General features: G+C 64.5%; 55 protein-coding genes, 1 tRNA gene and 2 pseudogenes (2 of these 58 only partly in view). 20 read left to right on the plus strand and 38 right to left on the minus strand.

The window, feature by feature from the left end; translation table 11 throughout:
- Both AC5V87_RS04210 and AC5V87_RS04215 read left to right on the plus strand, forming a co-directional pair.
- Nucleotides 1-1,141, plus strand: the 3' portion of a protein-coding gene (locus tag AC5V87_RS04210) for an acyl-CoA dehydrogenase family protein (protein WP_495370100.1). Its footprint begins 644 nt before the window's first position; 1,141 of the gene's 1,785 nt are visible here — the last part of the coding sequence; the start codon falls outside the window, past its left edge; the stop codon is at nt 1,139-1,141.
- A gap of 77 nt (nt 1,142-1,218) precedes the next feature.
- Complete coding sequence (locus AC5V87_RS04215; protein WP_495370101.1) at nt 1,219-2,307, plus strand: Zn-dependent alcohol dehydrogenase; 1,089 nt, start codon at nt 1,219-1,221, stop codon at nt 2,305-2,307.
- A gap of 176 nt (nt 2,308-2,483) precedes the next feature.
- On the opposite strand, the gene AC5V87_RS04220 is transcribed toward AC5V87_RS04215, so the two are convergent.
- The 8 genes from AC5V87_RS04220 to AC5V87_RS04255 all read right to left on the minus strand — a co-directional run bounded on the left by AC5V87_RS04220 (nt 2,484) and on the right by AC5V87_RS04255 (nt 10,715).
- Nucleotides 2,484-2,837 (minus strand): nuclear transport factor 2 family protein, encoded by a 354-nt coding sequence (locus AC5V87_RS04220; RefSeq protein WP_495370102.1) that lies wholly within the window; start codon nt 2,835-2,837, stop codon nt 2,484-2,486.
- Between the two features lie 138 nt (nt 2,838-2,975).
- A complete protein-coding gene (locus AC5V87_RS04225) occupies nt 2,976-4,448 on the minus strand; it encodes an amidase (protein ID WP_495370103.1) in 1,473 nt (490 codons plus the stop codon).
- Between the two features lie 225 nt (nt 4,449-4,673).
- The gene (mbfA, locus tag AC5V87_RS04230; RefSeq protein WP_456841210.1) at nt 4,674-5,645 is read right to left on the minus strand and encodes an iron exporter MbfA; all 972 of its coding nucleotides are present in this window, start codon (nt 5,643-5,645) and stop codon (nt 4,674-4,676) included.
- 66 nt (nt 5,646-5,711) lie between these two features.
- Nucleotides 5,712-6,860, minus strand: coding sequence for an alpha/beta hydrolase (locus AC5V87_RS04235; protein ID WP_456841209.1), 1,149 nt, complete (start codon nt 6,858-6,860; stop codon nt 5,712-5,714).
- A 150-nt stretch (nt 6,861-7,010) separates the two neighbouring features.
- On the minus strand, nt 7,011-7,880 hold the full coding sequence (locus AC5V87_RS04240) for an MBL fold metallo-hydrolase (protein ID WP_456841208.1): 870 nt from the start codon (nt 7,878-7,880) through the stop codon (nt 7,011-7,013).
- A 90-nt stretch (nt 7,881-7,970) separates the two neighbouring features.
- Complete coding sequence (locus tag AC5V87_RS04245) at nt 7,971-8,582, minus strand: glutathione S-transferase family protein (protein ID WP_495370104.1); 612 nt, start codon at nt 8,580-8,582, stop codon at nt 7,971-7,973.
- Between the two features lie 199 nt (nt 8,583-8,781).
- The gene (locus AC5V87_RS04250; protein WP_456841206.1) at nt 8,782-9,624 is read right to left on the minus strand and encodes a fumarylacetoacetate hydrolase family protein; all 843 of its coding nucleotides are present in this window, start codon (nt 9,622-9,624) and stop codon (nt 8,782-8,784) included.
- A 242-nt stretch (nt 9,625-9,866) separates the two neighbouring features.
- Entirely contained in the window at nt 9,867-10,715 is an 849-nt protein-coding gene (locus AC5V87_RS04255; protein WP_495370105.1) for an MBL fold metallo-hydrolase, read from the minus strand.
- Between the two features lie 138 nt (nt 10,716-10,853).
- On the opposite strand from AC5V87_RS04255, the gene AC5V87_RS04260 reads away from it, so the two are divergent.
- The gene (locus AC5V87_RS04260; RefSeq protein WP_495370106.1) at nt 10,854-11,330 is read left to right on the plus strand and encodes a DUF3775 domain-containing protein; all 477 of its coding nucleotides are present in this window, start codon (nt 10,854-10,856) and stop codon (nt 11,328-11,330) included.
- 214 nt (nt 11,331-11,544) lie between these two features.
- On the opposite strand, the gene AC5V87_RS04265 is transcribed toward AC5V87_RS04260, so the two are convergent.
- The gene (locus AC5V87_RS04265) at nt 11,545-12,327 is read right to left on the minus strand and encodes an SDR family oxidoreductase (protein WP_456841203.1); all 783 of its coding nucleotides are present in this window, start codon (nt 12,325-12,327) and stop codon (nt 11,545-11,547) included.
- A 116-nt stretch (nt 12,328-12,443) separates the two neighbouring features.
- The gene (locus tag AC5V87_RS04270) at nt 12,444-12,956 is read right to left on the minus strand and encodes a CvpA family protein (RefSeq protein ID WP_495370107.1); all 513 of its coding nucleotides are present in this window, start codon (nt 12,954-12,956) and stop codon (nt 12,444-12,446) included.
- Nucleotides 12,957-13,078: 122 nt separating this feature from the next.
- Between AC5V87_RS04270 and AC5V87_RS04275 the strand changes: the two genes are divergently transcribed.
- Both AC5V87_RS04275 and AC5V87_RS04280 read left to right on the plus strand, forming a co-directional pair.
- On the plus strand, nt 13,079-13,840 hold the full coding sequence (locus tag AC5V87_RS04275; RefSeq protein ID WP_456841201.1) for an SDR family oxidoreductase: 762 nt from the start codon (nt 13,079-13,081) through the stop codon (nt 13,838-13,840).
- Nucleotides 13,841-14,476: 636 nt separating this feature from the next.
- Nucleotides 14,477-14,553, plus strand: a tRNA-Met gene (locus AC5V87_RS04280).
- A 78-nt stretch (nt 14,554-14,631) separates the two neighbouring features.
- Here AC5V87_RS04280 and AC5V87_RS04285 read toward each other — a convergent pair.
- Entirely contained in the window at nt 14,632-15,669 is a 1,038-nt protein-coding gene (locus AC5V87_RS04285) for a thermonuclease family protein (RefSeq protein ID WP_495370108.1), read from the minus strand.
- 488 nt (nt 15,670-16,157) lie between these two features.
- Between AC5V87_RS04285 and AC5V87_RS04290 the strand changes: the two genes are divergently transcribed.
- The 3 genes from AC5V87_RS04290 to AC5V87_RS04300 all read left to right on the plus strand — a co-directional run bounded on the left by AC5V87_RS04290 (nt 16,158) and on the right by AC5V87_RS04300 (nt 19,790).
- Nucleotides 16,158-17,375: an OpgC domain-containing protein gene (locus tag AC5V87_RS04290; protein WP_495370109.1), complete on the plus strand. Its 1,218-nt coding sequence runs from the start codon at nt 16,158-16,160 to the stop codon at nt 17,373-17,375.
- 34 nt (nt 17,376-17,409) lie between these two features.
- Nucleotides 17,410-17,898 (plus strand): DUF2059 domain-containing protein, encoded by a 489-nt coding sequence (locus AC5V87_RS04295; RefSeq protein ID WP_495370110.1) that lies wholly within the window; start codon nt 17,410-17,412, stop codon nt 17,896-17,898.
- Nucleotides 17,899-18,176: 278 nt separating this feature from the next.
- The gene (locus AC5V87_RS04300) at nt 18,177-19,790 is read left to right on the plus strand and encodes an acyl-CoA synthetase (RefSeq protein WP_495370111.1); all 1,614 of its coding nucleotides are present in this window, start codon (nt 18,177-18,179) and stop codon (nt 19,788-19,790) included.
- A 12-nt stretch (nt 19,791-19,802) separates the two neighbouring features.
- On the opposite strand, the gene AC5V87_RS04305 is transcribed toward AC5V87_RS04300, so the two are convergent.
- Nucleotides 19,803-21,002 carry an MFS transporter gene (locus AC5V87_RS04305; protein ID WP_495370112.1) on the minus strand — a complete coding sequence of 400 codons (1,200 nt, stop codon included), beginning with the start codon at nt 21,000-21,002 and terminating at the stop codon, nt 19,803-19,805.
- A 176-nt stretch (nt 21,003-21,178) separates the two neighbouring features.
- Between AC5V87_RS04305 and AC5V87_RS04310 the strand changes: the two genes are divergently transcribed.
- The 3 genes from AC5V87_RS04310 (at nt 21,179) to AC5V87_RS04320 (ending at nt 24,109) form a co-directional block, all read left to right on the plus strand.
- Nucleotides 21,179-21,982, plus strand: coding sequence for an MBL fold metallo-hydrolase (locus tag AC5V87_RS04310; RefSeq protein WP_495370113.1), 804 nt, complete (start codon nt 21,179-21,181; stop codon nt 21,980-21,982).
- 154 nt (nt 21,983-22,136) lie between these two features.
- Nucleotides 22,137-23,159, plus strand: coding sequence for an alpha/beta fold hydrolase (locus tag AC5V87_RS04315; protein WP_495370114.1), 1,023 nt, complete (start codon nt 22,137-22,139; stop codon nt 23,157-23,159).
- A gap of 2 nt (nt 23,160-23,161) precedes the next feature.
- Nucleotides 23,162-24,109 carry a fatty acid desaturase gene (locus AC5V87_RS04320; RefSeq protein WP_495370115.1) on the plus strand — a complete coding sequence of 316 codons (948 nt, stop codon included), beginning with the start codon at nt 23,162-23,164 and terminating at the stop codon, nt 24,107-24,109.
- A gap of 52 nt (nt 24,110-24,161) precedes the next feature.
- Here AC5V87_RS04320 and AC5V87_RS04325 read toward each other — a convergent pair whose 3' ends face one another.
- Entirely contained in the window at nt 24,162-24,401 is a 240-nt protein-coding gene (locus AC5V87_RS04325) for a hypothetical protein (protein ID WP_456841193.1), read from the minus strand.
- A 137-nt stretch (nt 24,402-24,538) separates the two neighbouring features.
- A complete protein-coding gene (locus AC5V87_RS04330; protein ID WP_495370116.1) occupies nt 24,539-25,519 on the minus strand; it encodes a helix-turn-helix transcriptional regulator in 981 nt (326 codons plus the stop codon).
- 86 nt (nt 25,520-25,605) lie between these two features.
- On the opposite strand from AC5V87_RS04330, the gene AC5V87_RS04335 reads away from it, so the two are divergent.
- On the plus strand, nt 25,606-26,250 hold the full coding sequence (locus tag AC5V87_RS04335; protein ID WP_495370117.1) for a glutathione S-transferase family protein: 645 nt from the start codon (nt 25,606-25,608) through the stop codon (nt 26,248-26,250).
- Nucleotides 26,251-26,331: 81 nt separating this feature from the next.
- Here the strand turns inward: AC5V87_RS04335 and AC5V87_RS04340 are convergent, their stop codons facing one another.
- From AC5V87_RS04340 to AC5V87_RS04355, 4 genes are all read right to left on the minus strand, one after another.
- Nucleotides 26,332-27,117: an enoyl-CoA hydratase/isomerase family protein gene (locus AC5V87_RS04340; RefSeq protein ID WP_456841190.1), complete on the minus strand. Its 786-nt coding sequence runs from the start codon at nt 27,115-27,117 to the stop codon at nt 26,332-26,334.
- Nucleotides 27,118-27,129: 12 nt separating this feature from the next.
- Nucleotides 27,130-28,239 (minus strand): cyclic nucleotide-gated ion channel, encoded by a 1,110-nt coding sequence (locus tag AC5V87_RS04345; RefSeq protein ID WP_495370118.1) that lies wholly within the window; start codon nt 28,237-28,239, stop codon nt 27,130-27,132.
- A 124-nt stretch (nt 28,240-28,363) separates the two neighbouring features.
- A complete protein-coding gene (locus AC5V87_RS04350; RefSeq protein WP_456841188.1) occupies nt 28,364-28,582 on the minus strand; it encodes a hypothetical protein in 219 nt (72 codons plus the stop codon).
- Nucleotides 28,583-28,843: 261 nt separating this feature from the next.
- Entirely contained in the window at nt 28,844-30,289 is a 1,446-nt protein-coding gene (locus tag AC5V87_RS04355; protein WP_495370119.1) for a TAXI family TRAP transporter solute-binding subunit, read from the minus strand.
- A gap of 433 nt (nt 30,290-30,722) precedes the next feature.
- Here AC5V87_RS04355 and AC5V87_RS04360 point away from each other — a divergent pair, with 433 nt between their 5' ends.
- Both AC5V87_RS04360 and AC5V87_RS04365 read left to right on the plus strand, forming a co-directional pair.
- Complete coding sequence (locus tag AC5V87_RS04360) at nt 30,723-31,070, plus strand: DUF3307 domain-containing protein (RefSeq protein ID WP_456843471.1); 348 nt, start codon at nt 30,723-30,725, stop codon at nt 31,068-31,070.
- Between the two features lie 244 nt (nt 31,071-31,314).
- Nucleotides 31,315-31,713 (plus strand): hypothetical protein, encoded by a 399-nt coding sequence (locus AC5V87_RS04365; RefSeq protein WP_456841186.1) that lies wholly within the window; start codon nt 31,315-31,317, stop codon nt 31,711-31,713.
- Here the strand turns inward: AC5V87_RS04365 and AC5V87_RS04370 are convergent.
- Together AC5V87_RS04370 and AC5V87_RS04375 are read right to left on the minus strand one after the other, a co-directional pair.
- Nucleotides 31,710-32,024 (minus strand): YkgJ family cysteine cluster protein, encoded by a 315-nt coding sequence (locus AC5V87_RS04370; protein WP_495370120.1) that lies wholly within the window; start codon nt 32,022-32,024, stop codon nt 31,710-31,712. The two genes, AC5V87_RS04365 and AC5V87_RS04370, sit on opposite strands and share 4 nt — an antisense overlap.
- A gap of 5 nt (nt 32,025-32,029) precedes the next feature.
- The gene (locus tag AC5V87_RS04375) at nt 32,030-32,728 is read right to left on the minus strand and encodes a helix-turn-helix transcriptional regulator (protein ID WP_456841184.1); all 699 of its coding nucleotides are present in this window, start codon (nt 32,726-32,728) and stop codon (nt 32,030-32,032) included.
- Between the two features lie 112 nt (nt 32,729-32,840).
- Here AC5V87_RS04375 and AC5V87_RS04380 point away from each other — a divergent pair.
- Both AC5V87_RS04380 and AC5V87_RS04385 read left to right on the plus strand, forming a co-directional pair.
- Nucleotides 32,841-33,100, plus strand: a pseudogene (locus AC5V87_RS04380) (hypothetical protein).
- A 36-nt stretch (nt 33,101-33,136) separates the two neighbouring features.
- Nucleotides 33,137-33,865 carry a glutathione S-transferase family protein gene (locus AC5V87_RS04385; protein WP_456841182.1) on the plus strand — a complete coding sequence of 243 codons (729 nt, stop codon included), beginning with the start codon at nt 33,137-33,139 and terminating at the stop codon, nt 33,863-33,865.
- Between the two features lie 176 nt (nt 33,866-34,041).
- On the opposite strand, the gene AC5V87_RS04390 is transcribed toward AC5V87_RS04385, so the two are convergent.
- From AC5V87_RS04390 to AC5V87_RS04440, 11 genes and pseudogenes are all read right to left on the minus strand, one after another.
- Nucleotides 34,042-35,193, minus strand: coding sequence for an ABC transporter substrate-binding protein (locus AC5V87_RS04390; RefSeq protein WP_456841181.1), 1,152 nt, complete (start codon nt 35,191-35,193; stop codon nt 34,042-34,044).
- Between the two features lie 78 nt (nt 35,194-35,271).
- Entirely contained in the window at nt 35,272-35,691 is a 420-nt protein-coding gene (locus tag AC5V87_RS04395; protein ID WP_456841180.1) for an acyl-CoA thioesterase, read from the minus strand.
- Between the two features lie 10 nt (nt 35,692-35,701).
- Nucleotides 35,702-36,463 carry an SDR family NAD(P)-dependent oxidoreductase gene (locus AC5V87_RS04400; RefSeq protein ID WP_495370121.1) on the minus strand — a complete coding sequence of 254 codons (762 nt, stop codon included), beginning with the start codon at nt 36,461-36,463 and terminating at the stop codon, nt 35,702-35,704.
- A gap of 25 nt (nt 36,464-36,488) precedes the next feature.
- The gene (locus AC5V87_RS04405) at nt 36,489-38,375 is read right to left on the minus strand and encodes a feruloyl-CoA synthase (RefSeq protein WP_495370122.1); all 1,887 of its coding nucleotides are present in this window, start codon (nt 38,373-38,375) and stop codon (nt 36,489-36,491) included.
- Nucleotides 38,372-39,181 carry a crotonase/enoyl-CoA hydratase family protein gene (locus tag AC5V87_RS04410; protein WP_456841177.1) on the minus strand — a complete coding sequence of 270 codons (810 nt, stop codon included), beginning with the start codon at nt 39,179-39,181 and terminating at the stop codon, nt 38,372-38,374. Before AC5V87_RS04410 ends, AC5V87_RS04405 begins: the two co-directional genes overlap by 4 nt.
- A gap of 145 nt (nt 39,182-39,326) precedes the next feature.
- Entirely contained in the window at nt 39,327-39,725 is a 399-nt protein-coding gene (locus tag AC5V87_RS04415) for a type II toxin-antitoxin system HicB family antitoxin (protein WP_456841176.1), read from the minus strand.
- 5 nt (nt 39,726-39,730) lie between these two features.
- A pseudogene (locus AC5V87_RS04420) lies at nt 39,731-39,918 on the minus strand (type II toxin-antitoxin system HicA family toxin).
- Nucleotides 39,919-39,962: 44 nt separating this feature from the next.
- Entirely contained in the window at nt 39,963-40,424 is a 462-nt protein-coding gene (locus AC5V87_RS04425) for a DUF3237 domain-containing protein (protein ID WP_456841175.1), read from the minus strand.
- A gap of 12 nt (nt 40,425-40,436) precedes the next feature.
- A complete protein-coding gene (locus tag AC5V87_RS04430; RefSeq protein ID WP_495370123.1) occupies nt 40,437-41,756 on the minus strand; it encodes a TRAP transporter large permease in 1,320 nt (439 codons plus the stop codon).
- A 2-nt stretch (nt 41,757-41,758) separates the two neighbouring features.
- Nucleotides 41,759-42,268, minus strand: coding sequence for a TRAP transporter small permease (locus tag AC5V87_RS04435; protein WP_495372032.1), 510 nt, complete (start codon nt 42,266-42,268; stop codon nt 41,759-41,761).
- A gap of 223 nt (nt 42,269-42,491) precedes the next feature.
- Entirely contained in the window at nt 42,492-43,508 is a 1,017-nt protein-coding gene (locus tag AC5V87_RS04440; RefSeq protein ID WP_456841173.1) for a TRAP transporter substrate-binding protein, read from the minus strand.
- Nucleotides 43,509-43,771: 263 nt separating this feature from the next.
- Here AC5V87_RS04440 and pobA point away from each other — a divergent pair, with 263 nt between their 5' ends.
- Nucleotides 43,772-44,941: a 4-hydroxybenzoate 3-monooxygenase gene (gene pobA, locus AC5V87_RS04445; RefSeq protein WP_495370124.1), complete on the plus strand. Its 1,170-nt coding sequence runs from the start codon at nt 43,772-43,774 to the stop codon at nt 44,939-44,941.
- Between the two features lie 236 nt (nt 44,942-45,177).
- On the plus strand, nt 45,178-45,597 hold the full coding sequence (locus AC5V87_RS04450; RefSeq protein WP_456841171.1) for a PaaI family thioesterase: 420 nt from the start codon (nt 45,178-45,180) through the stop codon (nt 45,595-45,597).
- An 85-nt stretch (nt 45,598-45,682) separates the two neighbouring features.
- Here the strand turns inward: AC5V87_RS04450 and AC5V87_RS04455 are convergent, their stop codons facing one another.
- Entirely contained in the window at nt 45,683-46,567 is an 885-nt protein-coding gene (locus AC5V87_RS04455; RefSeq protein WP_495372033.1) for a LysR family transcriptional regulator, read from the minus strand.
- A gap of 122 nt (nt 46,568-46,689) precedes the next feature.
- Between AC5V87_RS04455 and AC5V87_RS04460 the strand changes: the two genes are divergently transcribed.
- Entirely contained in the window at nt 46,690-47,325 is a 636-nt protein-coding gene (locus AC5V87_RS04460; protein WP_495370125.1) for a pyridoxamine 5'-phosphate oxidase family protein, read from the plus strand.
- A gap of 54 nt (nt 47,326-47,379) precedes the next feature.
- Here the strand turns inward: AC5V87_RS04460 and AC5V87_RS04465 are convergent, their stop codons facing one another.
- From AC5V87_RS04465 to AC5V87_RS04475, 3 genes are read right to left on the minus strand one after another with little or no spacing between them, the layout of a single operon-like run.
- A complete protein-coding gene (locus tag AC5V87_RS04465) occupies nt 47,380-48,111 on the minus strand; it encodes an ABC transporter ATP-binding protein (protein WP_495370126.1) in 732 nt (243 codons plus the stop codon).
- The gene (locus AC5V87_RS04470; RefSeq protein ID WP_456841168.1) at nt 48,108-49,877 is read right to left on the minus strand and encodes a branched-chain amino acid ABC transporter ATP-binding protein/permease; all 1,770 of its coding nucleotides are present in this window, start codon (nt 49,875-49,877) and stop codon (nt 48,108-48,110) included. The genes AC5V87_RS04465 and AC5V87_RS04470 overlap by 4 nt, the downstream gene beginning before the upstream one ends.
- Before the next feature lie 5 nt (nt 49,878-49,882).
- The gene (locus tag AC5V87_RS04475; RefSeq protein WP_495370127.1) at nt 49,883-50,923 is read right to left on the minus strand and encodes a branched-chain amino acid ABC transporter permease; all 1,041 of its coding nucleotides are present in this window, start codon (nt 50,921-50,923) and stop codon (nt 49,883-49,885) included.
- A 177-nt stretch (nt 50,924-51,100) separates the two neighbouring features.
- Here AC5V87_RS04475 and AC5V87_RS04480 point away from each other — a divergent pair, with 177 nt between their 5' ends.
- Entirely contained in the window at nt 51,101-51,622 is a 522-nt protein-coding gene (locus AC5V87_RS04480; protein WP_456841166.1) for a MarR family winged helix-turn-helix transcriptional regulator, read from the plus strand.
- A gap of 105 nt (nt 51,623-51,727) precedes the next feature.
- Here the strand turns inward: AC5V87_RS04480 and AC5V87_RS04485 are convergent, their stop codons facing one another.
- From AC5V87_RS04485 to AC5V87_RS04495, 3 genes are all read right to left on the minus strand, one after another.
- On the minus strand, nt 51,728-53,011 hold the full coding sequence (locus AC5V87_RS04485) for a glycerate kinase type-2 family protein (protein WP_495370128.1): 1,284 nt from the start codon (nt 53,009-53,011) through the stop codon (nt 51,728-51,730).
- A gap of 294 nt (nt 53,012-53,305) precedes the next feature.
- Nucleotides 53,306-54,535 (minus strand): ABC transporter substrate-binding protein, encoded by a 1,230-nt coding sequence (locus AC5V87_RS04490; protein ID WP_495370129.1) that lies wholly within the window; start codon nt 54,533-54,535, stop codon nt 53,306-53,308.
- Nucleotides 54,536-54,713: 178 nt separating this feature from the next.
- Nucleotides 54,714-54,758, minus strand: the 3' portion of a protein-coding gene (locus tag AC5V87_RS04495) for an ABC transporter substrate-binding protein (RefSeq protein WP_495370130.1). Its footprint extends 1,185 nt past the window's final position; only the last 45 of its 1,230 coding nucleotides appear in the window; its start codon lies beyond the right edge, outside the window; it ends in the stop codon at nt 54,714-54,716.

Below are 54,758 nucleotides of genomic sequence, written 5' to 3' on the forward strand. Positions count from 1 at the left end.
TTGGCGCCTCTATGGCGAGAAATGGTTCTGCTCGAATGCCGATGCCAAAGTCGTGATGCTCTTGGCGCGTCCCGAAGGCGCCGGTCCCGGCACACGCGGTGTCGGCCTGTTCCTGATGCCGCGCTTCCTCGACGATGGTTCGCAGAACCATTATCGGATCGTGCGCCTGAAGGACAAACTCGGCACGCGTTCGATGGCTTCGGGGGAGATCAAGCTCGAAGGCGCGATCGCCTATGCCGTCGGCAAGCTCGACCGTGGCTTCGTGCAGATGGCCGAGATGGTGAACTCCTCGCGGCTCTCCAACGGCGTCAAATCCGCCGCGCTGATGCGCCGCGCCTATCATGACGCCATGACGGTGGCGAAGAACCGTGTGGTGTTCGGCAATCGCATCATCGACCTGCCGCTGGGACGCCGGCAGCTGCTGAAGATCATGCTCCCGGTGGAGCAGGCGCTGTCGATGAGCTTTCTCACCGCCGACGCGCTCGACCGCGCCGAAGCGGGTAGCCAGGATGCCGCGGCCCTGTTGCGCATCCTGACGCCAACCTTGAAATTCCGCGCGACGCGCGATGCGCGCAAGGTCTGCGGCGATGCGCTCGAGATGCGCGGTGGCATCGGCTATATCGAGGAATTCGTCACGCCGCGCCTTTTGCGCGATGCCCATCTCGGCTCGGTCTGGGAAGGCACCGGCAACATCGTCGCCATCGACGCGCTCCGGCGCGCGGTGGGTCGGCACGGCGCTGAATCCGCGCTCGCCGCCGATCTTCATGCGCGCCTCGACGACAGCGCCTCGGTGCCGCAGGCCTGGTGCGACAATCTGCGCGGCTTGGTCGATCGCGCGGTCGGCTTCGCACGCGAGGTCGCGGGCAAGTCGGAGAACGAGGCCGACGCGCGGCGCGCCACCAGCTTGCTCTATCACGTCGCCAGCGCCGTCGCGCTCGCCTGGGAGGCGCACCGCATCCACGCAATGCGCGGCGATGCGCGCCGGTTGCTGCTGTCGCGCCTCGTCATCGACCATCGCGTGACTCCCAGCGATCCGTTCCGGCTGACGGAAAATGCGGCGCAGGCGAAGATCGCAGCGCTGCTGCTGAGTGATCGCGATGCCGGCATGAGCGAGGTTGGCGAACTCGTTCTGGCAGCGTAGGCTCTCCTTTCACCTCTCCCATAGGGAGAGGTGAAGAGTCGACCGCTCAACGAAAAAATAACAACGAGGAAACACCGATGAAGGCCGCCGTCCTCTATGAAGTCAACAAGCCCCTGGTCATCGAGGATGTCAGCCTGCCGAAGCCCGGCCCGCGCGAGGTCCTGATCCGCACCGCGGTCGCCGGCCTCTGCCATTCTGATTTGCACTTCATGGAAGGCCTCTATCCGCATCCGCTGCCGGCGGTACTCGGCCACGAGTCCGCTGGCGTCGTCGAGCAGGTCGGCTCCGACGTCACCTATGTGAAGCCGGGCGATCACGTCGTCACGTGCCTGTCCGTGTTCTGCGGCACCTGCGACAATTGCACCACGGGTCGCACCGTGCTCTGCACCGACGCGACGGTGAAGATGCTGCCGGGCGTCTCCAACCGCATGCAATGGTCGAAGCCGGAGAAGCTGCACCAATTCCTCAATCTCTCCTCCTTCGCCGAGCAGATGCTGGTGCACGAGAACGCCATCGTGAAGATCCGCAAGGACATGCCGCTCGATCTCGCCGCGCTGATCGGCTGCGGCGTCATCACCGGCTACGGCGCGGTGGTGAACACGGCGAAGGTGACGGCCGGCGAGACCGTGGCCGTGATTGGCTGCGGCGGCGTCGGCATGGCCGCAATCAACGGCGCGCAGATTGCCGGTGCGGGTCGCATCATCGCCATCGACACCAATCCCGCAAAGCTCCAGCTCGCGACCAAGCTGGGGGCGACCGACATCATCAACCCGGCGGATGGCGATGTCGTCAAGCAGGTGCGCGATCTCACCAATGGCGGCGTCCAGCATTCCTTCGAGGTGCTCGGCCGCAAGGAAACCGCAGAGCAGGCCTTCGCCATGCTCGCCGCGGGCGGCACCGCCACCATCGTCGGCATGATCCCGTTCGGCCAGAAGATCGAGCTGCACGGTTTCGATTTCCTCAGGGAGCGCCGGATCCAGGGCTCCTCGATGGGCTCCAACCATTTTCGCGTCGACATGCCGCGCCTCGTCGATTTTTACCTGCGCGGCCGGCTGCACCTCGAAGACTGGATCTCCGCCAAGCTGAAGCTCTCCGAGATCAATGAGGGCTTTGCCAACATGAAAGCCGGCAAGACGCTGCGCAGCGTGATCGTGTTTGATAGCTGAGCGTTGAAGCTGGCGCTCGCCAGTGTCACTCCGATACCGGTGTCATCGCGCGGCTCGACCGGACGATCCAGTACTCCGCGGCTGGAGTGGTGCGAACGAACTGCTGCCGCGGCGTCCTGGATGCCGCCGCCTTCGCCGGGCATGACAGCGGAGAGGCGACGCCCGATGTGCCCGCCTCACCGCGAGACGTGTGCGGACACCGCGAGCCACGTGCCATTCTGCTTGGCCCAGCAATCGGTGTACCGCCCGGTCGCCTGCTGGCCGTCCGCCGTGGTGTAGCTCGTCGCTGCGTGGATGATGGCGAAGTCGCCCATGATGCGGATCATGACGTCGTAGGCATGCAGATTGCGAATCGCGATCGGCCGCGCGGTCTGCTCCAGGAAGGCGGCGCGGTCGACCAGCGTCTTGTCGGGATTGGAGCAATAGAATTCCGGCGCCAGGATTTCGTTGAAGCGCTTGACGTCGCAGTTTTGCACGGAGGCGACGTAGTCGCGGTTGAGTGCGGTGAGCTGATCGAGGTCCTGGCTCATGACGTTTCACTCCCATGTTGCCCCTCAAGGTGACGAGGCGCTCAAGCGCCGTCTCGAACCATGAAGACCCGCTGCTACGTCTCGGCCTTCATCCTTCGAGACGGGCGCGATGCGGCCTCCTCAGGATGAGGGTCTCACTTAGTCGTTGAACAAAGGCGGCGGCACGAACCCGCCGAATTCGCGCTCGATCAGTTCAGCCAGCTTGAGCGGCGTACGGTCCTCCAGCCACGGGCCGACGATCTGCACGCCGATCGGCAGCCCGTCCGGCGCAAAGCCTGTGGGGATAGCAGTGGAGGGCAGGCCGGGCAGCGTCGCCATGCCGGGCCAGGCGAGCTGGTCGGTATAGACGTGCTCCTTGCCGTCGATCTTGATCCGACGCTGTTCCTGGTCCGGCAAATGGTCGTGCGGATACGCGGCCGTCGGCATCACTGGGCAGATCACCGCGTCGAAGGACTTGAACAGCTCGCGCCATTGCGCACGCAGCCGGGTGCGGCCGGCATTCGCCGCCTGCCAGTCGCGATGACTGAGCGCGATGCCGCGCAGGCGTTCGGCGGCAAGGCTATTGTCGCTTTCCGGCAGCGCAGCCGCGGCCGCCTTGGCGCCGGCATAGATGTCGGGCGCGAAGCTCGCTCCCAGGATCGACATCAACATCCGCATATAGAGCCGCGAGGACGCCGCGAAGTCCGGCAGCAGCGGACTGCTGCGTGCGATCTTCACGCCTGATTTGGCGAGATTGTCGGCCAGCCGGTTGATGGCGCCGCGAACGTTCGTATCGGTCGGCAGCAGCGGATCGGTGTCGATCACCAGCACGCGGAAATCCCTGAATGACGTATGTCGCGCGGGCGGCAATTCGAGCCGGTAAGCGATGCCGGCGTCGATCGGATCCGGCCCGGCCATCACGTCGAGTACGAGCGACAGGTCGACGGCGCTGCGCGCCATCGGCCCGATCACCGACAGGTCGCGCTCGAACGGCAGCGGCGGCAGCGGCGGCGGCGTGTGGCCACGCATCGCGACGAGATTGAAGGTCGGCTTGTGCGCGTAGATGCCGCAATGGAACGCCGGCACGCGCAGCGAGCCGCCGATGTCGGAGCCGATCGACAACGGGCCATACCCCGCGGCGAGCGCGGCCGACGAACCGCCGGAGGAGCCGCCCGGCGTGCGGCCGAGATCGTAGGGGTTGTTGGTGGTGCCGTAGAAGTCGTTGTAGCTCTGCCAGTCGGTGAGCCCGAGCGGCACGTTGGTCTTGCCGATTATGATCGTGCCGGCGTCCTTCACGCGCGTGACCGGCAGCGCATCTTCCCTGGCGATGAAATCCTCGTGCGCGGGAATGCCCCAGGTCGTCGGCAGGCCGGCGACGTTGTAGGATTCTTTCACTGTCATGGGCAGGCCGAGCAAAGGCTTACGCTCGCCGCGGGCCAATGCGGCGTCCGCCTCGCGCGCGGCGCTCAGCGCGCGATCAAAGTCCCGCACACAGATCGCGTTGATCTTGCCGTCATGCCGTTCGATGCGCCCGATCGCATCCTCTGTGAGCTCGACCGCGGAGACTTTCTTTGCGGTCAATGCGGCCGACAGTTCGACCGCACTCTTGTAGCTCCATTCCGATTTGGCCACGGCATGCTCCTGCGATTTCACCGATGAGATGATGCGCAGTTTGGCCGAAGGCTGCAACCGCCGTTTGATGGCGATTGATATGTCACCAGCTGTCATCGCCCGGCTCGACCGGGCGATGAAGTACTCCGGGACGGTTGTGATTGACCCGACAGGCCGCGGCGTACTGGCCCGCCCGCCCCAGTGCGCTTGCGCAGAAGGCCGGCGATGACACCGCTGCGAGGCGACCTACGCCGCCCCGATGAGGATCCCCACCGCGAGCACGATGGCGCCGCCGAGCACGATCTGGAATACGGCCTGGAGGAACGGCGTGTCCATGTAGCGCGCGCGGATGAAGGCGATCGCCCATAGCTCGAAGAACACGACGACGCAGGCGATCGCGGTCGCGATCCAGAACGCGTTGGGCCAGCCGTCGGGCACGAGATAGGGCGCGGTGTGGCCGAGCCCGCCGAGCGTGGTCATTGCGCCGCAGGTGATGCCGCGCAGCCAGGGCGAGCCGCGCCCCGTCAGCGAGCCGTCGTCGGACAGCGCCTCCGCAAAGCCCATGCTGATGCCGGCGCCGATCGAGGCGGCGAGGCCGACGAGAAACGTCTGCCAGTTCTGGTGCGTGGCGAAAGCGGCCGCGAACAGCGGCGCCAGCGTCGAGACCGAGCCGTCCATCAGGCCGGCAAGGCCGGGCTGCACATATTGCAGCACGAACATCCGCCGCCGCGTGCGGTCTTCCTCTGCGCGCACGTCGGGCTTCAGGATCTCGTCGGTCAGCGCCACCGCGCGGTTCTCGTGGTGCTTCTCTTCTTCTGCAAGGTCGCCAAGCAGGCGGCGCACGCCGACATCCTCGGCCTGCTCGGCGGCGCGCGCGTAGAAGCGCTCGGCCTCGAGCTCCATGGTCTCGACCTCCTTGCGGATCGTGTCGAGCGGCAGGTTCTTGGTCAGCCAGATCGGGCGCCGGCGCAGAAAGCCTTTGACGTCCTCGCGGCGGATCGGCGGCAGATGCGGGCCGAACCGCTCCTCATAAAGCTTGAGCAGCCGGTGCCGGTGGCCGCGCTCTTCCTCGGCCATCTCCTCGAAGATTTTGGCCGTGTCCGGGTAGCGCTCGCGCAAATCTTCGGCGAAGGTCATGTAGATGCGGCTGTCCTCCTCCTCGGAGGAGATCGCGACCGCAAGCACCTCGCGCTCGGTCAGATCGGCAAAAGTCTTCACGGCGGCCCTGCTATCTAGTTTAGAACGATTCTAAACTATATAGGGCGGCGCAGTTCGCCGGTCAAATCAGGCCATGTGGGCCTTTGCGAGGAAGTCGAGCAGCAGCCGGCTGACCTCGGCGGGCTGCTCCTGCTGCACCCAGTGGCCGGCGCCCTCGACGAGATGGCAGCCGAGCATCCTGGTGCAGCTCTGGCCCTGCATCGCCTCGAACACGCCCGGGCGTTGATAGGTGCCCCAATCCTGCTTGCCGGAGATGAAGCAGGAGGGCACGTCGATGCTGCGGCCGGCAAACAGCCGCATCTCGTTATTGAGCATGCCTGACGTGCCGTAGCGATACCACTGCAGCCCGCCCTGGAATCCGGTGCGGCCGTATTCGGCGCTGTAGTAAGCAAGATCGCTGTCCGGCAGCCATCGGTTGGCGGCGATCGCGGCCGGCGAGGGCATCTCTTTCGCGACCGTCTCGGCCATGGTCTCGTTCAGATCCATTACATAGTAGGTCGGCAGCTTCGCCAGTTCATTCGCCGACCACGATTGCAGCGGATAGGGCTTGTTGTCGGTCCAGTCCGCACTCTTGTGGTGATAATAGGCGCGCAGGAAATCATGCACACCTTGCACCGCGTGCAGCATGTCGTCGTTCGCGCGCCGTGTCGAATAGTACCATTGATAATGCTTGCGCGGGCGGGGCAATGCGGCGAGCTCGCGATGCACGGGATCTTCCATGTCAGGTTTTGCCGGACCATCGACCGTATCGAACGGCAATGTCGGCGCGCCGCCGAACGGCGCACTCATCAGTGTCACCGATCGAAACACGTCGGGCCGGATCAGCGCGCACCACGCCGCGACCGGGCTGCCGAAATCATGGCCGGCAAGATCGACCTGCCTGTAGCCGAACGCCGATGCCAGGGCGAGCACATCGCGCACGAGGTTGAGCAGCGAGAACGGCGTGAGGTCGCCATCATAGTCCGCGGTCCACCCGGTGGTGCGGCCATAGCCGCGCTGATCCGGTGCGAGCACGTGATAACCCGCGGCAGCCAGCACCGGCATCACCTTGCGCCAGGAGAAGGCGAGCTCCGGGAAGCCGTGCAGCAAAAGGATGCAGGGCCGCCCCTTGGTCTCGAAGCCGGCTTCCAGCACATGCATGCGCAAGCCGTTGATGCCGTCGACATAACGCGAGCGGATTCCGGCGGGCAGACGAATGTCGGGGAGATCGGGCATGGTGTTTCCTCGTCATTGCCGGGCATAGCCGTCCGAAGGGCGGCGTCGCTTCCGCTCGCCTATGCCCGGCCATCCACGTTCTTGTTGCCGCCGATTGTAAGAGCGTGGATGCCCGGGACAAGCCCGGGCAGAAAGGGCGATCGCGGCGCGTTAAACCGACTCGCAGACGAACGCATTGCCCTTGCGCCGGATCTTCCCCACCGATGGCGTGGGAAAATGCGCGGTGCAGCACAGCGTGTCAGTATCGCAATAGCGTTCCAGGACGCTGCGGCGCGTCTTCGCCGCGGTGGCCTGGTCGACGTCGAACTTCATCGACAGCTCCGGATAAAGCGTCTGCAGCGGCGAGTGGATGAGGTCGCCGGTAAACACCGCATCGTCCTTGCCGCGCCCCATCGCGAATGCGACATGGCCCGGCGTGTGGCCGGGCGTCGGCACGATGCGGACGTGATCGCCGATCTGATGGTCGTTGCCGACAAGCTCGTGGCGTCCTGCCTCGACCACCGGCAGCACGCTATCGGCAAAGGGTGGCACCTCGGCCTTCGCGTTCTGCTCGGTCCAGTAGTCGAACTCCTGCTTGGCGAAGACGTAGCGCGCCTTGGGGAAGGTCGGCACCCAGCGGCCGTTCTCCATCCGCGTGTTCCAGCCGACATGGTCGACATGCAGATGCGTGCACATGACGAAATCGATGTCCTCGACCGCGATGCCGGCGGCGCTGAGGCCGCGCATATAGGTGTCGTCGGTCTTCATATGCCATTTCGGCCGCTGCGGCCGCGACTTGTCGTTGCCAATGCAGCTGTCGATCAGGATGGTGTGGTGCGGCGTCTTCACCACGTAGGACTGGAAGCACAGGATCAGCGTGTCCGCATCGTCCAGCGCCTTGGCCTGCCGCATCCACGCCCGGTTCTCGGCCAGGATCTCCGCCGTCAGTCCGGGGATGAACTCCAGCGCCGGGAAGAACGGGGCTTCCTGCTCGACGATGCGATGGATGGTGAGATCGCCGACCGAATATTTGAGGCTCATGAGAACTCCCGCGTTTACAGCATGATCCGGACCCGGAGGGCCGCGTCAGCGCAAAGTCTGCAGCGGTCTTCCGAAGAGATCATGCTCAAACTACGCCGGAGGCGGCGCCGAGATCTTCACGGAGGGCCGCTCCAGCATCTTCTGGTGGAAGGCGTCGAGCTTCGGATAGGCCTTGCGCCAGCCGCAATCGGCGAAGCGGAAATCGGCATAGCCGAGCACGCAAGTGAGGCCGATCTGCGAGATGTCGAACGGACCGTTCAGCACCTCGGGCATATTCTCGAAGCGCGCCATGCCGGTCCAGGCCCGGTTCCAATGGTCGTCCGACCAGGCCTGCCATTGCAGGCCCTGCGGCCGCACCATCTTCTCGTAGCGGCACAGCAGCATGGAATCGAGCATGCCGTTGATCAGCGAGTGATTGGTCTTGGCCTTCCAGCGCCGCGGGCCATAATCCGGGATCAGGCTGCCGCCGGCCAGCTCGTTGAGATATTCGACGATGACGTAAGAGTCCAAGATGACGTCGCCGTCATTGGTGATCAGCACCGGCAGCTTCTTCAGCGGCGTGATGCGCGAATAGTCCTCATTGGCCGTGCCCGGCGCGACGGTTGCGGGCATCAGCTCGATCTTGTCGATCAAGCCGAGCTCGATCGCGGCGATGCGCACCTTGCGGGCGAAGGGCGAGGCGGGGGAGAAGGAGAGTTTCATCGGGGCTGTTCCCTGCAATCAAAGATTCTGGAGCGATGCCTTCTCCACCGTCATTCCGGGGCGATGCAACGCATCGAACCCGGAATCTTGAGATTCCGGATCTGGCGCTTAGGCGCCATGCCGGAATGACCGTGGGAGAGATTCCTAGATGCCCGGGTCAAGCCCGGGCATGACGACGGAGCGTGATGCGCGCACGGCCTTACGCCGCGATGATCTCCTGGCGCTGCTCGCCGAGGCCTTCGATGCCGAGCGTGACGACGTCGCCGACATTGAGGAAGGTCGGTGGCTTCATGCCGAGGCCGACGCCGGGCGGAGTGCCCGTGGTGATGATGTCGCCGGGCAGCAGCGTCATGAATTGCGAGACATAGGACACGCACTTGGCGATCGAGAAGATCATGGTCGCGGTCGAGCCGGTCTGGCGGCGCTGGCCGTTGACGTCGAGCCACATCGACAGGTTCTGCACGTCCTTGATCTCGTCCTTGGTGGCGAGCCACGGCCCGAGCGGGCCGAACGTGTCGTGCGACTTGCCCTTGGTCCATTGTCCGAGACGCTCGGTCTGGAAGTTGCGCTCGGAGACGTCGTTGCAGACGCAATAGCCGGCCACGTAGTTCAGCGCATCGGCTTCCGAGACGTATTTGGCGCGGGTGCCGATGATCGCGGCGATCTCCACCTCCCAGTCGAGCTTGGTCGAGCCGCGCGGCTTCTCGACCGCATCGTTCGGGCCGGACAGCGAGGTGTTGGCCTTCATGAAGATGATCGGCTCGCTTGGGATCGCAGCGCCCGTTTCCTTGGCGTGGTCGCTGTAATTGAGGCCGATGGCGACGAATTTCGAGATGCCGGTCACGGGCGAGCCGAAGCGCGGCTTGCCGGAGACGGCGGGCAGCGAGGCCGGGTCAAGGGCCGCCAGCTTCTTCAGGCTCTCCGGCGAATAAGCCTCGCCCGTGAGGTCCTTCAGATGCGCCGACAGGTCGCGCAGCTGGCCGGATTTGTCGATCAGGCCGGGCTTTTCCGCACCCTTTTCGCCATAACGAACAAGCTTCATTCTCGTTTCTCCCTGGAGATGGACCGATCGGTTAAATAGCTTCATGGAACAGGGCGGCGGGAAATTCAACCGCTCAAAAGGGGGCGCATTGCAGCCCTCTGGATTCAGGTGGGAGCGACCGTGTCCCGGACGCGGTGCAGCGTGCAACGCTGCTCCGCAGAGCCGGGACCCAGATTGTGGCCACATGGGCCGCGGCTTAGCAGCGCATCAGTCCGTGCTGCGCAGCATCCGGGGCACGAGACTTAGACCAGCGCCATAAACCTGAACGCGTCCCTGTCGCGCTTGATATGCCCCGCGGAAAAATGTCCGCCGATCACCAGCGTCGGAGTGTCGGCGAACCGGCTGAACAGCTCGCGTCGCGTTGCTGCGGATTGTGCGGGGGCACTGTCGACGACCGAGCACCAGTCGAGATGCGCCATCTGGCAGGGATGATGGGCGACGTCGCCGCTGAGCAGCGCCTGTTCACCGCCGGACTCGATCAGCACGCTCATGTGCCCGGGGCTGTGGCCGGGGGTCGGGATCACGCTGATCTCCTCGCAGAGCCGGTGGTCGCTCGGGATCAGCTCGGCCCGACCTGCATCGACGATCGGCTTCACGGAATCGTCGAACACCGCGACCTTGTCCGGCTCGGCCGTATAGTCGCGCCAAAATTCGTATTCGGTCTTGCCGAACAGGTAACGCGCCCTGGGGAAGGTCGGCACCCATTTGCCGTCGACCAGCATCGTATTCCAGCCGACGTGATCGACGTGGAGATGTGTGCACAGCACCGTGTCGATGGTCTCAGGCGCAAAGCCTGCCGCGGTCATCGTCTGAAGGAACGGCGTGCTGCGGTTATTCCAGGTCGGGACGCCGCGGCCCTGCTTGTCGTTGCCGAGGCCGGTATCGACCACGATGCGGCGCGTCGGCGTCTCGACCACCAGCGAATGGATCGACATCTTCAGCCGGCCCTCTTCGGTGGCGAAATGCGGGATCAACCAGGGCAGCTTCCGGATCTCGTCATTGGTCGCGTCCGGCAGGATGAAGCGCGTCGAGCCGACTGTCTCCATTTCCACGACCTTGGTGATTTTGACGCTGCCGACCCTCCAGTGCATGCGGTATGCCCCCATTTTCTTGCTTTGGTGCCGAAAGATGCGCACTTTCTACCACTGAGCGCAATGGATCATCTGTCGTGATGTTGCGTTATCGAGGGGAACCTGGAACCAGCCCACGATGCGCCGGGAGGGGAGCCCATGCCAGAGCTTGCGATTTCCGCCGAGAAGGTCGCCTTCATCATCGAGAAGGCGCGCGAATTCGACGTCAAGGAATTGGACTCCGATCCGGATTCCGGCTCCAACCCCAGCGATGACGATTCGGTCGATGTCCTCGAGGACGACGGCTCCGATCCCGTCGGCAGCGAGCTCGGCAGCTTCATCGCTGCACTGAACGAGGACGAGCAGATCGATCTCGTCGCGCTGGCGTGGCTCGGTCGCGGCGAGGGCACGATCGACGAGTGGGACGATTTGCGCGCCCGCGCCGTGGAGGCGCGCGGCGAATATCGCAGGCCCCGGCACGAGACCGTGCAATATCTGCTCGGCGATCCCATGCTGGGCGATCTGCTCGCGGACGGACTCGACGAGTTCGGCATCGACTGGACCGACGAGCGCCTCACCGCCGATTCCTCCGATCCCAGCGAGCGGGACGAAGACGAGCCGACGAAGCAGCGATGATCTTGCTAATCTCGCCCCGCTAGCGGGCTCTCTTCGCCTCTCCCCCGGGAGAGGCCGGATTGCATCGAAGATGCAATCCGGGTGAGGGGGACTCTCCGCGAGTCCAACTCTCACCGTCTTTGCCAAAGCAGCCCCTCACCCCAACCCTCCGAGGGCGAGCGAAGCTCGTCCCGGCCCGTAGGAACGGGGCGAGGCAGTACACCCGCAATCGCGGTTACAGCGTGCCCGGGAACGCACCACCGTCGAGCAAAATGTTCTGCCCGGTGATGAAGCCGGCCTTGGCGCCGCACAGGAAGGCGCAGGCGTAGCCGAACTCGTCGGGCTGGCCGAAGCGGCCGGCCGGATTGAGCTTGGCACGCTCGGCCAGGATCTGCTCGGCGGAGACGCCGCGCTTGTCGGCTTCGGCCTTGGCGGTGCCGGTCAGACGATCGGTCTCGAACGGGCCCGGCAACAGGCCGTTGATGGTGACGTTGTTGATCACGGTCTTGCGCGACAGGCCGGCGATGAAGCCGGTGAGGCCGGCGCGCGCGCCGTTGGAGAGGCCGAGGATGTCGATCGGCGCCTTGACCGCGGCCGAGGTGATGTTGACGATGCGGCCGAACTTGCGCGCCATCATGCCATCGACGGTCGCCTTGATCAGTTCGATCGGCGTCAGCATGTTGGCGTCGATCGCCTTGATCCAGTCGTCGCGGGTCCAGTTGCGGAAATCGCCGGGCGGCGGCCCGCCGGCGTTGTTGATCAGGATATCGGGCTCCGGGCAGGCCTCCAGCACGGCCTCGCGGCCCGCCGGCGTCGTGATGTCGCCGACGATCTCGGTGACGGTCACGTCGGGATAGGCCTTGCGGATCTCGTCGGCCGTCTTCTTCAGCGCTTCGGCGCCGCGCGCCGTCAGCGTGACGTGAACGCCGGCGTCCGCCAGCGAGATGGCGCAAGCGCGGCCGAGGCCCTTGCTGGATGCGCAGACGATGGCGCGGCGACCTTTGATCCCAAGATCCACTGTTTCACTCCCGAAAATAGCAGGCAGGTTTTGGATGGCGCACTCTAGCCAACTGCAGCTCGGCTGATAAGGGAGCGGCCCGCGTCAAAATGCATGGCGCGCGCTGCGGCGATGCACTAGATGCGACGCTCCTGCTTGAGGCGCTCGATCGCGGCGGCGGCCTCCGGCGGCAGTGATTTGAATCCCATCTGCCCGGCCGCCGAGAACAGCGGCCGCAGATGCGAGCCGGAGAGGAAGGGCGGCTGGCGGTTGGCCGGCACGATCTTGTCGAACACGAGAACCAGCGTGGTGGCGACCAGGCCGACCCTGATGGCCCCGAGCGCGGCGCCGCCGAGGCGGTCGCCGATGCCGGCTTCGCCGAGGGTGTCGTTCAGCGCGACGCGGCCGATATGACCGAGCAGCATGCCGATCACCACAAAGATGCCGAAGAACCAGATCCAGTTCTGCAGCAGCGGCGCGTTGGGATTGCCGGCGATCTGCGGCGCGATCATCGGCATCAGCGCGACTGCCATGGGCGCGGCGAGGAGATAGGCGAGGATGGTCATGGCGCTGCGCAACAGGCCGGTCCGAAAGCCGAGGCCCACGGCCATGGCGAGCGCCGCATAGACCGCGAGATCGAAACTGTTCATCACTGCGAGCCCTGCCTCAGGTGGAACGAATGAACGCCGAACCGATCATTCCGGTTTCAGATCGTTAAAATCGTCGGTATTGATGGCTTCAAAGCTCGGGGAAATCGCTCAGGGACATCGTCATGTCAGACCTATTCGACGTCAATAAGGAAACCATCCTCGTGACAGGCGCGAGCCAGGGGCTGGGGCGGCAGTTTGCCCGGGTGTTGGCAGCGCATGGCGCGGCGGTCGCGCTCGCCGCGCGGCAGACCGACAAGCTGAAGAGCCTCGAGGAGGAGATCCGCGGCAAGGGCGGCCGAGCCGCCGCGGTCGCGCTCGACGTCACCGACACCGCATCGATCGCGAAAGCCGTCGATGCCGCTGAATCAGCGCTCGGTCCGATCACGGTGCTGATCAACAATGCCGGCATCGCGATCGAGAAGCTCGCGACCGAGCAGACCGAATCCGACTGGGACGCGGTGATCGGCGCCAATCTCAAGGGCGCTTATTTCCTCGCGACCGAGATCGCGCGGCGCATGATCGCGCGCAAGCAGGAAGGCAACATCGTCAACATCGCCTCCGTGCTCGGCACCGGCGTGCTCAAGGCCGTCTCGCCCTACGCGATCTCCAAGGCCGGCATCATCCAGGCGACGAAAGCGATGGCACTGGAGCTCGCAGGCCAAAACATTCGTATCAACGCGCTCGCGCCCGGCTATATCGACACCGAGATGAATCACGCCTTCTGGTCGACGCCCGCAGGCGAGCGCCTCGCCAAACGCATTCCGCAGCGCCGCGTCGGCGCCGAGTCCGATCTCGACGGCGCCATCCTGCTGCTGGCCTCGAAGGCGTCGCGGTACATGACGGGCAGCGTGGTGACGGTTGATGGCGGGTTCTTGTTGAATTGAGCGCACTTTCGCCTTTCCCCGCGTGCGGCAGGGCTATCGCATATGATTTCACGGGGATTGTCTGCGGGCTTGCTCCGCCTCTCCCGATTGCTTGCGGGAGAGGGAGCCCAGTGCCGATGCCGCCGCATCGTGCAAGCCATATGCGATTGCCCTGCCGCGTGCGGGGAGAGGCCGGAATTTGCGAGAGCAAATGCCGGGTGAGGGGGAGCCGATTCGAGTGGTTGACACGAGCACCGCTCAATCCATAGCGGCCGCAGCGAAGCAATCCGAACGATCCCTACGAAGTGATCCGCATAGTCCTCTCCAGCCGCGCATCGGGCAGGCGCCGGTCAGCGAGTGGTCACAGCGTTCCCCCGTGATCTTTGTTTCCGGAAGCTGGCCCGTTGTGGAACTTCTGGCAAGGGCGGGCCAAACCGGCCGGAATCCGGCCCACGGCTCTGTCACAAAGTCGAAAAAAACGTCCCGGCGGCCCTTTCCAAAGCCAGCACGCCTTGATACATACGCCCCGCACCCAACGGGCTTTGCCCCGGGGTTGCCTTCCAAGGAAGCCTTTGGGACGGACGAGCAAGCCACGCGAACAGCGCCGGCCTCAACCTACCGTCCCCAGGATTTTGCCGAAGGCGTGCAACGGTTTAACGCGGGGTGGAGCAGCCCGGTAGCTCGTCAGGCTCATAACCTGAAGGTCATAGGTTCAAATCCTATCCCCGCAACCAAATTTCGGATGAACCGCATCCGACACGAAAATGGCCCGCTTGAAGCGGGCCGTTTTTGTCTGGGGGCTTGTGCTCTTCTCAGAACTTCGTAATCGGCTTCCCGTCCGCCCCGACCAGCGTCGATGGCGCTTCCCCGAACACCAGCCCTTCCGGCTGAAACTTGATCGTCTTCCCGCCCACGACGAAGTCGGCGAAATTCCTTGGCGTCGCCGCGTGCACGCCATTGGCCAGGAAGTCGGTGGTCTCGTAGCAGGTGTCCGGCTTGCCGCTGGATCCTTCGCTCAGGAATTTCTGGAAATTTTGACTGGTCACCTTGGCCTTCTTGCGGGCCGACCAGTTGGTGTAGCGGCGGTAGAGCTTTGGCAGGATCACCGGGCCCTTGTCGGTTGCGAGCACACCGGTCTCGCCCTTTTTGGGCTCGATCAGGTCGAAGTCGAAGGCACCGATCGTCTTGGCGAGATGCTTCCAGACCGGCAGCTTCTTTGATCGGGCGGTCTTGGCCAGGGCCAGGAAGGCCTTGATCTCGTCATCGTTCATCGACGAGTAGAACGTAGGATAGGCAAACCCCTGCTCGACCAGCCAGTGGTTGATGTCGACCTTGATGCCGCCGACCGTCACCTCGATGTCGCCGACCAGCCGGCCATAAGTGTCGAACACCTCATTCGGCGTATCGACATGGGTGTACACCCGGCAGGCGAGTGCCGCTTCGCGGGGGCCGCTGAGGAAATCATGCAGCGCCTTGCTCGCGGTGGCGCCGAGGAATTGCCGGTAGGAATGGGTGACCTCGTGATAGGCCTGCTTCTTGGCATCGGTCAGCCCCTTCTTCTCGGCGGCCGAGAGCGGCGACGGCATATAGTGCAGCTCGGGCGCATCGATGCCTTGGAGGCGAATGGTAAGCTTGCCGTTCTTGATCGGCGGCGTCGCGGTGCGGCCCTTGACCTTGGCGTTGTCGAACACATGGGTCGGATGGAACGGCGCCGTGTCGCTCTTGCGGAAGCGGATCGCGTCGGGCGCGACGTTCACGATCACCTTTGTGGTGTCGGCGTCCGACCGGCCCTCCGGCCAGAACTGGCTGACCTCGATGGTGCCTTCGACTTCCAGCAGTCCCACGGGCATCGGCCGCTCCTCCCCCTTGGGCGCGTCGGTCGCCTTCGGCAAGGCGACTCGCGCGCACAATGAGGCAGCGGATCATCTTCATGCGACAGGCCCGTGACGGTGGATGGGGCAGGCGCGACACGTTGTGGCGCGCAGCGCGCATCCATTGCCTTTGCCCGGAGGTGTCCTGCCGCGCCTCGACCGACCCCGCTCCGGGGCGCGCAAGCGGAGGGAGCCCAGTACCGATGCCGCCTCATCATGCAAGCCATAAGCGATTGCCCTAAGCTCCGGCGCTGGCCCTGTCAGGGCAGCCGCCCGCCGGTTGTGCGGCGCAGGGCAGGCTCGGCTGTGGCGGCCGGGCCGTGCCCACAAAATCCCTTGCGCGGCCGTCACGGTCGGCTACCGTTGCGGTGCTAGCCGCAGGGTTAGGTGACGTTTTGATCGCGATTTTTTAGCATCCGATTTTTCGGCGCCGCATTGGCGCGACGCCCAGCAAGCGAGGCGGGGCCATGATCGCACGAGACCAGTCAGCTCTGTTGGCGCCGGTCGAGCGCGACCTGCGGCTCGACCTGTTTCGGGGCATCGGTCTGTGGATGATCTTCCTCGACCACATCCCGCACGACGTCGTGGCCTGGCTGACCCTGCGCAATTACGGTTTCAGCGACGCCGCCGAGTTCTTCGTCTTCATCTCGGGTTACCTCGTCGGCTGGATCTACGGACCGATCATCGCCGGCGGCTGGTTTCTCGCTGCGGTCAAGCGGCTGTGGCGACGCGCGGCCGAGCTGTATGTCGCCCACATCATGTTGTTCCTCTTGTTCACCGCACAGATCGCCCGCACCGTGCGCCGCTTCGACAATCCGATGTACGAGCACGAGTTCAACGTGTTCAACTTCCTGGCTCATCCGGACGAGCTGATCGGCCAGGCGATCCTCTTGAAATACAAGCCGGTCAATCTCGACGTGTTGCCGCTCTACATCGTGCTGGTGTTCGCCTCGCCCTTCATCGTGTGGTGCCTGGTGCGCCGGCCGAACCTGACGCTCGCCGGATCCGTCGTGCTCTATATCCTGTCGCGCTGGTTCGACTGGAACATCGCCTCCTATCCGCACGGCGCGACCTGGTACTTCAACCCGTTCTGCTGGCAGCTGATGTTCGTGTTCGCGGCCTGGTGCGGCATCGGCCAGATCGACAAGATCGCGACATGGGTGTGGTCGAAGGCGACAATGACATTGGCGGCGGCCTGGCTCGTCTTCGCCCTGCTCATCGTGATGACCTGGCACGTCCACGCGCTCGAGGCCCTGATCCCTAAATGGATGATCAAGGCGATCTACCCGATCGACAAGACCGATCTCGACATGCTGCGCTTCACGCATTTCCTGGCGCTGGCAATCTGGGTGACGCATTTTATCTCGCGCAAATGGAAGGTGCTGCACACGATCTGGCTGCGCCCCGTCATTCTTTGCGGCCAGCATTCGCTGCCGATTTTTTGCCTCGGCGTGTTCCTGTCGTTCTCCGCGCACTGGATCCTGACCCAGTACACCAAGGGCGCGTGGGAACAGCTCGCCGTCTCCTTCGCCGGCATCGCCATCATGATCGGCGCTGCCTGGCTGCTCGATCGCGCCAAGCGGGTGCCAAACCTGTTCGTGAATGTGACGGAGATCGAAGAGCCCGAAACTGCATTGGAGCGCGCGCCCGTGACGACCGCCGCCGTGGCGCCGGCGAGCCGCTGAGGGATCGCGGCGCGTGCATCTTCATGGAGAGCCCATGTCCAGACCTGTGTTGACGATCGCCGGCGCGCTCCTGCTCCTCGTCTGTGGCGCCTCGGCGCAAACGCCCTCGCCGGAGGCGATCGGCGCGGCGCGCAAGCTCGTCGTCACGCTGAAGATCGCGGATCAGTATCGCACGCAGCTGCCGCAGCTGCTGCTCAAGCTCCGGCCCGTGGTCGCCCAGGACAGGCCGGAGATCGAGCGCGACTACGACGCGCTGACGGCGCCTGGTTCGGAGATCTACGCCCCGTTCGTTGCCTCCATGATCGACCAGATCGCAGCGATCTATGCCGCCAGCTTCACGCTGGATGAGCTGCGCCAGATCGATGCCTTCTATGCCCAGCCGGCGGGCCAGAAATTTCTGGAGAAGTCGGATGCGCTGGCCCAGGCGAGCGCGCAAGTGAGCCAGGACGTCAGCCAGAAGGCTGCGGATGAGCTGAAGCAGCGCCTGATCGAGGCGCTGCGCCAGAAGGGGCACAAGCTCTGAGTAATGCAGCGTCGCGCTGTAGGTCGCGGCCCGGTTCATCGTCGGCATGCGCTTGGCACGCTCGAGGAAGCGCTTGCCGAAGGCGCACCTCTTGTCGTTGAGGTCCCAGTAACAGGCCTCGGTGATGTCCAGCCCCTGCGCGAGCCGAGCTTGCTGCTGATTTGACGCGGCGGATTGCGCCGACTACGCTTTGCGCAAACTTGAAAATGCGCAAGAGCGGCGACCTGGCGAACGTCCTGGCTGGCCTGCGCAGACTGCAAATTCCCGGGGGGACGGAAATGTCGAGCGATACCGCAGCCATCATCGCGAAAGCGCGCGAGCACTCCATCGGCGATCTCTTGCGCCGCTCGGCAGGCCGCGAGCCGGACAAGCTCGCCGTGAGCTGCGGCGATATCAGCTGGACCTTTGCCGAGATGGACGCGATCTGCAACCGGCTCGGCCGCGGCCTGCTCGGGCTCAGCGTCAAGAAGGGCGACCGTATCGCCGTGCTCTCGCGCAATTCGCATGCCTTCGCGGCGCTGCGCTTCGCCGTGGCGCGGATCGGTGCGGTGCTGGTGCCGATCAATTTCATGCTCAATCCGGACGAGATCAACTTCATCCTCAAGAGCTCCGGCGCCAGGCTGCTCGCGACCGGCCCTGACTTCGTCGAGCCCGCGAAGGCCGCAAGCGCCAGGGATTGTGCGGTCGAGAAGATGATCTGGCTGCCGGGCGAGGATCCCGCCACCGCGCCTGCGGGCCTCACCACCTTCGAAGATCTCCTTGATGCTGACGGCTCGTTCCTGGAGGCATCCGTGGACAGTCGGGATCTTGCGCAGATCGTCTACACCAGCGGCACGGAATCCCTGCCGAAGGGCGCGATGCTGACCCATGAAGCGGTGATGTGGCAGTATGTCAGCTGCATCATCGACGGCGGCATGAGCGTGGACGACAAGTTCTTGCACGCGCTGCCGCTCTATCACTGCGCCCAGTTAGACGTGTTTCTGGGGCCGCAGGTCTATCTCGGTGCGTCCGGCGTCATCACCGGCAAGCCGACCGCCGACAACATCCTGGCGCTGATCCAGGCGCACAAGATCACGTCCTTCTTCGCGCCGCCGACGATCTGGATCGCGATGCTGCGTTCGCCGAATTTCGACAGGATCGATCTGTCGACGCTTCAAAAGGGCTATTACGGCGCCTCGATCATGCCCGTGGAAGTGCTGCTCGAGCTCCAGCGCCGCCTGCCCAACGTCAGGTTCTGGAATTTCTACGGGCAGACCGAGATCGCGCCGCTCGCGACCGTGTTGCGGCCGGAAGATCAGCTCCGCAAGGCCGGCTCTGCGGGCAAGCCCGTGCTCAATGTCGAGACGCGGGTGGTCAACACGTCGATGGAAGATGTGAAAGTCGGCGAAGTCGGCGAGATCGTGCACCGCTCGCCGCATCTGCTCTCCGGCTATTACAATGATCCCGTCAAGACGGCTGCGGCGTTCAGCGGCGGATGGTTTCACTCCGGCGATCTCGCCACTGTCGATGACGAGGGGCACATCACCGTGGTCGATCGCGTCAAGGACATGATCAAGACCGGTGGCGAGAATGTCGCGAGCCGCGAGGTCGAGGAGATGATCTACCGCATCCCCGCCGTCTCCGAGGTCGCCGTGGTGGGCCTGCCCGATCCACGGTGGATCGAGGCGGTGACCGCGATCGTCGTCGTCAAGACAGGCGAGACGCTGGATGAAGCGACCGTCATCAAGGATTGCGCCGCCCAGATGGCGCATTTCAAGGTCCCCAAGCGCGTCATCTTCGTGGATGCCTTGCCGAAGAACCCGAGCGGCAAGCTGCTCAAGCGCGAGCTGCGCCAGCGGTTCGTCGGCGGCGAGACCCTTGACAAGGCGGTCCAGACGAGTTTTGGGACTTAGCGACGATTGGTCTCAATACTTCTTCACGTGCGCCCCGAACGCCAGCCACAGCGCCGTCGATGCGAGGCCGAAGCCCCCGAGCAGCAGGAAGGTTGGGCCGTAGCCGATCCATTGCGCGATCCAGCCGCCGAGCGCGGGGCTGAGGCTTGCACCGACGCCTTGCACCGTGATTACGGCGCCCTGGCCGAGATTGATGCGGCCGGTGCCGTCGAGCGAGCGTGCCACCATGCCGGGGACGGCGACAGTCTGAAGCCCGGTGCCGATGCCGTCGAGCACCTGCATCGGCACGACGCCCCACCACCCCGTGACGAAGAACGCGAGCACGCCGCGGATCGGCAGAAACATGAACGACACCAGGATCACCGGCCAGTAATTGCGCTTGCCCGCGACCTGCATGGCCACCAGCGACGTCACGACCATGACGCCCTGCGCGATGACGATGGTGGTCGCCACGAAGCTCGGGCCGTTGGCCTGTCCCTCCGCCACCGCCGCAAGGCCATAGAGCGGGACGATCGCTGCATTGCCGAGGTGGAACATGGCAAGCGCCAGCGCCAGCACCAGGAGCGGCTTGTGCTTAAGCAGGACGGACATGGCATCCGGCGGGTTCTTGCTTTCATCCTCCTTGCTGCCGCGGGCCTGGCGATCGTCAATCGCCTTGGCGGGAATCATCAGCACACAGGCGATCGCGACGACACCGAACACGGCCGCGAGCACGAACACGGCGACATAGCCGTACCTGTAGCCGAGATAGCCCGACAGCGCGGCGCCGACCATGTTGCCGGCGTGGTTGAAGGCCTGGTTGCGGCCGTTCAGCGCGTTGAAGCCTTTTTGCTTGGCGATGCCGAGCGTGATGCCGGTCACCGCCGGGACGATCGCGGCGCTCGCCAGCGATTGCGCCACTTGCGAGAACGTCACCGCCCAGAAATTCTGCGACAGCAGGATGATGGCGGAGGCGAGAACGACGCAGATGCCGGGAATGACGACCCACAGCCGCTTGTTGCGGCTGGAATCGATGAAGCCGCCGATCGGCGTCGTGACCAGCATGCCCGCGACATTGCCGACAGTCAGCGCGGTGCCGATCAGACCGCTCGCCCAGCCGCGCTCCTGAAGGAACACGCCGACGAACGGCCCGATGCCCGACTGCATGTCGGCCATGAAGAAATTGACTGCAAACAGTGGCCAGATGCGGGGTGGTGAGGAGCGCGATGTCATCGAGACGCTGGAATGTTCCTGCCGGCGAGTGAGGTCTCATGCAAAGCTGATCGTGATGACCGGCCGATTGCGCCGGCATGGACCAGAACCTAACTTGGGCTGACAGCGTTGGTTCCTTCCCGCTCTGCGACCGCGCACACGAGTCACGTCGCGCCGTCCCTTCTTGGATCCTGGCCATGCCTCTCTGGACCTGCGAAACCTGCGGCGCTCAATTTCCGGCGAGCGAAAAGCCGCCTGCGTCATGTCCAATCTGCGAGGACGAACGGCAGTTCGTCGGCTGGAAAGGGCAGACCTTTCTCACGCGAGAGGCATTGGCTGACAGCCATCGCCTCGTCTGGCGTGATGATCTCGGCCTCACCGGCCTCGGTCTCGAGCCGAGCTTTGCCATCGGACAGCGCGCGCTGCTGGTGCCGCTAAGCGATGGCTGCGTGATGTGGGATTGCATCCCGCTGGCAACGCCGGAAGCAGTCGCGCATGTGCGTTCGCTCGGCGGCTTGAAGGCGATCGCGATCTCGCATCCGCATTATTATGGCGCGGTTGCGGACTGGAGCGAGGCGTTCGGCAGCGTGCCGGTCTATCTGCACGCGGACGATCGGCAATGGGTGACACGGCCGCATCCCTCGATCGTGCACTGGACCGGCGATCAGCAGCGCATCGCCGAGGATGTGCTGCTGCTGCGCACCGGCGGCCATTTCGCCGGCGCCACCATGCTGCACCATGGGCGCGGTGCAGACGGCAAAGGCACGCTGCTCACCGGCGATATCGCGCAGGTGACGATGGACCGCCGCTTCGTCAGCTTCATGTATTCCTATCCCAACTACATGCCGCTCGGCGCTGCCGCGGTGCGGCGGATTGCGGCCGCCGTCGAGCCGCTCGACTTCGACCGCATCTACGGCGCCTGGTGGGACCGCAACATCGCGAGTGGCGCCAAGGCCGCGTTCGCGGCGTCGGTGCAGCGTTACATCGCCGCCATCACCTGACGCGCGACGGCAAAAAAAGCGTTGCCCTCGGTCAATAACTGTACTATATGTACAGTTATTGGGCGCGACGCAACGATGCGTTTGCCGGTCCGGCACGATCGATGCATCGTTGTCCCGGCGGGCGCGTTTTGCGGCCGCGCGAGGGAGTTGGTCCATGACCGGGCGGCGCGACTACGAGATCTTTGAGGCCGGCGACGTCACGCTGCAGTCCGGTGCGATCTTCCCCGCGATGAAGCTCGCCTACAAGAGCTACGGCACGCTCAACGCGGCCAAGGACAACGTCATCCTCTATCCGACCTCGTTCAGTGCGCAGCACTTCGACACCGAATGGCTGATCGGGCCCGACGGCGTGCTCGATCCCACGCGTTACTTCATCATCATCCCGAACCTGTTCGGCAATGGCCTGTCGTCCTCGCCGTCGAACACCGCCGGGGTCTTTCCTGAAATCAGCTACCACGACGCGATCGTGGTCCAGCATCGCCTCCTCACCGAGCGCTTCGGCATCTTAAAGCTCGCGCTGGTCTATGGCTGGTCGATGGGCGGCATGCAGGCCTATCACTGGGCGGCGCTACACCCTGAGATGGTCGCGCGCGCCGCAGTCGTGTGCGGCAGCGCGCGCTGCGCGCCTTACAATCATGTCTTCCTCGAAAGCGTGAAGGCTGCCCTGTCAGCCGATCCCGCCTTCCGCGATGGCCGCTTCGTCGAGAAGCCGGTTGCCGGCTATCGCGCGATGGGGCGCGTCTATGCCGGCTGGGCGATGTCGCACGGCTTCTACCGCGACGAGCTCTGGCGCGAGGCCGGCTTCACCTCGCTCGAGGATTATCTCGTCCGCACCTGGGACACGACTTTCGCCCGCCGCGACGCCAACGACCTGCTGGCGCAGGCCGGCATCTGGCAGCGCGGCGATATCAGCGCATGCGCGGCGTTCGGCGGCGATCTCGACCGGGCGCTGGCCGCAATAAGTGCGCATATGCTGCTGATGCCAGGCGCGACCGATCGCTATTTCGACCTCCGCGACAATGAGGCCGAGCTTCCCCGGCTCGTCAACGCCAAATCGGCGGTGCTGCATCCGATCTCGTCGCTACACGGCCATCGCGCCGGCAACCCCGTCAACAATCCGCGCGACGCGGCCTTTCTCAAGGCCGAGGTCGCGGCACTTCTGAGCAAGCAGGACTGATCATGACCGATGCGACCGTCTCCGAGCCCGCCCATCGCCTCAAGCCGCTGAGCCCGGCGATGCTGCGCGAATTGTCGGTGCGCTCGAACATCAGGGGCGCCGTGCAGAGTCTTGGCCATTACGGCATGATCGTATTGGTCGGCCTGCTAATCTGGATGGTCTCCTCGCGCTATGGCGTGCTCTGGGCGCTGCCACTGATGGCGGCGCAGGGTTATCTCGTCGCCTTCCTGTTCATGGCGGTGCACGAGACCGCGCACAAGACCGCGTTCAGGAGCCGCGGCCTCAATCTCGCGGTCGGCTATCTTTCGGCCTTCATCATCGCATTGCCCTACGAATATTACTGCCTGTTCCACTGGGACCATCATCGCTACACCCAGGACCCCGAGAAGGACCCGGAGCTGATCGTCGGCGTCAAGCCGAAATCCGACACGCAGCTCGCGATCGCCTATAGCGGCCTGCTTCAGGTCGCTGGCCGGCTCCAGCTCATGCTCGGCCATGCCGTCGCCGGCAAGGTCGTCGTGCCCTGGATCCCCGAGAACAAGCGCGCCGTCATTGTGGCCGAGGCGCGCGCCTATGTCGCGCTCTATGCGCTGCTGCTCGTGCTCTCGGTGTGGTTCTCTTCAGCCCTGCTGCTCTGGGTCTGGATCGTGCCGCTCGTCATCGGGCAGTTCTTCCTGCGGCCCTATCTCTACACCGAGCACACCGGCTGCGATCGGACCCGAAGCGCCTTCCAGAACACCCGCACCACCTACACCGGTGCGATCGTCAAATGGATCGCGTGGAACATGCCGTACCATGTCGAGCACCACGCCTATCCCTCGATCCCGTTTCACGCGCTACCGAAGCTGAACGCGATCGTGGACGGCGAGATCGTCCATCGTGGCCGCGGCTACATCCAGACGACGCGCGAAACCTGGGCTTGGTTTCGCCGGCATCGGGAGGGCGTCTAACGCAAAACTCCGGCCGCGATGCAGCCGGAGCTTTGTCGAAGAAGGCGAGATATCAGTAAATCCCGTAGGCGCAGACATTCACGACGCGAACGCGCAGGCCGTGGCGGGTCTGGACGACGCGCTCCTGGTAGCAGTTGTTGATGCCGGTGTTGACATAGAGGCCGCCATAGCCAAAGCCCCAGCCGGGACCCCAGTGATGATGGAAGCCGTGAGCCGAAGCGGCGGTGGGCGCGAGAGCAGCAGCACCGAGCGAGCCGGCAGCGATCAGACCAAGAGCAAGCTTACGAAGCATCTTCATTCTCCAGTTTGGCGCAAGGCCGTTGTTGTGTCCCTGCATCTCGGTCGGGCCGAAACGGGATCGCGTTCACACGGGACGGGGAGAATCGTGTTTCAGGATTGTTTCGGCGGTCACGGCGAACTGCGCCGATATCAGGCTTTCCGTGCCGCGCGATAGCGCGCGGCCATCGCCTCCGTCATCTCCGCGATTTTCTCGCGGAGATCGGCGGGCTCCAGAACTTCGGCCTCGGAGCCGAGCCGCAGCAATTCGGACGCGGCGTGCCATGAGGTCTTGCCGGTCGGCACGCGCGCAATGCGCCAGCCGTCGGCGTCAGTGGTGTCTTCGAGCTGCGTGCGCGCCTTGACGTATGGCTGGCTCAATGCGTCCAGCAGTTTCACGCCGAACGGCGACAGCCGCACGACCGCGACATTGGGATGCATCTCGGCTTCGAGGCGCAGCGTCGCGGCCTGCCAATAGGCGGCGAGATCGAAATCGGCAGGACGATCGAAGCGGTCGTCCAGCGCGGTGCAGTCGAGAACGCGCGCGACGCGATAGGTGCGTACGCTACCGTCGACCTGCCCGGCGAGATACCAGCTGCCGCCCTTCAGCACGAGGCCGAGCGGCGCAACGCGGCGCTGTTTCTCGGCGCGCCAGCTCTGGTAGCGGATCTTGATCAAGGTGCCGCGCAGAGCCGCGCCGGCAATGGTGCGCAGATGCTTTGGCTCTTCCACCTCGCCGAACCAGCCGGGCGCGTCGAGATGAAAGCGCTCCTGCATCCGCCCTGCGTCCTCGCGCAGATTGGCCGGCAGCGCGGCCATCAGCTTGTTCTGCGCGGCGATCATCGCCGCATCGAGCCCCAGCGCCGCGGCCGGGCCGGGGAGCCCTGCGAGGAACAGCGCGCCGGCTTCGCTCTGCGACAGTCCGTTCAGCCGCACCCGGTAGCCGTCGAGCAGGCGATAGCCGCCCTCGGCGCCGCGGTCGGCATAGACAGGCACGCCCGAGGCCGCGAGCGCGTCGATGTCGCGATAGATGGTGCGAACCGAGACCTCGCAGGCCTCGGCAAGCTCGGGCGCAGTGACCTGCCCCCGGGCCTGGAGGGTGGTGAGGATCGACAGCATCCGGCTCGCGCGCATGATCCCTTAAACCATACCTGACACAAGATGTCAGGTATCCTGTCTTACAAGATGCGCCATCACCAGCGGCCAGATGGAGATCTGCCATGACCGATTCCAATCGTATCACCCTGTATTATTCGCCGCAGAGCCGGGCCACCGGCACGCGGGTGCTGCTGGAGGAGCTGGGCGCGCCCTACGATCTCCACGTCTTCAACATGAAGGCCGGCGAGCAGCGTCAGCCGGCCTATCTCGCCATCAATCCGCTGGGTAAGGTGCCGGCGATCCGCCATGGCGAGGCGCTCGTGACCGAGCAGGTCGCGATCACCATCTATCTCGCGGATCTGTTCCCGCAGGCCGGGCTGACGCCCGCGCTGAACGATCCGCTGCGCGGTCCCTATCTGCGCTGGATCGCCTATTACGGCTCCTCGTTCGAGCCGGCCCTGATCGACAAGTTCATGCAGCGCGAGCCCGCGCCGATCACGCAGTCGCCCTACGCCGACTACGACACCATGCTGGGTGCGCTCGAGGCGCAGCTAGCGAAGGGGCCCTATCTGCTCGGCGGGCGCATGACCGCCGCCGATGTGCTGTGGGGCATCGCGTTCAGCTGGACCATGATGTTCGGCATCGTGCCGAAGAAGGACGTGTTCGTGCGCTATGCCGAACGCATGACCTCGCGGCCGGCGTTCCAGCGCATCACTGCGGCGGATGACGAGATGGCGGCGGAGCATGCCAAGGCTGCTGGGGTCTGAGCCGGCGTCTCAACGCTCGGTGTTCTCCCGGATCGGCGCGCGCTTATGGCGCGCTTGTCCGGGACGACAGCGAGAGAAGTTTCAAAACCTTGGCGCCCGCTTCTCCGCGAACGCCTTGATCCCTTCCTTGATCTCATCGCCGCGCATGCTGTCGCGGTGGCGCTGGTCAGCGGCGGCCTCATCGAGCTCGCCGCGGGCGAATTCGTTGATGGCGCGCTTCATGCCAGCCATCGCCTCCGGCGCGTTGCCGGCGAGGATAGCGGCGAGCTTGTCAACCTCCTCATCGAGCATCTCCTCCGGCACCATCGCGGTGAGATAGCCGATCCGCAGCATCTCCGGCGCGCTGATCTTTTGCGCGGTCAAAAACAGCTTCTTCGCATTGTCGACGCCGAGCCGCGTCACATAGCGCTTGATGCCGTTCCGGTAGTAATGCAGCCCGAGCCGCGCCGCCGGCATGAACATCTCGGCGGTGTCGACGCCGATGCGGAAATCGCAGGCCAGCGCGAGATCGGTCGAGCCGCCATAAACGCCGCCGTTGAGCCGGCAGATCGTCGGCACGCCGAGATCCTCCAGCCGGTTGACGACCACCTCGAACGCCGAGCCCGCGCTCTGCTGCTCCTTGGCGCTGACCGCGCGCTCCGCAACCGAGTTGAGGTCGTAACCGGCCGAGAAGGCGCGCCCGGTGCCAGTCAACACCAGCACGCGGATCGCAGGGTCGGCCTCGACCGCGTCGAACAGCTTGAGCAGCTCGCCAAGGTCTTCCGCCTGTAGCCGGTTGAGATGCTTGGGCCGGTTGAGGCGGATGGTGGCGCGTGCGCCGCTGATTTCGAGCACGGGGCTGGAAGCCGCATCGGCGTGATCCGACATTCTTGTCTCCATTTACTTGTTTTCCAGCGCGCGGCGCTTTGCTTCGGCGTCGATGGTCTCGGCGAGATCGGGATGCCGGGCCATCAGCACGCGAAAGTCGACGAGGTCGAGCACCAGCAGCCGCGACACCTTCGTGGTCGAGACGTTGGCGCCGCGCACGTTGTTGCCGAGCAGCGCCATCTCGCCGAAGAAGGCGCCTTCGCCGAGCTGCACCTTCTTGCCGGGGAGGTCGACCTCGACCTCGCCGGCGGCGATGAAGTACATGCAGTCGCCCTGCGTGCCCTTGCGGATGATCATGGTGCGCGCCGGCAGCTCCATGGTGCGCAGCATGTGGGTGACGTCGGCGATCGCCGCAGGTCCAAGCGCTGCGAAGAACGGCACCTTGCTGACGGATTCCCAGGTCTTGAGGAAATTGTCGCGCCTTGTCTCGGCAGCAAAGCCGGTCGCCAGAATACCGGTCCAGAGACCGAACACGCCGAGCCCGGAGATCATCACCAGCGCCGCCACCATGCGCCCGAGCGGCGTCACCGGCACGACGTCGCCATAGCCGGTCGTGGTCAGCGTGACGACAGCCCACCACAGCGCGGCCGGCACGCTGCCGAAGGTCTGCGGCTGCACGTCCCGCTCCAGGAAGTATTCGGCCACCGAGGCGAGGAAGACCACCATCAGGAAGATCACGAGCACGCTGAGCAGCGGTCCGGACTCCAGCACCAGCACGCGGCGAAGCTGGCGCAGGCCGGGAATGCCCGGCACCACCTTCAGCACCCAGAGCACGCTGAGCAGCCAGGCCGTCTTTGGCTCGACGCCGAGCGTCAGTGCGAGGGGAACGGCCAACGCTCCGATTGCATCGACAACGCCGGCGGACGAGGACAGGTAGAGCGACAGACGCTCCGTCCGTGCCATGTGGCGCAGCCGGACCACCCATTCGAACACGAAATAGGCGAGGCAGGCCCACAGCAGGGTGTCAACCCAGCGGTGCGCCGCTTCATAGGCCGGGCCAATCGTCAGCAGCACCATGCTGAGCACGCCGACGCCCACGGCCGCATAGGCTGCCTTGGTCATGTTGCGGCCGGCCGTGGCGGCCGCGAACTGGGCCAGAGCGGAGATCAGCGGCTTGGGCATGCGGGAGGGCGGCTCGGTTTGGCTTTTGCGGTTCCGGCTGGGACCACGGGGCCAAAGTGCCTGCGCGGACCCGGCCCGTCAACGATGGGGGCGCGGCATCACTAATGAGGGAACAGAGGCGGGGTTACCTGAAGTGCGGCGGCTCGTCGTAGCCGCGGCGGCTGCTGAAAAACAGCAGGATCATCAGGCCGGCGCCGACGATGACCGAAAACCCGGCCCCGAGCGCCAGGGCGACATAGCCTTCGGTCGGGATCGGGCCCCCTTCGACCGCCATCGCGGAATAAGCGAAATAGCCAACCGCCGCCAGCATTCCCACAAGGAAGACGATGAGGAGTGTACGCATGGGTGCGTTCTCCGGCTGTAACGGGGAGCCAACGGTTGCGGACGGAGACGGTTCCCGGGCCGCCATTGATCGAGTCTCGCGCCCCGAACGCAGCGCAACACTCCCGGCGATGTGAAGCATCGTCCGGTGTGATGCGCTGCACAGCCGCGGCCCATGCGGCAGCGGACGGTGCGGCTTGCTGGGTCCCGGCTCGGCGCTGCAATGCCTTGGCATTGCAGCTTGTCCGGGACACGAGAGGGGCGGTTGTCCCGACCTCTCGGGTCAGGCGCTTTGCGCAGTCTTCACCACCACGACATTGCTGTCGTCGGGCAGGGGGAGCGCGGCAGGGCCTGCGACCTTGTCGGCCTCGCCGCAATGGCGCTTGAGATAGTCGCGGCGCATGCCGATCTCGTCGCGGACGAATTCGTAGCCGAGCTTGAAGGTGTCGAGCCCGTCGGTGCTGATCGTGCCGTCTCTGAGCCCGACCACCGCGCCGCGCAGGATGCTTTCCAGCTCGTCCTGGAGAAATTCGAGCTGATCCAGCGAATGGGCGTGCTCGATACGCTCGCCGATGTCGAGGATGGCAGTTGAGAGCTCGCTCGCTTTCTCCGGTGCGATACGGGTGATCTTGGCGTAGATCGCGGCGAAGATCGAGCCGATGACGCTGAGCGCGGCGGCGCCCAGATACATCATGTCGCTGTACTTATCCATGAACGACTTGGTATCGTCGTTGATGTAGTCGGCCGCGCCCTGATGCGCCATCACGTAGGCGTCCTTCTCGACCGAGGCCGGCTCGATCTTGCTGGCGAAGCCGTTGTCGAGCCCGAGCGCGGACTTGTTCTCGTAGACGATGCGCGCTAGATCGCCGGCCGTCGTCGCCGACATCCTGGATTGCGCGACCAGCAGCCATTCCAGCCCGACCGTTTCGAGGTCGTCGTCGGGAATCTCGGGCGAGGCCGACAGGGTGCCTGCGGTCAGCGTCTCGTCGGAAATGCCCGGGAATTTGCGAGCCAGCGCCTTGGCCTCGTCGATGGCATTCAGCGTGAAGCCGCCGCGTTTGGCCACCTGCTCATAGGCCTTGTCCCGCACCGCCTTCGATGCGTGGACGATCGCGATCACCGCGCCGTATCCGCTCGCCGGCGCAAGCAGCTTGTCGAGCGTTGCGCCCTGCGGCGCCATCTGGACTCTGGCGGCGTCCGGACCGTCGGGGATGTCGAGGATGCCGCGTACGAAAGCGAGCGCGGAGTCGTTCTCGGCGAGGACGGCGACCTTCTTCTTCTTCAACTCGGCGAGCGACTTGATCTTCTTGTTGCCGGGCCCGAGCAGCAGCACGAGATCGTGCTCGAGGATCGCGAGCGTGCGCGCCCGCAGCGGCACCTTGGCATCGGTGCGCAGCACGGCGAGATCGGCCTGCTTGCGGTCGAACTGCGCGAGCGCCTTGGCATTGTCGGGGTTGTTGACGATCTTGATCCGGAACCGCGAGGCGTTGTTCTTCAGCACCGCGGCGAGCTTGGCCGCGAACAGCGCCTCGTCGCTGTTGGGGATACCGACGGCAAAGGTCAGCGTCTCCGAATTGTGCAGCATGGCGCGACCGCCCCAGACGGTGGCGAGCGACAGCAGCAGGGTCAGCACGACGTAAAGCAAGACCTGTTGCTGGTTGGTTTTGATCACCTTGGGACGCCGCGGCTGCGGCTCTGATGGCGACGAGGCGGGGCCTTCAGTACTCATGCTCAGTACTCGTTTTCAGTACTCATGGCTTTTCAGTACTCATGGCAGCGCTCTGGCCCTTATTCATAGGTGGCAGGCGGCCCGCGCGGCGCGCCATGCAATTTCTAAACGACTGAAAAAAGAACGATATCCTCTGAATCGATGATAGCGCGCCGCTACCCGAATGCAAATTTCGAGCCGAAGCTAACCTTACTCCTCCCGACCGCGGCGATTGGTCATCCTATCACTAGTTAGCCACAGTTGGCGATTTTCCGGTTCCCCCGGCTGCATTCTGTCGCGGGAGGTGTCATAAATTGGCGGTCCCGGCGATTTGACCGGTCCAAGAAGAAGTTGCGCTGAACGCTCCAATCTTTCTTGTCACGTCAATGAGGGCGTCAGCTTGTCGTTTCCACCCATGTCATCGGCGGTTCCGGTCGAAGCGCTCATTGGCTGGATGTTGCTGCTCACCTTCAAGCATATCATCGCCGATTTCGTCCTCCAGACCGCCTGGATGGCGCAGGGCAAGGACCAGAAGCACGGCTGGGCCCTGCCGCTTCTGGTGCATTGCCTGATTCACCTTGCGGTTGCGCTGCCGCTGATCCTGATGGTGGCGCCGCGATTCTGGTTTGTCGCCTTCATCGACTTCGCGATCCACATCACCATCGACCGGGCCAAGGGATTCGTCTCGGCCAATCTGGGTGTCGATCTGCATCATCCCTGGTTCTGGACCCTGATCGGCGTCGACCAGGCGCTGCACCATCTGACCGGCTTCGGCCTTTCCATCTTCATGGCGGCGAACTGACTGCTCACACCCGTCATTCCGGGGCGGTCCGCAGGAGCGAACTATGGTGCGCAATTGCGCACCTGAGAATCTCGAGATTCCGGGTTCTCGCTTCGCGAGCCCCGGAATGACGGCCGGTGGCAATTTACGCCGCCCCACTGATTCGCGGCGCACGCGCAAGGACCCCGGGTGACTACCTGGCAGCGTGGTTAACCTTTCATTAGAGAATTGCGCTGCATCTTCCGCACCACGAGGGAGAACTGCAATGTTTTCAAGCCGTGACGCTTTTGAAAGCGATTTCTGCCCGGTTCGCGACGAGCTCCTTGGCGAGATGTATCGCGCCAGCGAGAGTGGCCTGCCGAGGCTGGTTGAGAGTGTTTCCCCTGAGGCACGCGCCCGTCTGGCGCTGTTCTGCTATCGCCGCAGCCATCTGCACTCGCTGGCGGTTGCCATCGCTGCAAGCTGCAGCGAGCGCGACCTGATCGAGAACGGTGGCCGCGTCGGCTCGACGCTCTACGCGCTGTCCCGTGAGAAATCGGCCAAATCATCGCCGTCGCTGTCCGGTGGCCGCAAGCCGATCACGCTGTCGACCAAGCCGCTCTCGGTGCTCGCACCGCTGGACGACGAACTCGACGACGAGATCGGTGAAGCCGTTCCGGCTTAAGTTGGTTCGATCTCTGGAAGCCCGAACTTCCGCCGCGCCATCGTGCATTCGGCATCACCCGGCATGCAGGTGCGGCACACTTCCGGCCGCACGGTGTAGATGCCGCACGCCGTCGCTTTTCCAATTTCGCCTTGCAATGCCGAGCAGCGGTCGCCCTCGCAACGCATGCCGGATTGACGTGCGTTGACGAGCGCGTCGGGAATCGCTGCAAGCTCCTCGTCGCTCTCGATCGAGAAGCGCGGCCAGTTCTCCGAATAGCCGCAGCAGGCGCCGCAGCTCTCGCAGCAGCTCGACAGATCGATTTCTTGCATCGTCCTCACGTGTCCTTTGGCGGGCCCCAGACCAGGCTCTGCCGCCATCTCGCGCGCAGCACGTCGCGCCTTTCCGGATATTTCTCGTCGAGATAGGTCGCCTCCACCACGCGATCGGTGCGGAAGCTGCGGAAGTCGCCGCGCAGCTCGCACCACGCCGCAAGCAGCCGCACGGCTTCGAGATAGCCGACCGAGATCGGCCAGATCATGCGCTCGCTGGGGCGGCCCTGCTCGTCGCGATAGCGCAGCATGATCTTCTTGCCTTCGTGGATCTGGGTGCGCGTGCGCACCATATCGAGGCGATCCGGCTCCCTGTTCCAGCTCGGCCGCGCGCGGCTTGCCGGCTCCAGCACGAACGGACGCAGGCGTTCCGGCACAGTGTCGGCGATCTTGGCCATCAGGTCTTCGGCCGCGCGCGCCAGCGCGCTGTCGGCATGGCCCGCCACCCACTGCGCGCCGAGCACCGCGGCTTCGATCTCGTCGGGTGTCAGCATCAGAGGCGGCAGGTCAAAACCCTTTTCCAGGATGTAGCCCATGCCGGCTTCGCCGCGGATCGGCACACGCTGGCCGATCAACGTCGCGATGTCGCGATAGATCGTGCGCTTGGAGGTCTCGAGCTCGGCCGCGATCGCGTCCGCCGTCAGCGGCTTACGCGTGCGCCTCAGCACCTGGATGATCTGAAACAGCCGGTCGGCGCGTCTCATGGCAATTCTCTTATCGGGATCGGATCAGAAAGCGGCGCGCTGCTGCTGACAGGATGTTGGCAGCAGGAGGGTTCTATACCGGGACAACACATCGACTGAAGAGGATTTGTCCATGATCGTTCCAACCCATTTCGGCCCGGCACTTCCGATGCTGCGGGTACAGGCATGGTCCGCATCGGCATTCGGCCGCCTCGTTTCGCTCGATCTCATCGCCGTCGACCTCCGGTTTGCCCTCGCAAGCGTGGTGGCACGCTCGCTGACCCAGGCTGCGGACGCGCTGGTCCGCCACTCATGGCCCGCGCCTGGCAGGGGGCCCGTTTCGCAGAAGATATCACGGCTGCTGCCACCATGGTGGCAGCAGCCCGGCACTAGGTTCCGTCAAGTTTTCGGTAGACCAGGAGAACGCGCATGATCACGCTTTACGGCTTTGGCACCGGCTTCGGCCTGCCGGAAATCAGCCCCTTCGTCACCAAGACCGAGGTGCAGCTCAAGATGGCAGGGCTGCCTTACCGGAAGGAGCGCGCGATGCCGCCCGCGTCCCCGAAGGGGCAGCTGCCTTTCATCGACGACGGCGGCGAGGCGGTGGCCGATTCCACTTTCATCCGCGCCCATATCGAGCGCCGCTACGGCTTCGATTTCGACGCCGGTCTCTCCTTGCAGGAGCGCGCGCAGGCCTGGGCGTTCGAGCGGATGATCGAGCATCACGTCTACTGGGCGCTGGTCGGCGCGCGCTGGGTCGATCCGGTCAACTTCGCCAAGGGCCCGTCGCATTTCTTCGACGGCGCGCCGGAGCACAACCGCGAGAAGCTGCGCGAGGACGCGCAATTCCGCGTCGCCGAGAATTATCTGCTCTCCGGCCTCGGCCGCCACGCGCCCGATGACGACGTCGATCTCGCGGTGCGCTCGCTGTTCGCGCTCTCGGTGCAGCTCGGCGACAAGACCTATCTGATGGGCAACAAGCCCTGCGGCGTCGACGCCACCGCCTTCGGCGCGCTCGCGGGGATCCTCACGCCATTCTTCGAATCGTCCTTGCGCCAGCGCGCCGAGGGATTTCCGAACCTCACCGCCTATGTCGACCGCATGATGGACACGTACTATCCCGAGTTCGCCTGGACCCCGCTGCGGCAGGCGGCGTAGGAGCGCGCTTCCGCTTCGTCATGCCCGGGGCTTGTCCCGGGCATCCACGTTCTTCGCGCCATGTGGCGAGGCGTGGATCGCCGGGACAAGGCCGGCCGTGACGACCTCTGTGGCAGTGCTAAGAAAAAGAGCCGGTCCATCGGGCCGGCTCTCGCCGTCTCAAACTGTCGCGACTCCTACTTCACCAGCGAGTACTTGCCGTTCTTCACCGTGAGCAGGATGCGGGCGCGCTCGTCGACGCCGTAGCGGTCCTTTTCGGTGAAGTTGTAGACGCCCTGGCTCGCCGCCAGCTCCTTCTCCGACAGCAAGGCCTGACGGATCGCTTCGCGGAATTCCGGCGTGCCGGGCTTGGCGGTCTTCAACGCCACCGGAATGATACGCTTGAGGATCTCGAAGGCATCGTAGGAATGGCCGGCGAATTGGCTGCGGCTGTTCGGGCCGTACTTGGCTTCATAGGCCGAGTTCAGCGCGAGGCCCGGCCGCTTGGTGGCGGCCTCGTCGGGCTGGTCTTCGGGGTCCATGACGGGACCGGAGGCCATCAGCACGCCCTCGGCCGCTTTGCCGGCGATGCGAATGAAATCCATGCTGGCTGCGCCATGGGTCTGATAGATCAGGCCCTGATAGCCGCGCTCGCGCAGCTCGGTCTGCGGCAGCGCGGCGGCGGTGCCGGAGGCGCCGACCAGGATCGCGTCGGGATTGGCGGCGACGAGCTTGAGCACCTGTCCGGTCACCGAGGTGTCGGGACGCGCGAAGCGCTCCTCGTCGACGATGGTCATGCCCATCGGCACGGCCTGCGCCTTCAGATCGTTGAACCAGAGATCACCATAGGAGTCGGAGTAGCCGATATAGCCGAGCGTCTTCACGCCCTTGGACTTCATGTGATCGTACAGCACCTTGCCGACGATCGGAATCGGCTGCGGCATCGCCACCGACCACTTCATGCGCTCCGGCGTGATCGGGAACGGCGCCAGGCCAAAGTGCGGGATGCCGGCTTCATTGGCGACGTTGGAGACGGCGATAGTCGGCGGCGTCAGCGCCGAGCCCATGATGATGTCGGCCTTGGATTCGGTGACGAAGCGGCGGGCGTTGGTGGTCGCCGTGGTGGGATCGCCGCCGTCGTCGAGCACGATCACCTTCAGCGGCACGCCGCCGATTTCCTTGGGCACGAATTCCAGCGCGTTGCGCTCGGGAATGCCGAGGGCTGCGCCCGGGCCGGTCGTGGTGGTGGTGATGCCGATGGTGATCTCGGTGGTCTGGGCCCCCGCTGGCAGCGCCGGCAGGGCGAGCGCCGCGGCGGCAATGGCTGCGGTCAGGTAAAAGCGTTTCATTGATTCCTCCCTTGACGTGTTTCCTTGAAAGCAGAAATCGGGGGGTAATTCAGCCCCCTCTTTTGGTGATGCGGCGATTTAGCTTCCCGTGAATTTGGCGACCATCTCCGGCGGAAACGGTGCCGATTTCAGCTTGTCGGGGTTGTTGGGATCGCGGCCGACCAGGACGCGGGTCTCGAACCCCTCGATCGCCAGCGCCTCGCCCTTGTAGACATTGTGCTTCACCTCGAAGCTCGAGCGCTTGATGCTCTCGATCTTCGTCTCGATGCTGATCCAGTCGCCATAGGTCGAGGGGATGTAGAACTTGGCCCGCGTGTCGACCATGGGGATGCCCACCAGGCCGTATTTGCGGACCAGATCCTGCTTGGAGAAGCCGGCGACCTCGAACAGGGTCGAAGTCGAATCGTCGAACATCGCGAAATAGCGCGGGTAGTAGACGATGTTGGCGGGGTCGCAATCGCCCCACTGGATCTGGACCTCGCGCCGGTTCACGAACATCCGCCGCGCCCTACTTCGGCGCCATGCGCAGCGAGCCGTCGAGGCGAACCACCTCGCCGTTCAGGTACGCGTTTTCCACCATGTGCAGCGCGAGTGCGGCGAACTCGTCGGCTTGGCCGAGCCGGCGCGGGAACGGGATCGCGGCGGCGAGCGAATCCTGAGCTTCCTGCGGCAGATTGGCGAGCAGCGGCGTCAGGAACAGGCCGGGCGCAATCGTCAGCACGCGGACGCCGAACTGCGCCAGCTCGCGTGCGATCGGCAGCGTCATGCCGACGATGCCGCCCTTGGAGGCCGAATAGGCCGACTGGCCGATCTGGCCGTCATAGGCAGCGACCGAGGCGGTGTTGATGATGACCCCGCGCTCGCCGGATGCCTGCGGCTCGAGCTTGGACATCTCGGTTGCGGCTAGGCGAAGCATGTTGAAGGTGCCGATCAGATTGACCTTGATCACCTTGTCGAACTCCGCGAGCGCCATCGGGCCGTCGCGGCCGACGACGCGCTTTGCTACGCCGATGCCGGCGCAGTTGACCAGCACGCGCGCCGGGCCATGGGCCTTGGTCGCCTGCGCGATCGCAGCTTCAGCGGAAGCGGCATCGGAGACGTCGCAGGTCACGGCGACGCCCTTGATCTCGGCAGCAACGGTTTCAGCGAGCTTGGCATTGAGATCGCACACCGCGACCTTGGCGCCCTGCGCCGCCAGTTTTCGCGCGGTGGCAGCGCCAAGTCCTGATGCGCCGCCGGTGACGATGGCTGCCTGATCCTTCAACAACATGGCGTTCTCCTGTGGCGATACTTTCCTAGGCGACCGATATCACACGGTCCGACGGATTGGCAGCGTAGAGCTCGTCGATCAGAGCCGCGCGATGCTCCAGCACCGCGCGCTGGTTGATCGAGCCCTTGTCGGTGACCTCGCCCTTGTCGATCGACAGCGGCGTATCCATCAGGATCGCGCGCGTGATCCGGGTCGAGGATCCCGTGGCCTCGCTGAGGAAACGGGTCAGGCGCTCGCGAAAGGCCTCGCGAACCAGCCGGTCGCGTGTCGCGACGACGAGATCGTCGGCCGGCAGCGTCGGATTGATCAGGCGGCAGCCGTCGAGATCGAGCACGACCAGCGCGGAGATCTCGTCCCGGTTGATGCCGGCGATGACGACGTCGCGCACCAGCGGCGCGCAGGCCGCGGTGAGGCGGGCGCGCAACGGGCCGACGCTCACCCAGGTGCCGCTCGCGAGCTTGAAATCCTCGCTGACGCGGCCGTCGAAATCGAAGCCGGCGTTGAGATCGTTGGGATCGGCGGGCTTGAGCGCATCGCCCATCTTGTAAAACCCTTCCTCGTCGAAGGATTTTGCGGTGATGTCGGGCTGGCGCCAGTAGCCGGGCATCACGTTCGGACCCTTCGCGCGCACCTCCAGCTTGCCGTTATTCGGCACCAGCTTTGCGTCGTTGCCGGAGACCGGCAGACCGACATGGCCCGAGCGGCTGGTGCGCGGATTGACCGACATGAAGAACGGTGCGGTCTCGGTCGCGCCAAGGCCGGTCAGCATCGGCACGCGATAGCCCTTCTCTTTGACCGCGAGCTCGTCGAGGCTGTTCCAGATGAACGGCGACAGCGCCGCGCCGGAGAAGAACATCGCATGCAAACGGTCGAAGAACTTTGCGCGCAGGCCCTGGTCGTCGCGCAGATACGGCAGCAGCGATTCATAGCCCTTGGGCACGTTGAAATAGACCGTCGGCGAAATCTCCTGGAGATTGCGCACGGTCTCCTCGATGCCGCCGGGCACCGGCTTGCCGGCGTCGAGATACATCGAGCCGCCATTGTAGAGCGTCAGCCCGATATTGTGGTTGCCGCCAAAGGTGTGATTCCAGGGCAGCCAGTCGACGATGACGGGCGGCTCGTCCTTGAGGAAAGCGAGCGTCTCGCGCAGCATCACCTGATTGGCGCAGATCATGCGCTGGGTATTGATGACGGCCTTGGGATTGCCCGTTGAGCCCGAGGTCAGCAAGAACTTTGCGATCGTATCAGGGCCGATCCTGCCGTGAACCGCGTCGAGATCGTCGCGGATGGGCGTCGCCATGAGATCGGCGAGCAGGGTGACGTCGCGGCCCGGCACGGTACCCCAGGACGCCGCGATCTCGGTGCCGAGCGAGACATTGGCCGTGAGCGCGTCGGCGAACTTGCTGGCATCGTCGGCGAAGACGAGGCCGGGCGTCAGCAGCTTCATCAGGTAAGAGAGCTTGCCGTAATCCTTCGACACCAGCGAATAGGCCGGCGACACCGGGCAGAACGGAACGCCGGCATAGAACGCGCCGAAGGCGAGCAGGGCGTGGTCGATGGAATTGCCCGAGAGGATCACGACCGGTCGCTCCGCCGACAAGCCGCGCTGGATCAGTGCGGAGCCGATATGCCGGCTCGCGGTGAGCAGCTCGGCATAGGTGATCTTGCGCCAGGAGCGGCCGCCTTCGCGCTCGGCCATGAAGACGCGGTCCGGCGTCGCGGTCGCCCAATGATGCAGGCGGTCGGTGATGCGGACGGGATAGTCGCCGAGCGGCTGCTTTGGCCTGAGATAGATCGTGCCGTCGTCGCGCCGCTCGATGTTGACGACGGGATCGCCGAACGAAATGGGCCGCAGCGGGGAAGTGCTCGCGCCGCGCTCCATGCTGGACGAAGAGGACGGCTGCGCGCTCATGGCTTCGGCTTTACCTTGGCGGTCTTGTGCTCGAGGAATTCGCGGATCCTGCGTTTTGCCTCCTTGTCGCTCTGCGCGACGGTCGCCATGAGCGACTCCATCAAGAGGCCCGTTTGAGGGTTGGCCTCCGCGATCATCGGCAGCGCCTGGAGCACGGCGAAGTTCGTCAGCGGCGCGTTGGAGGCGATCTTGGTCGCGAGTTCCAGCGCCTTGCCGAGACCGTTGCCGGCCTCGGTCAGATATTGCGCGAAACCGTAGGAGGCGCCTTCGGTCGCGCTGTAGACGCGCCCCGTGAGCATCATGTCCATCATCCGGGCAACGCCGATCAGGCGGGGCAGCCGCACCGAGCCGCCGCCGCCGACGAAGATGCCGCGCTGCCCCTCCGGCAGCGCGAAATAGGTCGAGGGCTCGGCGACGCGGATATGCGCGGCGCAGGCGAGCTCCAGCCCGCCGCCGATCACCGCGCCCCTCAGCGCTGCGATCACGGGCACGCGGCTGTACTGGATGCGGTCGAACACCCGGTGCCACATCTGCGAATGCAAGAGCCCGCCGGTGGCGTCATGCTCGGTCAGCTCGGAGAGGTCGAGCCCACTGGAGAAATGGTCGCCGATGCCGTGGATCACGACCGCGCCGATGTTCTCGGGCAGTGACGCGAAACATTCGCCGATTTCCAGGATGATGCCGTCATTGAGCGCATTGCGCTTGGCCGGCCGGTTCAGGCCGACGGTCAGAACCCGGTCCGTCCTCTCGATCCGGAGCAGTCCGGAGGCGCCCGCATCCGCGGTTTCGGCGTTTCCCTGTGTCATTTGCGTCCTTGTCAGAATAGTTATGTTGTATAACGAAATTTGGGGGAGTCAAGGTGGGGCGGCCTCGTGGTTGCGCGGAAGAACCGCCTTTCGAACGCAGACGCCGCTGGGCATCGGGCGCCGAACCGCGCAAGGTGCAGAGGCCTCAGGCGACGTCGGTGATTAGCTTCTTGGCGGCTTGCGCAAGCAGGCCCGATCGCGTGTAGCCGTGGGCCTCGGCGTATTTGTCGATTTGCTCCAGCACATCGCCGGGCAAGGTGACATTGACGCGGACGATCTTTGGCTGCTCGTCCTTCACCGACACCAGAATGGCAACGCCCGCGCGGTTCTCTGGATCCGACATGATTTCCTCGAGCGACGATGGCGCGGGAATGGCTTCTCCGTCTTCAGCCATGCCTTCGAGATGAAGCGCCAGCGCTTCCTCCGCCATGTCGCGCGCTTCGTCGAGTGTGCTCCCTGCGGTGACAAGGCCCGGCAGATCGGGAAACGACACGCCGAAATCGCTGTTGGCATCCTTATGGATGAGGCCGATGTAATGACGCATAGCGCTCACCTCAGCTTCAGGCCGGACTGCCGCTCGATGCTCTTCAACGTTCCGAGAGGGATGTCCCGTTTCGGGTGCGGGATGGTGACGCGACCTGGTTTCGTCGGGTGCTTGAGTTGGACGTGGCTGCCTTTTGAGCCACCTGGAGCCAGCCGTCCCTCTGAAGCGCAGAGATAACGTCCCGGCTATTCATGATGTGTATTTATACACATTGGCGCGCATCTGTCAACGAACAGGTCACATCACCTGGTGCACATCGATCACCACCCGGTCCGCATGCCGCGCCGCTGAGCCAACAAAAATGTGCTCCATCAGCCAGCGGTAGTTCTCGTGTCCCGTCTCGAACCGCGGCACGGTGCGGAAATAGATCAGCTTCGGATCGACCGGCTCGCCACGCTTGAGCTTTTGCAGCAGCTCGACCGGGCCGAAGCGCAAGCCCTTGTTCTCGACATAGACGATCGCACCGTCGTCGGTCTCGAAGGCGTATTTGGCTTCGAGATCGATCAGCTCGTTGGGGCGGATGGTCTGGAAGTCGGCGCCGAATGGGAGGACCTTGCCGGTGATCGCACCCGTCACTTCGCCGCCGATGATCGGAATGATGCGGCGAACGCCGATCCCGGTCTCGCCGGCGGTGACGACGTCGCCGATGCGGGCGGTGATGGTGAAGACGTATTTGGTCCCGAGTGTCGGCGTGGTCATCGCTTCACCTCGTCAATGCGCCATCATCCGCGTCGGCAGCCACGTTGCCAGCAGCGGAAACGCGATCAGGATCAGCAATCGCACCAGGTCCGTCGCAACGAATGGGATCACGCCCTTGAAGATGGTGGAGAACGAGACGTCCTTCACCACGCTCTTGATGACGAAGACGTTCATGCCGACAGGCGGATGGATCAGGCCGAGCTCGACGGTCATCACGATGATGACGCCGAACCAGATCGGATCAAAACCCAGATGCGTGATCACGGGGAAGATGATCGGCACGGTCAGGATGATCATTGCCATGGCGTCCATCAGGCAGCCGAGCACGAGATACATCACCATGATCAGCGCCAGCACGCCGTAGGGGCCGAGGCCGAGCCCGGTCAGGAACTCCGTCACCTTCTGCGGCGTCTGAGTCACCGTGAGGAAATAGCCGAAGATCAGCGCGCCGATCAGCACGGTGAACACTGCGGCCGCGGTGCGCGTTGCCTGAAGCAGCGAGGCCAGGATCTTCTCGCGGTCGAGCCGTCCGGTCACGACGCCGATGATGAAGGCGCCGGCGGCGCCGACGCCGCCGGCTTCCGTCGGCGTGAAGCGCGGCAGGAAGGGCAGGCCGTAGAGGCCGCCGATCACGAACACGAACAGCAGCACCGGCGCCCAGATGTCCTTCAGTCCGGCAAAGCGCTCACGCCACGGCAGCATCTTGCCCTTGGGCAGGAAGTCGGGGCGGAAATAACCGATCAAGAAGATCGTGATCATGTACATGGTCATCGCCAAGAGGCCCGGAATGATGCCGGCGATGAAGAGTTTTCCGATGTCCTGCTCGGTAATGATGCCGTAGACCGCGAGCACGGTGGAGGGCGGCAGCATCGCGCCCAGCGTGCCGCCGGCCGCGATCACGCCGGTTGCGAAGGATTGCGGATAGCCGAAGCGGCGCATCTCGGGATAGGCAACGGCGGAGAAGGTCGCGGCGGTCGCAACGGAAGAGCCGCAGATCGCGGCAAAGCCGCCGCAGGCGCCGACGGTGGCGATGCCGAGCCCGCCGCGCAAGTGCCCGACAAAGCCGTTGGCGGCGCGGAACAGCTCGCGGCTCATGCCGGAATGGCTGACGAAGGAGCCCATCAGCAGGAACATCGGGATGACGCCGAACGTGTAGTCGGTGACCGTGCGCATCGAGGTCTGGCCGACCAGCTTCAGCGCCGCCGTTCCGTTGACCAGATAGGCGAAACCGGACACGCCGACGAGGCCCATGGCCATGCCGACTGGCACGCGGAGCAGCATCAGGACGAAGAGGGAAACGAAGCCGATAACGGCGACGGTATCGGTGCTCATGATCACTCCGTCGCCTTCAGCTTGGGGTCGTGCATGTCTTCGGGGTGGAAGATCAACCGGTAGGTGCGGATCGCGATCAGCAGCACGGCCGAGACGTCGCCGATCCAGGCGATCGCGAAGAACGGCCAGGTCGGCATGTGCATGTCGAACGTCTGGACGTTGTCGTTGTAGGTGCCGCGCACCTTGTCGAACAGCGTCCAGGTCTGCACCGTCACGACGAACAGCAGCACCAGCGTTGCGAACACGTCGATCCAGCGCTGGTAGCCCGGCCCGACATTACCCCAGACGAGGTCCACGGTGATGTGGGTGCCGCGATAGGACGTCGCCGCGATGCCCCAGAAGATGAGGATGCCGAGCAGCATGCGGCCGATGTCGAAACTGTCGGGGATCGAATAGTTCAGCGTGTTGCGTAAGAGCACCGACAGGAAGATGTCGAGCGCGACGATGCCGACGAAGCCGGCCGCGATCCATTCGATCGTGTCGATGATGCGGTCCATCCAGGAGCGCTTCATGGGAGGTGTGCCGTCGTGTGAGCTCATTGTTTGCTCTCGGTCTCGCCGCGGACTTCACCTCGCCCCGCTTGCGGGGAGAGATCGAATTCGAGCGCAGCTCGAATTCGGGTGAGGAGGACTCTCCGCGAACGCGCTGTCACTGTCTTTGTAGAAGCAGCCCCTCACCCCAACCCTCTCCCCGCAGGCGGGGAGAGGGGGAGGAAAGAGCGATCGCGCCGCGGCCTCACTCCGCCAGCGCGTTGTACTTCTTCAGCGAGGCCTTCAGCTCGCTAAGGGCCCCATCCGGATCGGCGCCGGCCTTCTTGGCGCCGTCGCCCCAGGTCTTTACCAGCGGCTCCGCCGCCTTCTTCCAGGCCGCTGTCTGTTCCGCCGTGAGCTTGTAGACCTCGTGATCGGATTCGGCCTTCACCTTGTCGATGCCGGCGTCCTCGAACTTGCCCCAGTGCTCGCCCACCACGCCCGCCATCTCGATCGAGCAGTTCTTGTCGATCGCGGCCTTCTGCTTGTCGGACATCGCATTGTACTTGTCCTTGTTGATCACAAACACGAAGGTCGTGGTGTAGAGCGGGGCCTCCATGTCGTACTTGGTCACCTTGTCGATGCCGAACAGTACCAGGGAGCCCCAGGGGAAGGTGACGCCATCGGCGACGCCGCGCTCGATGATGTCGCGCACCTCAGGTGCGGAGGACTGCACGTTGGTGCCGCCAAGTGAGGTGACGAAGTTCGCCATGGTGGCGTGCGCCGGGCGGATCTTCAGGCCCTTCACGTCCTCCGGCATCACGATCTTCTTGGTCTTGGAGTGGAAGGAGGAGGGCGAGTGGACGAAGGCGAGGCAGTATTTGACGTCCTTCATCTCCTTCTCGGCATATTTGCGATACCAAGCGTCGAGCCCCATCGAGCCGCCCTTGGCGTCGGAGATCAGGAACGGCAATTCACCGGCGCCGATGATCGGGAAGCGGCCGGGCTGGTAGCCGGGATTGACATAGGTGACGTCGGCGATGCCGTCGCGCGCCATGTCGTAATGGTCGAACGCCTTGCCGAGCTGCTGCGCCGGAAACACCTTGCCCGTGATGGTGCCGCCGGAATCCTTGTTCACCGCGGCGACCCAGTCCTCGAGGGACTTCTGCAGCGGGTGCGACGCCGGCACCCAGTGCGAAACCTTCAGGTCGAAGGTCTTGTCCTGCGCGAACGCAGGCGTCACGCTTGCTGCCAGCAGCAAAGCCAGACAGGCTTTCCTCATCACACGTCTCTCCCTCTTTCCGACGGCGGGCTTCGCTGGCCCGGTCTCGTTAATTAACATGTTATCTAATTGGCGGGCGGGTTCAAGCCGGAACTGGCGCGCATCTGTCGCGCCATCTACGTCAGCGATGTTGCATTGGTTTGTCGCGGTGCGGCGACGAGCAGTCCCCTTTTGCCAAACGATTATATGATATAATTATCCTCTGCGGATCGACGCCACAAGCGCGCCTGCGCCGCAGCTTACAGAATCGGGAGGAGCAAGTATTGCGGACAAAAGTCGCAATCATCGGGGCCGGACCGGCCGGATTGTTGCTTGGGCAACTGCTGCATCAATACGGCATCGACAACGTCATTCTGGAGCGGCAGAGCCCCGATTACGTGCTCGGGCGTATCCGCGCCGGTCTCCTGGAGGAGGGAACCGTGGCGCTGCTCGACCAGATCGGCGCCGGCGCGCGGGCGCATGCCGAAGGCCTGGTGCATGAGGGCATCGAGCTCGCCTTTTCCGGCTGCCGTCACCGCGTCGACATGAAGGGCGCGACCGGCAAGACGGTCATGATCTACGGCCAGACTGAAGTCACGCTCGACCTGATGAATGCGCGCAAGGCCGCCGGTCTCACCTCGGTCTACGAGGCCAAGGACGTGCAGCCGCATGATTTCGACGGCAGTCACCCGCGTGTCACCTATGTCAAGGACGGCCTCACCCATACGCTCGATTGCGATTTCATCGCCGGCTGCGACGGTTTTCATGGCGTCAGCCGCGCTAGTGTGCCGGCCTCGGCGATCGAGGAGTTCGAGCGGGTCTACCCGTTCGGCTGGCTCGGCATCCTCTCCGAGACGCCGCCGGTCAGCCACGAGCTGATCTACTCCAATCACGCCCGCGGCTTCGCGCTCTGCACCATGCGCTCGATGAAGCGTAGCCGCTATTATGTGCAGTGCTCGCTTGAGGACCATGTCGACCAATGGCCGGACGACCGCTTCTGGGACGAATTGAAGAGCCGGCTCGACCAGGAGGCAGCCGATAGCCTCGTCACCGGCCCGTCGATCGAGAAGAGCATCGCTCCCTTACGCAGCTTCGTTGCCGAGCCGATGCGCTTCGGCAAGCTGTTCCTCTGCGGCGATGCCGCTCATATCGTGCCGCCGACCGGCGCCAAGGGCCTGAATCTGGCGGCCAGCGATGCGCATTATTTGTCGAGCGCGCTGCGCGAGTTCTATGACGAGAAATCGAGCGCCGGCATCGACGCCTATTCCGCGAAAGCGCTGGCGCGGGTCTGGAAGGCGGTGCGCTTCTCCTGGTGGATGACGTCGATGCTGCACAAATTCCCGGATACCGGCACCATCGGCGCGCGGATCCAGCTCGCCGAGCTCGATTACGTCACGCATTCCCAAGCCGCCCTGACGTCGTTGTCGGAGAATTACGTAGGGTTGCCGTTTTAGGGCGGGTGTCATGCCCCGCGAAGGCGGGGCATCCAGTACGCCGCGGCTTCTCGGTTCGATCACAACCGCTTCTGGAATACTGGATCGCCCGCCTTCGCGGGCGATGACAGTTTTCGTGAAGCGACGGCACCGCGCATTTCAAACACCCGCGCAAATTCCGTTTAAAACTTTGTAGGCGGTGAAACTGTCATCCACATCGCGTTCAATGGCGGCAGCCATACCCACGCGAGACAGTCATGACCTCCAGTGACATCCCCGACGGCTTCGAGCCGCTGTTCCGCAAGAGCCCGCTCACCGAACCCTGGGAGCCGCTATACGCGAAGAAAACCGACAAGGCCGTCATCATCGGTCTGCGGCTGGCAAAGCCGCACACCAACGGCCGCGGCCTGATCCATGGCGGCCTCATCACGGCGCTCGCCGACAACGCCATGGGCTATAGCTGTGCGCAGGCGACGAACTGGACCATCTCGTTCGTGACGGTCTCGCTCTCGGTGGATTTCGTCGGCTCCGCCGAGATCGGCCAGTGGTGTTCGATCGAGAGCGATGTGATCAAGACCGGCAAGACGATCTGCTTCGCGCAAGCCCTGGTGAAGGCCGACGGGGCCGTGATCGCGCGGGCGAGCGGGACGTTCCGCGTGGTGCCGAAGAAGGGCTAGCCGTCATTCCGGGGCTCGCGAAGCGAGAACCCGGAATCTCGAGATTGCGGGTTCGGTCCTGCGGACCGCCCCGGAATGACGGTCCTCACCCAAACCGCCACTGCGCCGTCTCCGCCACAAGATCGATGAACGCGCGCACCTTGGCCGAGAGCAGGCGCGAGGTCGGATAGACGATGTGGATCGGCATCGGGGGCTGCTCGTATCTCGCCAGCAGGATTTTCAGCCGCCCGCGCTTCAGGCCGTCTGCGGCCTGATAGGCGAGCACGCGCGTCACGCCGCCGCCGGCTTCGGCATATTGCAGAGCTGCGTCGGCGCTGTTGCTGGTGAAGCGCGGCGACGGCGTCACCTCGATCTCGCGGCCGTCTTGGACGAAGCGCCAGCTAGCTGACGGGCCGAACTGGATGGTCTGATGGTCGGGCAGCTCCTCCGGCGTCTTCGGCTCGCCATGGCGCTTGAGATAGCCCGGTGCGGCCACCACGATGCGCCGCATCTCGCCGACCTGGCGCGCAACCAGTGAGGAATCGGCGAGATGGCCGATGCGCACCGCGGCGTCCACCGCATCCTCGACAAGATTAACAAGGTTATCAGACAGCCTGAGCTCGCAAGCGACCTCGGGATAGTGTTTCAGATATTCGGTCATGACCGGCCCAACATGCAGCCGGCCGAAGCCGACCGGCGCCGACACCACCAGCCGCCCGCTCGGCCGGTTGCGCTCCTCCCGCGCCGAGCCGTCGGCCTCCTCGACATCGGCGAGGATGCGGCGCGCGCGCTCCAGATAGCGCGTACCGACGTCGGTAATCCGCACCTGCCGCGTGGTCCGCTGCAGCAGCCGGGCGCCCAGATGCTCCTCCAGCGCCGCGATCATCCGTGTCACCGCCGAAGGTGACAGGCGCAGCTTTCGCGCCGCCGGCGCAAAACCGCGCAAATCGGCGACGGTGACGAAGACGTGCATGGCTTCCAGGCGGTCCATGACCATCATTGCATATATCGCAATGATGAAGTGTCAAGTGGACAGATTGTTTTAACTCCCGGAAGATCCACGTTAGGTGCCGAAGACGCAGAGAATGCGCCGGAATTTCAGGAGATGTTCCGATGACTGCCCTACGCACCTATGCCAGCGACGTCGCCTTCTCGCCAGCCGTGAAGTCGATCCAGACCCGAAAGGGATCGCGCGAGGGCTATGCCCATGCCGAGCAGCGGGGATGGCGCACCGAGGTCGACGAAAACCTCGCGGCGTTTCTGGCTGACGCCAACAGCTTCTACTTTGCGACGGCCGCGGCAGACGGCCAGCCCTACATCCAGCACCGCGGCGGTCCGAAGGGCTTTCTCAAGGTGCTGGACAAGCAGACGCTCGCCTTCGCGGACTATGCCGGCAACCGGCAATACATCACCCAGGGAAACCTCTCGGAGAATTCCAAGGCCTGCATCTTCGTCATGGACTATGCCCATCGCCGCCGTGTGAAGATCTGGGGCGAGGCGCGCGTGGTCGAGGACGACGAGGCGTTGACGGCCGCGCTGATGCCGAAAGGCTATCGGGCCCGGCCGGAGCAGGTGATCCTGTTCAAGATCGCAGCCTGGGACACCAATTGCCCGCAGCACATCCCGCAGAAGTTCGACGCGCCGGACGTGGCGGAGGCGCTGGCATCGAGGGACCAGCGGATCGCGGAGCTGGAGGCGGAAGTGGCGGCGTTGAAGGGGGAGAAGGGGACGACGGAGGTTACTACGTAAGCCGCCGCTCGCTTACCCTCCCCGGGAGTACCCCTCCAGGGGAGGGTAAGAAAGTTACAACACACTCGCGCCTTCGTGCTGGAAGCCGAGATAGCTCGCCGCCACCCGCTCGTTCGCGGCGATGTCGCTGGCCTTGCCGCTGAGCACGAACTCGCCGAGCTCCATGACATAGGCGTGGTCGGCAATCTTCAAGGCGGCCTGCGCGTTCTGCTCGACCAGCAGCACCGACACGCCGGCAGCGCGCAGCTCGGTGACGATGCGGAAGATGTCCGCGACGATGATTGGGGCAAGCCCGAGGCTCGGCTCGTCCAGCATCAGGAGCTTTGGTTCGCCCATCAGCGCACGCCCCATCGCCAGCATCTGTTGCTCGCCACCCGACAAGGTGCCGGCGAGCTGCTTGCGGCGCTCCTTCAGGCGCGGAAACAGCGTGTAGATCCGCTCGATCGAGGTCTTTGCCCTGCTCTTCTCGATCCGGAACGCGCCGAGCTCGAGATTGTCCTCGACATTCATGGTCACGAACAATTCGCGGTGCTCCGGCACGAGGCCAAGCCCCATCGCGACGCGGTCCTCGATGTCGAGCCGGGCGAGATCCTGCCCTGCAAAGGCGACGCGGCCCTTCAGCGGCAAAATGCCCATGATGGCCGAGAGCAGCGTGGTCTTGCCGGCGCCGTTGGCGCCGACGATGGTGACGATCTGGTTGGCCCCGACCTCGAGTGAGACCGAGCGCACGGCCTCGACCTTGCCGTAAGACACATGCGCGTCGGCAACGGACAACAGGGCGCTCATGCCGCCACTCCGAGATAGGCCTTGATGACTTCGGGATTGGTCTTGATCGTCGCGGGCGTGCCCTCCGCGATTTTGGTGCCGAAATCGAGCACCACGATGCGGTCAGCGAGGTTCATCACAAAGCCCATGTCGTGCTCGACCAGAAGCACGCTCATGCCGCCGTCGCGCAGCTCGCGCAAGAGCGCCGCGAGCCGCTGCTTCTCCATGTGACGAAGGCCTGCGGCCGGCTCGTCGAGCAGCAGCAGCATCGGGTCGACGCAGAGCGCACGCGCGATCTCGACGATGCGCTGCTGGCCGAGCGACAGGCTGCCTGCGAGCTGATGCATCTGGTCGGCAAGTCCGACGCGCTCGATCTGGCGGGCGGCTTCGGCGAGCAGCTTCGCCTCGTCGGCGCGGTCGAGCCGCAGCATCGAGGAAACAGGTCCGGAATGGCCGCGCAGATGCGCGCCGATCGCGACGTTCTCCAGCACGGTCATGTCAGGCACCAGCTTCACATGCTGGAAGGTCCTGCTGATGCCGAGCTTGACGATCTCCTGCGGCGGCGCCTTGTCGACCTTTCTGCCGAGCACCGAGATCGAGCCCGAGGTGGCGGAGAGAACGCCGGTGATCAGGTTGAAGGTCGTGCTCTTGCCGGCGCCGTTCGGGCCGATCAGCGCGACGATCTCGCGGGCCTGGACGTCGAAGGAGACGTTGTTGACCGCAACCACGCCGCCGAACTGTTTTCGCGCTTTCTCGACCTGAAGCAGGATGCTGGACTCGCCGGACGAGCGCGGGCGGTGCTCCAGCTTCAGCGAGGTATCAGGCTTCTTGCCACCTGCGCGTTCGGGCAGGAATGACACCAGCCAGGGCCAGACGCCGCCGGGCGCGAGCTGCAGCAGCGCCACCAGCATGATGCCGAACACGATGGTCTCGACCTGCCCGGAGCCCGGCAGGAGCAGCGGCAGGTAGCTTTGCAGCACCTCCTTCAGCACCACGACGATCGCAGCGCCCAGTACGCCGCCCCAGACATAGCCGGCGCCGCCGACCACTGCGATGAAGAGATATTCGATGCCGGCCTGCGCGCCGAACGGCGTCGGGTTCACCGCGCGCTGGAGATGGGCGTAGAGCCATCCCGAAAGGCCGGCGAGCACCGCGGCATGAATGAACACCAGGAGCTTGGCGCGCGGCGTGTGCACGCCGAAGGCTTCCGCCGCGACATGGCCGCGCCGCAGCGCGCGGATGGCGCGGCCGGTGCGGGAGTCCAGCAGGTTCATCGTCAGCAGCGCCGAGACGATCACGGCGACCCAGATCGCGTAATAGATCGAGCCGGGCGAGAGCATCTTGAAGGCGCCTACCGACAGCGGCGGGATCGCCGAGATGCCGTCGTTGCGGCCCAAAAACTCGAGCTTGCTGAAGAGGTAGAACAGGCCGAGCCCCCAGGCGAGCGTGCCGAGCGGCAGATAGTGGCCGGAGAGGCGGACGGTGATCAGCCCGAGCAGCACCGCCAGCGATCCGCTGACCACGAGCGACAGCGGCAGCGTCAGCCACGGCGACAGGCCATAGGTCGTCGTCAGCACCGCCGTGGTGTAGGCGCCGAAGCCGACGAAGGCGGCCTGACCGAACGAGGTGAGGCCGCCGACGCCGGTCAGCAGCACGAGCCCCATCGCGACCAGGGCGGCAAGGCCGATATTGTCGAGCAGCACGATCCAGAACGGCGGCATGCCCGGGACAAACGGGATCGCCGCCATGATCAGTGCAAAGACGAGAATGGGAAGCCGGCTCTGCATGCGCGTCAGTCCTTCTCTTCCTCGACCGCTGGCGCGGCGAGCGAGCGCAGCAGCAGCACGGGGATCAGCAGCATGAAAACGATCACTTCCTTGTAGTTGGAGGCATAGAAGGACGAGAACGCCTCGACGATGCCGACGACCAGCGCCGCGACGGCGGTGAGGGGATAGCTGACGAGCCCGCCGATGATTGCGGCGACAAAACCCTTCAGGCCGATCAGGAAGCCCGAGTCGTAGTAGAGCGTCGTGATCGGCACGATCATGATGCCGGACAGCGCGCCGATCACGGAGGCCAGCAGGAAGGCGATCTGCCCCGACAGCGTGGTGCGGATGCCGGCAAGCCGCGCCCCCAAGCGGTTCACGGCGGTCGCGCGCAGCGCCTTGCCGTACAGCGTCAGGCCGAAGAACAGCCAGAGACCGACGATGAAGGCGATGGTGATGGCATAGACGGTGATGCTCTGACCGGTGAAGCGCAGCGCGCCGGCGGTGAAGGCGCCGGACAGCACCGCGGGTCCGCGCTGGCCTTCGGCGCCGAAGAACAACAGGCCGAGGCCCTGCAGCGCGAGATGGACGCCCACTGATGCGATCAGCAGCACCAGCACGGAGGTGTGCGCCAGCGGCTGGAACGCGATGCGGTAGAGATAGACGCCGATCATCGCCACGATCACCAGTGCCAGCGCGATGCAGACCGCGACCGGCGGCTTCTGGGCGGCGAAGTAAACGGTCAGCGCCAGCACGATGGCCGGCAGCACGACGTTGGTGAGGAGGCTACGCACAATGAAGCGCCCGTGCAGCGCCTTGCGCGCCACGAACAGGTCGAACGCGAAGGCGCCGATGCCCAGCGCCAGCGCGAGCTTGGCCGTGCCCGGCATCTGGCCGGCAGACAAGGAGGCATAGGTCAGCGCGCCATAGGTGACGAACTCGCCCTGCGGAATCAGGATGACGCGGGTGACGGCGAACACCAGCACCAGCGCGAGACCGAGCAGCGCGTAGATTGCGCCATTGGTGATGCCGTCCTGCACCAGGAACAGCATGATGGTGGTATTCAAGACCGGACGCTCCCCCTCAAAAATCCGGGCCGGTCTCCGCAATTGCGGTGGACGGTCCGCTCACAGCCATTGAAAAACGCTGACGATATTTGATATGGTCCATAACAATTATCAAATATAATCTCAAGGGTGGGAAGCGACCCGTCCCGAATTTAGCGGGATTACGAGCACGAGGCGATGACCGTTTCCAAAACCGTTGAAAAGTCTTCCGAAAAGGCCGCCGACGCGGCCAAGGGCCGCAAGGATGCGGCCGAACCGCAGGCCGAGGCCCTCCAGCTCGGCGAGCTCTCCGAGCAGCTGGGCTATGTCCTGAAGCGGGCGCAGCTCAAGGTGTTCGAGAACTTCTTGCGCTGCATGGCCTCGCTGCAGCTGACGCCGGCGCAGTTCTCGGTACTGCTGCTGGTGGAGAAGAACCCCGGCCGTAACCAGACCGAGATCGCCTCCACCCTCGGCATCCTCCGCCCGAATTTCGTGGCCATGCTCGACAATCTGGAGAGCCGCGACCTCTGCGCGCGGATCCGCTCCACCAACGACCGCCGCTCGCACATCCTGGTCCTGACCGACAAGGGCAAGGCCGTGCTGACGCGGGCGAAAAAGCTCGTCGCCACCAAGCACGAGGCGCGGCTGAACGATCTGCTCGGCCAGACCAACCGCGAGGCGCTGATCGGGATGCTCGCGAAGATCGCGAACGAGTTTTGAGTGATTTCCTCATTCCGGGGCGATGCGCAGCATCGAACCCGGAATCTCGAGATTCCGGGTTCACGCTTGCGCGTGCCCCGGAATGACCGTGGAAGGAGCGCAATCTCAATCCACCAGGACCACCCGGATATCGTTCACGTTGGTCAGCGTCGGGCCGGGCTGCAGCAGATCTCCGGTCGCCTCGAAGAACGTCGTCGCATCGTTGTTGTCGAGATAGGCCTGCGGCTGCAGCCCCAGCGCCTTCATCTTGGTGAACGTCGCCGCATCGATCAGCGCGCCGGCGGGATCGGTCGGGTGGCCGGCGCCGCCGTCGGCGCCGTCGGTGTCGCCGGCGAGCGCCGAAATGTTCGGCGTGTCCTTGAGCAGCTCGGCGAGCGCCAGCGCGTATTCCTGGTTGGGGCCGCCGCGCCCCTGGCCGCGCACGGTGACCGTGAGCTCGCCGCCGGAGAGGATCGCGACGCGCTTGCCCTGCGCGCGGGCCGCAAGCGCTAGTTTTGCGTGATTGGCCGCGACCTCGCGGGCTTCGCCTTCGAGATCGGCGCCGAGATCGATGGTCTCGTAGCCTGCGTCCCTCGCAAGCTTCACCGCCGCGTCGAGCGATTGCTTGGGCCGCGCGATCAGCTCGAACGTTGCGCGCGCGAAGGCGGCATCGCCCGGCTTGCAGCTCTCATTGGCGGGATCGTCGAGCGCGCGGCGCACGGCGTCATCGATGGCGAGCCTATATTTCGCCACAATCGCGCGCGCGTCGGCGAGCCTGGTCGGATCGGGCACGGTCGGGCCGGAGGCGATCGCTGAAGGTTCGTCATGCGGCACGTCGGAGATCGCGAGCGTGACGATCTCGGCGGCATTCTTGCCGGCGCGCGCGAGCCTGCCGCCCTTGATCCGCGAGAGATGCTTGCGCACCGTGTTCATCTCGCCGATGGGTGCGCCCGAGCGCAAGAGCGCCTTGTTGACCGCCTGCTTCTGCGCAAAGCTGATGCCGTCCACCGGCGCGATCCAGTTCGCCGAGCCGCCGCCGGTGAGCAGCACCAGCAGCAGGTCATCGGGGCCGGCCTCGCCCGCGAGCGCGAGCGTGTCGGCCGCGCCCTTGAGGCCCGCCTCGTCAGGCACGGGATGGCCGGCCTCGACCACGCGGATGCGGCGCGTCGGCACGCCATAGCCGTGCCGCGTGGTGGCGATGCCGACGAGGCGCTCCGGCGCGAGCCCCAGCGTGTCGAGATAATGCCGCTCCGCCGCGGCGGCCATCGCGCCGGCGCCCTTGCCGGCAGCAAGGCAGATCACGCGGCCTTTCGGCAGCGGGCGCAGATGCGGCGCCAGGATCGTGCTCGGATGGGCGGCGGCAACGGCAGCGTCGTAGAGCGCGCGGAGCAGGGGACGTCGATCGGTCATGACGAAAAACCCTAAGCGGACGGGAGCAATGGTGGCGAGGTCGCCGATCCCCTGCCTAGCGCATCGGGCGCCAAAGCGTAAGCAGGCTTTGCCATCATTCGATTGTGCAATCGCGTGATCATAATCGGCGCGCAACCAAGAGCCCCTTGCGATCATCTCGCAAGGGGCTTGCTGTCGCCTCGGTCGCGGGCTGCTAAAGCATGATCCGGAAAAGTGCGCAGCGGTTTTCCGAAAAGATCATGCTCAAACAACGATCTAAAGCACGATGACGATTCGTCCCAATCTCATCGCGCTTTAGCCCCCAACGTCGGCGCTGATCACGTCGCCGAACAGCTCCCAGCGCTCGCCCTTGAACTTTTCGAGACGGAGCTGGCTGATCGGCGCGAAGTCGTTCGGGCCGGTGTTGATATAGATGCCCGGCAGCAGGGCCTCGGTGCGGAAGTCCTTGAGGCTGGCCGCCTGCTTCATGATGTTCTCGCGGGTGAGATTGTCACCGCACTGCTTCAGCACCTGGACCAGCGTCTGCGCCACGGCGTAGCCGACGATGGTGCCCTTGTCGAGCTTGTCGCCTTCCGGGAAGTATTTGGTCATGAAGGCAAGGAAGTCCTTCATGCCGGGGTCGTCCTTCCATTCCGGATCCGACACGTCCTTCAAATAGTCGGCCGAGATGATGTCCTGGCCGTTTTCGAAACCGGCGGGCTTCATCACGCTGCCGACCGAGGCCGAGACGTTGTTGAGAAAGTGCAGCGGCTTCCAGCCGATCTCGGCGTTCTTCTTGATCGCCTGCGCCGCGAATTTCGGCGTCGTGATGTTCATGAAGACGTCGGCGCCGGTCGATTTCAGCTTGACGATGTGGTTGTCGATGGTCGGCTCGGAGGTCTCATAGCTCTCCTCCATCACGATCATCGAGGCGGCTTTTGACCCGAGCCCGTCCTTCAGGCCCTTGAGATAGTCCTTGCCGTAATCGTCATTCTGGTAGAGCACGGCGATCTTGGCGTCCGGCTTGTTCTTCAAAAGCCACTTCGCGTAGATCTGCGTCTCGCTCTGGTAGTTGGGCTGCCAGCCCATGGTCCACGGGAAGTTCTGCGGATCGTTCCACTTGGTAGCGCCGGTGGCGACGAACAGTTGCGGCACCTTCTTCGAGTTCATGTATTTCTGGATCGCCGAGTTCGGCGGCGTGCCGAGCGAGTTGAAGATGAACAGCACCTCGTCGCTCTCGACCAGCTTGCGTGCCTGCTCCACCGTCTTCGGCGGCGAATAGGCGTCGTCGTACGAGATGAAATTGATCTTGCGGCCGTTGATGCCGCCCTCGTCGTTGACCTTCTTGAAATAGGCGGCCTCGGTCCGCCCGATGATGCCGTAGGCGGAGGCCGGTCCGCTGTAGGGCATGATGTTGCCGATCTTGATCTCAGTGTCGGTCGCGCCGGTATCGTATTTCTTCTGGGCCGATGCGGTGGAGGTCGAGGCCGCAATGAGCGCGAGCGCCAGTGACGCGGCCGCAAGTTTGCCGGTGACAGCGGGCATTCCTATCTCCCTATTTTCTTGGTGTGTGTGCGCTTCCTTTTCTTGTCTTGCTTGTTTTTGGTGACGCGGCCGTAATTCAATACGATTTGCCCGAAAGCTTCAAGGAAAAGCCCCCGCGACAAGGCCGCAGGGGCTGCGTCTTTAGTCGATTGGGTCACATCTTCAGCAATGGTTAAGATCAGCCGCCCACGTCGCCGCTGATGACGTCGCCGAATCGTTCCCA

The organism is Bradyrhizobium sp. SOJA106 (assembly GCF_059448745.1).

Excerpts from the sequence above, each read along its gene's own strand:
- AC5V87_RS04215 (WP_495370101.1), top strand. The coding sequence starts at position 1,219 with ATGAAGGCCGCCGTCCTCTATGAAGTCAACAAGCCCCTGGTCATCGAG.
- AC5V87_RS04220 (WP_495370102.1), bottom strand. The coding sequence starts at position 2,837 with ATGAGCCAGGACCTCGATCAGCTCACCGCACTCAACCGCGACTACGTC.
- AC5V87_RS04235 (WP_456841209.1), bottom strand. The coding sequence starts at position 6,860 with ATGCCCGATCTCCCCGACATTCGTCTGCCCGCCGGAATCCGCTCGCGT.
- AC5V87_RS04240 (WP_456841208.1), bottom strand. The coding sequence starts at position 7,880 with ATGAGCCTCAAATATTCGGTCGGCGATCTCACCATCCATCGCATCGTC.
- AC5V87_RS04245 (WP_495370104.1), bottom strand. The coding sequence starts at position 8,582 with ATGAAACTCTCCTTCTCCCCCGCCTCGCCCTTCGCCCGCAAGGTGCGC.
- AC5V87_RS04250 (WP_456841206.1), bottom strand. The coding sequence starts at position 9,624 with ATGAAGCTTGTTCGTTATGGCGAAAAGGGTGCGGAAAAGCCCGGCCTG.
- AC5V87_RS04255 (WP_495370105.1), bottom strand. The coding sequence starts at position 10,715 with ATGCACTGGAGGGTCGGCAGCGTCAAAATCACCAAGGTCGTGGAAATG.
- AC5V87_RS04260 (WP_495370106.1), top strand. The coding sequence starts at position 10,854 with ATGCCAGAGCTTGCGATTTCCGCCGAGAAGGTCGCCTTCATCATCGAG.
- AC5V87_RS04270 (WP_495370107.1), bottom strand. The coding sequence starts at position 12,956 with ATGAACAGTTTCGATCTCGCGGTCTATGCGGCGCTCGCCATGGCCGTG.
- AC5V87_RS04275 (WP_456841201.1), top strand. The coding sequence starts at position 13,079 with ATGTCAGACCTATTCGACGTCAATAAGGAAACCATCCTCGTGACAGGC.
- AC5V87_RS04285 (WP_495370108.1), bottom strand. The coding sequence starts at position 15,669 with ATGCCCGTGGGACTGCTGGAAGTCGAAGGCACCATCGAGGTCAGCCAG.
- AC5V87_RS04290 (WP_495370109.1), top strand. The coding sequence starts at position 16,158 with ATGATCGCACGAGACCAGTCAGCTCTGTTGGCGCCGGTCGAGCGCGAC.
- AC5V87_RS04295 (WP_495370110.1), top strand. The coding sequence starts at position 17,410 with ATGTCCAGACCTGTGTTGACGATCGCCGGCGCGCTCCTGCTCCTCGTC.
- AC5V87_RS04300 (WP_495370111.1), top strand. The coding sequence starts at position 18,177 with ATGTCGAGCGATACCGCAGCCATCATCGCGAAAGCGCGCGAGCACTCC.
- AC5V87_RS04305 (WP_495370112.1), bottom strand. The coding sequence starts at position 21,002 with ATGACATCGCGCTCCTCACCACCCCGCATCTGGCCACTGTTTGCAGTC.
- AC5V87_RS04310 (WP_495370113.1), top strand. The coding sequence starts at position 21,179 with ATGCCTCTCTGGACCTGCGAAACCTGCGGCGCTCAATTTCCGGCGAGC.
- AC5V87_RS04315 (WP_495370114.1), top strand. The coding sequence starts at position 22,137 with ATGACCGGGCGGCGCGACTACGAGATCTTTGAGGCCGGCGACGTCACG.
- AC5V87_RS04320 (WP_495370115.1), top strand. The coding sequence starts at position 23,162 with ATGACCGATGCGACCGTCTCCGAGCCCGCCCATCGCCTCAAGCCGCTG.
- AC5V87_RS04325 (WP_456841193.1), bottom strand. The coding sequence starts at position 24,401 with ATGCTTCGTAAGCTTGCTCTTGGTCTGATCGCTGCCGGCTCGCTCGGT.
- AC5V87_RS04330 (WP_495370116.1), bottom strand. The coding sequence starts at position 25,519 with ATGCGCGCGAGCCGGATGCTGTCGATCCTCACCACCCTCCAGGCCCGG.
- AC5V87_RS04335 (WP_495370117.1), top strand. The coding sequence starts at position 25,606 with ATGACCGATTCCAATCGTATCACCCTGTATTATTCGCCGCAGAGCCGG.
- AC5V87_RS04340 (WP_456841190.1), bottom strand. The coding sequence starts at position 27,117 with ATGTCGGATCACGCCGATGCGGCTTCCAGCCCCGTGCTCGAAATCAGC.
- AC5V87_RS04345 (WP_495370118.1), bottom strand. The coding sequence starts at position 28,239 with ATGCCCAAGCCGCTGATCTCCGCTCTGGCCCAGTTCGCGGCCGCCACG.
- AC5V87_RS04350 (WP_456841188.1), bottom strand. The coding sequence starts at position 28,582 with ATGCGTACACTCCTCATCGTCTTCCTTGTGGGAATGCTGGCGGCGGTT.
- AC5V87_RS04355 (WP_495370119.1), bottom strand. The coding sequence starts at position 30,289 with ATGAGTACTGAAGGCCCCGCCTCGTCGCCATCAGAGCCGCAGCCGCGG.
- AC5V87_RS04360 (WP_456843471.1), top strand. The coding sequence starts at position 30,723 with ATGTTGCTGCTCACCTTCAAGCATATCATCGCCGATTTCGTCCTCCAG.
- AC5V87_RS04365 (WP_456841186.1), top strand. The coding sequence starts at position 31,315 with ATGTTTTCAAGCCGTGACGCTTTTGAAAGCGATTTCTGCCCGGTTCGC.
- AC5V87_RS04370 (WP_495370120.1), bottom strand. The coding sequence starts at position 32,024 with ATGCAAGAAATCGATCTGTCGAGCTGCTGCGAGAGCTGCGGCGCCTGC.
- AC5V87_RS04375 (WP_456841184.1), bottom strand. The coding sequence starts at position 32,728 with ATGAGACGCGCCGACCGGCTGTTTCAGATCATCCAGGTGCTGAGGCGC.
- AC5V87_RS04385 (WP_456841182.1), top strand. The coding sequence starts at position 33,137 with ATGATCACGCTTTACGGCTTTGGCACCGGCTTCGGCCTGCCGGAAATC.
- AC5V87_RS04390 (WP_456841181.1), bottom strand. The coding sequence starts at position 35,193 with ATGAAACGCTTTTACCTGACCGCAGCCATTGCCGCCGCGGCGCTCGCC.
- AC5V87_RS04395 (WP_456841180.1), bottom strand. The coding sequence starts at position 35,691 with ATGTTCGTGAACCGGCGCGAGGTCCAGATCCAGTGGGGCGATTGCGAC.
- AC5V87_RS04400 (WP_495370121.1), bottom strand. The coding sequence starts at position 36,463 with ATGTTGTTGAAGGATCAGGCAGCCATCGTCACCGGCGGCGCATCAGGA.
- AC5V87_RS04405 (WP_495370122.1), bottom strand. The coding sequence starts at position 38,375 with ATGAGCGCGCAGCCGTCCTCTTCGTCCAGCATGGAGCGCGGCGCGAGC.
- AC5V87_RS04410 (WP_456841177.1), bottom strand. The coding sequence starts at position 39,181 with ATGACACAGGGAAACGCCGAAACCGCGGATGCGGGCGCCTCCGGACTG.
- AC5V87_RS04415 (WP_456841176.1), bottom strand. The coding sequence starts at position 39,725 with ATGCGTCATTACATCGGCCTCATCCATAAGGATGCCAACAGCGATTTC.
- AC5V87_RS04425 (WP_456841175.1), bottom strand. The coding sequence starts at position 40,424 with ATGACCACGCCGACACTCGGGACCAAATACGTCTTCACCATCACCGCC.
- AC5V87_RS04430 (WP_495370123.1), bottom strand. The coding sequence starts at position 41,756 with ATGAGCACCGATACCGTCGCCGTTATCGGCTTCGTTTCCCTCTTCGTC.
- AC5V87_RS04435 (WP_495372032.1), bottom strand. The coding sequence starts at position 42,268 with ATGAAGCGCTCCTGGATGGACCGCATCATCGACACGATCGAATGGATC.
- AC5V87_RS04440 (WP_456841173.1), bottom strand. The coding sequence starts at position 43,508 with ATGAGGAAAGCCTGTCTGGCTTTGCTGCTGGCAGCAAGCGTGACGCCT.
- AC5V87_RS04450 (WP_456841171.1), top strand. The coding sequence starts at position 45,178 with ATGACCTCCAGTGACATCCCCGACGGCTTCGAGCCGCTGTTCCGCAAG.
- AC5V87_RS04455 (WP_495372033.1), bottom strand. The coding sequence starts at position 46,567 with ATGGACCGCCTGGAAGCCATGCACGTCTTCGTCACCGTCGCCGATTTG.
- AC5V87_RS04460 (WP_495370125.1), top strand. The coding sequence starts at position 46,690 with ATGACTGCCCTACGCACCTATGCCAGCGACGTCGCCTTCTCGCCAGCC.
- AC5V87_RS04465 (WP_495370126.1), bottom strand. The coding sequence starts at position 48,111 with ATGAGCGCCCTGTTGTCCGTTGCCGACGCGCATGTGTCTTACGGCAAG.
- AC5V87_RS04470 (WP_456841168.1), bottom strand. The coding sequence starts at position 49,877 with ATGCAGAGCCGGCTTCCCATTCTCGTCTTTGCACTGATCATGGCGGCG.
- AC5V87_RS04480 (WP_456841166.1), top strand. The coding sequence starts at position 51,101 with ATGACCGTTTCCAAAACCGTTGAAAAGTCTTCCGAAAAGGCCGCCGAC.
- AC5V87_RS04485 (WP_495370128.1), bottom strand. The coding sequence starts at position 53,011 with ATGACCGATCGACGTCCCCTGCTCCGCGCGCTCTACGACGCTGCCGTT.
- AC5V87_RS04490 (WP_495370129.1), bottom strand. The coding sequence starts at position 54,535 with ATGCCCGCTGTCACCGGCAAACTTGCGGCCGCGTCACTGGCGCTCGCG.